Consider the following 55,378-nt stretch of genomic DNA (forward strand, 5'->3'; position numbering starts at 1 on the left):
TGACCGCGGTCGGCACGCACGACACCGCGTCGGCGATCGTCGCCATCCCGGCGACCGACGCCCACTACGCCTACATCTCGTGCGGAACCTGGTCGCTCGTCGGCGTCGAACTCGAGAAGCCGGTGCTGACCGAGGCGAGCCGCGCCGCGAACTTCACCAACGAGGGCGGCGTCGACGGGCGGGTGCGCTACCTGCACAACGTCATGGGCCTGTGGCTGCTCACCGAATGCATCCGCGACTGGGAGCGCGACGGCTCGGCGGTGTCGCTGCCGACCCTGCTCGAGCAGGCGTCCGCGGTGACCGCGGCGGTTTCCCTCTTCGACGCCGACGACGACACCTTCCTCGCCCCCGGCGACATGCCCGCCCGTATCGCCGCGTGGCTCACCGCCCACGACCTGCCGGCGCCGGCCTCCCGCCCCGCAGTGGTGCGCAGCATCCTGGAGTCGCTCGCCGCTGCCTACGCGCGGTCGATTCGGGATGCCTCAGCGCTAAGTGGCCACCGGGTCGACGTCATCCACCTCGTCGGCGGCGGATCGCAGAACGAGCTGCTCTGCCAGCTCACCGCGAATGCGACCGGGCTGCCCGTGCTCGCGGGGCCGGTCGAGGCGACAGCGATCGGCAACGTGCTGGTGCAAGCGCGTGCGCAAGGTTTCGTCGCGGGCGACCTCGAGTCACTCCGCGCACTCGTGTTGCGCACGTTCCCTCCGCGTCGCTACGACCCATCGCTCGCGGGTTGAGGAGCACCGCCCGCAGTTGCTGGGGGGCAATTCAGCCCTCGCCAACAGCCGATCTGGCCGGCGACATCCACACCGCCCAAGCCCTCGATGAGGTCGGTGGCCCTGACTCTTCGCCGAAGAGGTAGTAGATGCCGGAGCCGCCGCGCGGGTAGAGGAACGTCATCCGTACCCGCCCGGCGTCGTCGGTCGGGGCGATCGCGGCGATTCCGGCGATCTTCGCTGCGACATCCGACTGGATGCGGTCGGCGAGCAGGTCGCCCGTGTCGGTGACGCCGAGCGTGGCGGCGCCGTGACGTGAGACCGATCCGGCATCCCTCGGGTGGCCTCGTCATTGGACCGGGACGATATCGGGACGATGGACGGCGCTCAGCACGCGAACGGCGCTCAGCCCTTCGAGAATGCAGCCCAAGAAAAAGCCTTGTTCCTGATTAGGGGTTTTGGAGCGGAGACGCGCTATGGGGTCTCGAAGGGGTGGGCTTCGAAGCTGCTGTCGAGGTGGCGCCGCGAGGGTGACGCAGCGTTCCAGCCACACTCTCGGCGCCACGGGTCAGCCCGAACGCCCTCCCTGCGGAGACGGTCGAACTCATCCTGGAGCGACGGCACCGGCTCCCCGCGAAAGGGCTCGACGCCGGCGCACACAATCAGCTGGCACCTACCGCATCGCCACCAAGTCACGGTCTCGGCATCGACGATCTGGTGCACCTTGAAGCGCGCCGGCCTGGTCGAGCCCGAGCCGAAGTAGGGGCCGATGTCCTCCTTCCTCAAGTTCGAGGCCGACCTGCCCAACGCGTGCTGGCATCCGACTTCACCCACTACCCCTCGCCGACGGCACCAACGCCGGGATCCTGACGGCTGCTCGATGACTTCGCCGACGAGCACACCCACCGCAGACCTGACCGGTCCCTGCCGCGCCACGCCACCCCGGCCGCCCGCTCCCATGCCCTGCCGAAGGCCGCCCCGACGCCGGCCGCCGACACCACGACAACCACACCCGACTGCGCCGGGACTGATCGACAGAAACCGGCACCGTTACCCAGCGCATCCACGACAAACTCCGCAACATCGGCATCGCCCGAACCCACGCCCGAACCCACTTCCTGATCCTCGCCAACGACCCCGCCATCACGATCATCAACGCCGCCACCGGCGAACTCCTCCGCGAGCTCACCATCGACCTCGACCGCGGCTACCAGCCCCGCACAACAAGAAACCCCCGAACCCGAGGGTTCGAGGGTTTCCGATGTCCTGAGACAGGACAGTGTGCGCGAGGGGGGACTTGAACCCCCACACCCTTGCGAGTACTGGCACCTGAAGCCAGCGCGTCTGCCAATTCCGCCACTCGCGCGCGACGGTAACGGTATCACGATGCGCCCGGTTCGAGACCCCTCGAGCCTCTCATCCGGTTCCGAGGCCCCGCCGACTAACATCGAATGACCGTACCGGCCCCCGCTCGGGGTGCCGTTTGCATCCGAAGGAGCCGCGTGGGGATCCTCGACAGCTTCGAGAAGGGGCTCGAACGTGTCGTCAACGGCGCGTTCGCGAAGGCCTTCAAGAGCGGTCTGCAGCCCCTCGAGGTGACCGCAGCGTTGCGGCGCGAACTCGACACCAAGGCTGCGGTTGTCGCGCGCGACCGCATCCTCGTTCCCAATCGTTTCGTGGTGCGGCTCGCGAAGGGCGACTTCGAGCGCATGGTGAATCTCGGCCCGGCACTCATCGACGAGTTCACCCAGCTCGTGCAGCAGCACGCCACGGCTCAGCGGTACTCGTTCGCCGGCGGCATCTCGATCGAGTTGCAGCACGACCCCGCGATCACCGAAGGCACCGTGCGCATCGACTCCCACAATGTGAAGGGCGCGATCGCGTGGAACCCGGTGCTCGACATCGGCGGCAAGCGCTACCCGCTGAAGAAGGCGCGCACCGTGATCGGGCGCGGCAGCGAAGCCGACATCACGGTGGATGACACGGGCACCTCACGCAAGCATGTCGAGATCCTCTGGGATGGCACCCGCGGCCAGGTGAACGACCTCGGCTCGACGAACGGGTCAAAGCTCAACGGTCAGCCCCTCACGAAGGCGCCGCTGCCTCCGGATTCGGTGATCGAGATCGGGCGCACCCGCATTGTGTTCCGGGTGCTCGCACAGGCGGCCGACGTCGACCAGTTCGCGGATCTGCGGTAGGGCCGGCGATGAGCGAACTCACCCTTCTCGTGCTGCAGCTGGCGTTCCTGCTGCTGCTGTGGGGTTTCGTGTTCTTCGTCATCTACTCGCTGCGCTCCGACCTGTTCGGGCAACGCGCCCGGCGGATGGTCGCTCCCGCGCCGCTGCCGCTGGACGCGATGCCGACGGCGAAGCCCACGGCATCCGCCCCTGCTCCCGTCACCGAGCCGGTCGTCCGTGCCGACCCGGCGGCCACCGCGGCCACCCCGACCCGCCTGGTCATCACCTCCGGGCCCCGCGAGGGCGTCGAGATCGACCTCCCGCCCGAGCAGTTGACGATCGGTCGCTCGAGCGAGTCGGGGCTCGTCATCCGCGACGACTACACCTCGACCCACCACGCCCGGCTCATGCTGTGGGACCAGAACTGGGTCATCCAGGATCTGGACTCCACGAACGGCACGTTCCTCGACGGCACCCGCGTGACCCAGCCGACGGCGGTGCTGCCGGGCACGCCGGTGACGATCGGCACGACGACCTTCGAGCTGCGGCGGTAGGCGCGTGACGTTCACTCCGCTCAGCGCGGCCGTCTCGCATGTCGGCAAGATCCGGTCGAACAACCAGGACTCCGGGTATGCCGGGCGCCACCTCTTCCTCGTCGCCGACGGGATGGGCGGCCACGCGGGCGGAGACGTCGCGTCGGCGATCGCCACGAAACGCGTCGCGGAAGCCGACGAGGACTACGCGGCCGCGGTCGACGCCGAATCGGCCCTGCGCTCGGCGATGATCGCCGCGAACTCGCTGCTCGCCGAGACGGTCTTCGAGCACAGCGAACTCACCGGGATGGGCACGACCGTCTCGGGCATCCTGCGGGTCGGCGACGAGGTCGTGCTCGCCCACATCGGCGACTCCCGCATCTACCGGTTCCGCGACGGCGAACTCGAGCAGGTCACGGCCGACCACACCTTCGTGCAGCGCCTCGTCGACTCCGGACGCATCACCGCCGAGGAGGCCGCCGTGCACCCGCGTCGCTCGGTGCTCATGCGGGTGCTCGGGGATGTCGACGCCACTCCCGAGATCGACACCAAGATCCTCGACACCCGGCCGGGCGACCGGTGGCTGCTGTGCTCCGACGGCCTGTCGAGTTACGTGTCGGAAGACAAGCTCGCCGCGATCCTCGCCTCGGTGCGCTCCCCGCAGACCGCCGCCGATCGCATGGTCAAGGAGAGCCTCGATCACGGCGCCCCCGACAACGTCACGGTCGTCATCGCCGACATCGACGCAGGTGACGTGGTCGCCGTCTCCGAACCGGCGGGCTTCGTCGGCTCGGCGTCGGCCCCGCTCATGTTCGACGGCGCCGAAGACGAGCGGCGCCCCATCCGGCTGCCCACCCTGTTGCTGCATCCGCTGAAGTCGACCCCACCGGAAGACACCCACTTCGAACCCGAGCGCGAGGAGTTCCTCGAGCAGCTCATCGAAGAAGACCGCCGCCGTGCGCGACGCCGTCGCATCACCTGGCTCGTCGTCGTCGCGGTCGCCATCGCCGCGATCGTCACCGCCGTCGTGCTCGCGTACCAGTGGACCCAGACCCACTACTACGTCGGGGTCGCCGAGGATGGCACGGTCGCGATCTTCCAGGGCGTTCAGCAGAACATCGGGCCGATCTCGCTCTCCCACATCGAGCAGAGCTCCGAAGTGCGGGTCGACGACCTGCCCACCTTCGAGCGACGGCAGGTCGAGGCGACGATCAACGCCGACGACCTGCGCGACGCCCACGACATCCTCGACCGCCTCAGCCGGTTGGTCGACTCGGCGGCGGAATCGAGCGCCGTCCCGTGAGCGCCGTGACCGCGAGCCCGCCGATCGACGCGAACGCGGGGCCCGCCTTCACCGGGAGCATCCGCATCCGGCTGCGCACCCCGTCACGCCGACGCAACCTCGAACTGGGGCTGCTGCTGTTCGCGATCGCGATCGGGCTGAGCGCCCTCGTCCTCGCCGAGCTGGGAGCGCTCGGTCGCGTCGAGCCGGGAGTCCTGGGGCTGGCGATCGGGTTGTCGGTGCTCATCCTCGCCGTGCACGGGGCGATGCGCGTCGTCGCCCCCGACGCCGACCCGTTCCTGGTACCGATCGCGACGCTGCTCAACCTCATCGGCATCGCCGAGATCACGCGGCTCGACATCGCGAACGGACTCACCGGCTGGGATGCCTTCGGGGTGCGGCAGGTCGTCTGGTCGGCGATGGCGGTGCTCGCCGCCGCGGCGGTGCTGATCGTGATCCGCAACCACCGGGTGCTGCAGCGCTACCGCTACGTCGCCGGCTTCGTGGCGATCGCGTTGCTCGTGCTGCCCTTCCTTCCGGTCATCGGCCTCAGCGTCAACGGCGCACGCGCCTGGGTCAACTTAGGCGTCGCCTCATTCCAGCCCGGCGAGATCGCGAAGATCGCCCTCGCGGTCTTCTTCGCCGGCTACCTGGTCACCGCCCGTGACTCGCTGAGCATCGTCGGCCGCCGCATCCTCGGTTTCACCTTCCCGCGCGTGCGCGACCTCGGACCCATCCTCATCGTCTGGGTGCTGTCGATGGCGGTCATCGTGTTCCAGCGCGACCTCGGCAGCGGTCTGCTCTACTTCGGGCTGTTCCTGGTGATGATCTACGTCGCCACCGGCCGGCCGAGCTGGGTCGTGCTCGGCGCCGTGCTGTTCGTCGGCGGCGCCTGGATCGCCGCGCGCAGCCTCGAATACGTCGGCGGGCGGTTCTACAGCTGGCTGAACACGTTCGACAGCGACCTGTACGACCAGGGCGGCGGAAGCTTCCAGCTCGCCAACGGGCTGTTCGGGCTCGCCGACGGCGGTCTTCCCGGCACCGGCCTCGGCCGTGGCAACCCCGACATCACCCCGCTCGCCGAAAGCGACTTCATCATCGCGAGCCTCGGCGAGGAGCTCGGCCTGATCGGGCTGTTCGCGATCTTCGTGCTGTACATGGTGTTCGTCTCGCGCGGGTTCCACCTCGCCTTCGCCGGGCAGGATGACTTCGGCCGGCTGCTCGGCGTCGGCCTCGGCTTCGTCGTCGCGCTGCAGGTGTTCATCGTCGCCGGCGGCGTGACCCGGGTCATCCCGCTCACCGGACTCACCACGCCGTTCCTCGCCGCCGGAGGATCGTCGCTCGTCGCCAACTGGGTCATCGTCGCGCTGCTGGTGCGTCTCTCCGACTCGGTTCGCGCGCAACCCCGGTTGGTGATCGACAGCGCATGAACACCCAACTCCGCCGCGTCAGCACGTTCGTGCTGCTGATGTTCCTCGCCCTGTTCGTCTCGACGACGGTCATCCAGTTCTTCCAGCAGGGCAACCTGCAGGCCGACGGGCGCAACGCGCGCTCGATCTACGCGAGCTTCCAGACCGAGCGCGGCCAGATCCTCGTCGACGGGCAGCCGATCGCCTACTCGGAACCCGTCGACGACCGCTACAACTACCAGCGGGTGTACCCGGCCGGGCCGATCTACTCGACCGTCACCGGATACTTCAGCGTTCAGCCCTCGGCCGGCGGGCTCGAGTCCGAGCTCAACTCGTTCCTCACCGGCAACTCCGATGCGCAGTTCCTCGATCGGCTCAACGCGATCCTCACCGGGCGCGACCCGCAGGGGGCGTCGGTCGAGCTGACGATCGACCCGGTCGTGCAGCAGGCCGCCTGGGATGCCCTCGGCGACAACACCGGTGCCGTCGTCGCGATCGACCCGAAGACCGGCGCCATCCTCGCTCTCGTCTCGAAGCCCAGCTACGACCCGAATTCGCTCGCCGTGCACGATCCCGACCAGGTTCAGAGCAGCTACGAGGCCCTGCTCGCCGACCCGGGCGACCCGTTGATCGACCGCGGGATCGCGGGTGACCTCAACCCGCCCGGGTCGACCTTCAAGCTCGTCGTCGCGGCGGCGGCCCTGGAGAGCGGCCAGTACACGCCCGACAGCACCTTCCCCAATCCGACCTCGATCGACCTGCCGGGAACGACGACGCCGATCACCAACTCCGCCGACAGCAACTGCGGCGGGGGCGGCGAGGCCTCGATCGCCACCGCCCTTCGGCTGTCGTGCAACATCCCGTTCGCCCAGCTCGCGGGGGCCCTCGGCGACGACGTCATCCGCGAGCAGGCCGAGGAGTTCGGGTTCGGCTCGTCCTTCGACATCCCGATGCCGAGCGAGCCGAGCCAGTACCCGCCGACCGAGAGCGAAGCCGAGACCTGGCTCACCGGGTTCGGCCAGGCGAGCGTGCGGGCCTCGCCGCTGCAGATGGCGATGGTGTCGGCCGCGATCGCCAACGGCGGCACCCTCATGCAGCCGACGCTCGTGGAGAGCATCGTGGCCCCCGACCTGTCGGTGCTGGAGTCGCTCGAGCCGCAGGTGTACTCGACGCCGCTGAGCGCGCAGAACGCCGCACTGATGACGCAGATGATGGTCGCCGGCGTGTCGAACGGCGTCGCCAACAATGCAAGAATCAGTGGGGTCGAGGTCGCTGGGAAGACCGGAACCGCCGAGAACGGCCAGGGCGAGCCCTACACGCTCTGGTTCACGGGATTCGCTCCGGCGAACGACCCTCGAGTCGCCGTCGCGGTGGTTCTCGAGGATCGGCGGACGGGGTTCGGCAACCTTCTGGCGGCGCCGATCGCCAGATCAGTCATGGAGGCGGTGCTGAGCAGATGAGACCCACGAGCGGGCTCACCTTCGGTGGCCGGTATCAGCTCTCCTCCCGCGTCGCGATCGGCGGCATGGGTGAGGTGTGGCAGGCGACCGACCTCGTCATCGGACGCACCGTCGCGATCAAGATCCTCAAGGACGAATACCTCGGCGACCCGGGCTTCCTCGAGCGCTTCCGGGCCGAGGCGCGGCACGCCGCCCTGGTCAACCACGAGGGCATCGCGAACGTCTTCGACTACGGAGAGGAAGACGGCTCCGCGTTCCTCGTGATGGAGCTCGTCCCTGGCGAAGCCCTGTCGACGATCCTCGAGCGCGAACGCGTGCTGCCGACCGACAAGGTGCTCGACATCGTCGCGCAGACGGCATCCGCCCTGCAGGCCGCCCACGCCGCGGGCCTCGTGCACCGCGACATCAAGCCCGGCAACCTGCTCATCACGCCCGACGGCCGGGTGAAGATCACCGACTTCGGCATCGCCCGCATCGCCGATCAGGTGCCGCTCACCGCCACCGGACAGGTCATGGGCACGGTGCAGTACCTGTCGCCCGAGCAGGCGAGCGGTCACTCCGCCTCACCGACGACCGACATCTACTCGCTCGGCATCGTCGCCTACGAAGCGCTCGCCGGCCGGCGCCCCTTCACCGGGGAGTCGCAGGTGGCGATCGCGATGGCGCAGATCAACGAGCAGCCCCCCGAGCTGCCCGTCACGGTCGCTCAGCCGGTGCGCAACCTCGTGTACGCGAGCATCGCCAAGAAGCCCGCGGAGCGACCGCAGACGGCCGCGCACCTCGCGCGGGCCGCTCAGGCGCTCCGGCGCGGCGACGTCGCAGGCGCCGCGGCCGCCGTTCCGAGCATCGCCGGCGGCGACGCGACGTTCACCTCCATCCTCGGAACCGGCGGGTCGACGACGAGCGCCGTCACCCGCGTGCTTCCCTCCGGCGAGGGGCTGGGCCCGCCCACGACCGGCGAACAGCGGGCCGATCGTCGCCGTAGCCCGTGGACCTGGCCGCTCGTCGCGGTGGTGTCGGTGCTCGCCGTCGCCGTCGTCGCGATCATCATCATCTTCCTGGTGAATCCCAACGGGGGATCGGGGCAGTCCCCCACCCCGACGAACACCGGCCAGAGTTCGAGCCCCACGCCGACGACCACGCCGTCGAGCGACCGGGTGAACATCGATCCCGACGAGTATGTCGGTCGGCCGTTCGAGGAGGTGCGCGACGAACTCGTCGCGAAGGACCTCGTCGTCGACGAAGCCGAGGGTCCGGCGGCGCCGACCCCCGAGCAGGTCGGCACGGTCTCGAGCCTCAACCCGACGGGCAACGTCACCAAGGGCTCCACCATCACCGTGCGGGTGTACGGCCCGTTCCAGAACCCGCCCGCCCCGGCGACGGCGAGCGCGCCGCTCGGCCCGCACCTGTCGGGAAGCGACGTGACGATCACGTTCCCGTCGTACTCGGGGTGCCCGGCAGGCCGTGCCCTCACCGGGTACGACTTCTCGGTGACCAACGGAACGTTCCCCGGCGGCAACCCGGTCGCGGCGAGCGAGACCTCGTTGACGATCCTGCTCGGCGACCCCGGCGAGACCACCGTGACGTACGTGGCGCACTGCGAGGGCGGCATCACCTCGAACCCGTCGGGAACACTCACCATCATCGTCAGCTGACCGTGATCATCGGGAAGTTACACTGGCTGGCGTGACCGACACCTCCGCGGGACCCCAGCTGCTCGCGGGCCGGTATCAGATCGGCGAGCTGCTCGGCCGCGGCGGCATGGCCGACGTGCACCTCGGCCTCGACGCCCGCCTCGGTCGCAAGGTCGCGATCAAGCTGCTGAAACCGTCGCTCGCGAACGATCCGGCGTTCCGCACCCGGTTCCGCCAGGAGGCTCAAGCCGCGGCGCGGATGGCGCATCCCACGATCGTGCGCGTCTACGACGCCGGCGAGGAGATCGCCCGCGACTCGTCCGGTCGCGAGCTGCAGGTGCCGTTCATCGTCATGGAGCACGTCGAGGGTCACCTGCTCAAAGACCTCGTCGCCAAGGGGCCCATGTCGGCCGAGCAGGCCTCCCACATCGTGGACGGCATCCTCACCGCCCTCGAGTACTCGCACCGCGCCGGCGTCGTGCACCGCGACATCAAGCCCGGCAATGTCATGGTCACCTCGACCGGCCAGGTGAAGGTCATGGACTTCGGCATCGCCCGGGCGATCTCCGACTCGTCGGCGACGATCGCCCAGACCAGCGCGATCCTCGGCACCGCCCAGTACTTCTCGCCCGAGCAGGCTCGCGGTGAAGCGGTGGATGCCCGCACCGACCTGTACTCCACGGGGGTCGTGCTCTACGAGCTGCTGACCGGCAAGCCGCCGTTCCACGGCGAGACCGCCGTCGCCACCGCGTACCAGCACGTGAGTGAGGCACCGACGCCGCCGAGTCGCGTCAACTCGGCCGTCACCCCCGCCCTCGACGCGGTCGTCATGCACGCCCTCGCGAAAGACCGCTTCGAGCGCTTCCAGAGCGCCGGTGACTTCAAGCGCGACCTCGAAGCCGCGGTCGCCGGCAAGCTGCCCGACCGGCAACTCGTGCCGGTCGACGACTTCAGCTCGACGCTGTTCGGGGTGAACCCCAGCACGGGTGCCGCGTCGGAGGCGGCGCTGCGTCGCCTCGCCGACGACGACAACGACGACCGGATGCCGCGCACCCAGAGCCGCCCCCCGGTGGCCTGGATCTGGGGCGGCATCGCGATGTTCGTCGTCATCCTCGTCGCCGCCGTCTTCTGGGTGTTCTCGCTGCAATCGCAGAACATCGTCGGGCCCGGTGCCGCCGTCGATGTTCCGGATGTCGTGGGCATCAATATCGATCAGGGGACGGACATCCTCGAGGAGGCCGGACTGGAGATCAGCCAGACGACGCGCTCCGACGAGAACATCCCCGAGGGCGAGATCATGGAGCAGACCCCCGAGGCGGGAACGCGGGTGTCGCCCGGCCAGGAGGTGCGCCTCGTCGTCTCGTCGGGCGCGCCGCTCGTCGAGGTGCCGAGTCTGGTCTTCATGGATCAGGAGGCCGCGAAGGCCAAGCTCGCGGAACTCGAACTCGTCTACGGAACGACGACGGTCACCTACTCGCCGAACGTGCCGAGCGGCGGGGTGATGGGAATCATGGTCGAAGACAGCAGCGAAGTGGTCACCGCGTCGACGCAGGTGCCGGCCGGCTCGACGATCAATCTGGTCGTCTCCAACGGCCTCGTCGTCGTGCCCGACCTCAAGGGTCAGCCCATCACCACCGCCCAGGCGACCCTCAAGAGCGGCAGCCTGCAACTCGGCGTGAAGCTGGTGCTCGACAACTCCTGCACCGGCCAGACCGTGGTGAGCCAGTCGGTCATCGGCGAGGTGCCGCAGAAGTCGTCGGTGACGCTCACCTACTGCTCGGGCTAGCCGAGTCGGCGACCGAAGGCGCTAACCCAGCTTGACGAGGGGGCTGAGCGCGGTCGCGCGCTCCGCCGCCTCGGGCAGGCCCGCGCCGGCCAGCCAGTTGCCCAGCATGCGGTAGCCGCCCTCGGTGAGCACCGATTCCGGGTGGAACTGCACCCCGAAGATCGGGGCGGACCGGTGCCGGAGGCCCATGATGACGCCGCCTTCGGTGCGCGCCGTCACCTCCAGGTCGGCCGGAACGGTGCCGTCGACGACCGCGAGCGAGTGGTACCGGGTCGCGCGGAACGGCTGCGGCACCCCGGTGTAGAAACTGCTGTCGTCGTGCCGGATGAGCGACGTCTTGCCGTGCATCAGCTCGTCGGCGTGGGTGACCGTCGCGCCGAGGGCTTCGGCGATCGCCTGATGCCCGAGGCACACCCCGAGCAGCGGGGATCCCGCGGCGAGCGCGGCGCGCACCACCGGAATCGACACGCCCGCGGCGGCAGGAGTGCCCGGTCCGGGTGAGATCAGAACGGCGTCGTACTCGGCGATCCGCGCGGCGGCGTCCGCCGGCGCAAAGGAGTCATTACGCACCACTTCTGTCGACGCCCCCAGCTGCTGCAGGTAGCCGTCGAGGGTGTAGACGAACGAGTCGTAATTGTCGAGAACGAGTACGCGGGTCATTCGTCCACCGTCACGTCTTGCGGGGCGACCATCTGGTCGATCACCGGGAACACCCAGAGCACAAGCGCGGTCACAACCGCGGCCGCCGCGACCAGCAGGATGAGCAGCCGCACCCACCAGGGTCCGGGGAGGATGCGCCACAACGCTGCATACATCAGCCTGCTCCCGTCACGTTCGATGCGATCTCAGCCGGCACGCCGCCCGCCCGCGGATAGAACGAGTCGTAGACGCCGTAGGCGATGATGCGTTCGGCCGTCGAGAAGAACGGGTTGCATGTGGTGAGCGTGATGTACCGTTCCGTCGCCTGCGCCCCGGTGACCTGGGGCACCGGGTTGAGCACGCCCACCCCGCTCGGTCGCACGTACTCGAGGTTGCGGAACGAGTACTGGTACCAGCCGTCGGGAGTCTCGACGTAGATGTGATCGCCGACCCGCAGCTGGTGCAGGTCGCGGAAGTTGCCGCCACCACTCGAGCGGTGCGAGGCGAGAGCGAAGTTGCCGAGAGCCCCGGGCATCTGCGTCGTCGGGTAGTGGCCGATGTTGCCCTTGTTGAGCACATCCGTCGTGCCGACGCCCTCCGCAATCGGACGGTTGTAGTCGCCGCCGAAGCGCGGGATGATCAGCGTTGCGAAGCGTATGGCGTTCCCGGGTGCGGTCTGCACGGGTGGGTCTTCCGACTGGGTGGGGTCACCGGCCTCGCTGGGGGGCACGTCGGAGTAGCCGACCCCCCACTCCTCGGCGAGCTCGCTGGCTTCGCTGTTGAGCTGGCCGCCGACGATGAGATCGGCGAGCCACACCTGGTAGCCGAGAAAGGCCAGCACGAGTGCACCGGCGGTGATCAGCAGCTCGCCGAGCACGCCGGCGACCGAGATCCGGCGGCGCGGCCGCCTGATCGTCTCGCCTGACGCCGTCATGCCCCGATTCTACGTCGCGTGGTCTGGCGCCCACGTCGTGCTCTGAGCGGCCTCCGTTAGACTGCTCCGCATGGCTCGACCCAATACCTCACCCGCACCGCGAAAGGCCGATTCCGCTGACGCCGACCGTCGCGAGAACCTTCCGAACCCGGTGTGGTTCAAGCCGATCATGTTCGGCTTCATGCTGCTCGGGCTGGCCTGGATCATCGTCTACTACCTGAGCCAGGGTTCGTGGCCCATCCCGGGCATCAACGAGGCCAACATCGCGATCGGCTTCGGCTTTCTCATCATCGGCTTCTTCATGACCACGCGGTGGCGCTGAGAACCTGAGAGTTCTTGGATTGAGTAGCGCCCGCGAAGCGGACGCGTATCGAAATCACACCAGTGTGATTCTCTCCACACTGTGGATGAGCCTGTGGAGAACCGGCTCGGAGCGTCGCGTCAGAAGGCGATGGACCGCAGGATCGCGAACAGGATGAAGACAGCGACGACCGCACCGCCGATCAGGTACGGGGTGCGCGGAGGCGTACCGGGCTTCCCCTCGTAACGTTGGAACAGATACGTCATCCCGGCGCCGCCGATCAGGCCGCCGATGATGAGCGGCAGGAAGAATCCGCCGAACGCGAGGCTGATCAGCAGGTTGATGCCGATGATGACGAGGATCTGCACCCGGGCCGCCGGGTACGACCAGACGTAGATCAGGTACGAGCCGAACATCCCGAACAGCAAGCCCGACAGGCCGTACGAGGGGCCACCCGCGATCACCATCGCGGCGCTGCCGACACCGCCGGCGACGAGGAGCATCACCGCGAACCGGCCGCGTCCGAGGTTGCGTTCGACGACCGGCGCGGTGAGCAGGAAGAACACCGAGCTGAGCAGGATCGAGATGAGGAAGACGGCGTTGGGCGGGTAGACGAAGGCGGCCGTGAAGTAGCGCCACGCCTCGAGGGCGAACGGCGGCGCCGCGACGAGCACGACGTACGGCAGGCCGCCGGTGACCAGCCCGACGACCCCGAACACCAGGACGACGCCGACGGTGCCCCAGCTGAGCACGGGAACCTCGTTGCCCGGACGGAGCATCTGCCCGAGGGCGCCCAGGAATCCGCCGCTGAGCGCCGCGCGTTCCGGTCGCGACCGTGCCGCACGTGCGGGTCGCGCTTTCGCCGCAGGACGCCGCGCCTCTCCGGCGCTACGCCACGACACCGAGCCGCCCGTCTCGCGGACGCACTCGGGACACAGCACGCCGGTCGGGGAGAGGATCTGGCATTCGGGGCAGATCGTGCGACCGCAGCGTTGGCAGAGCACCCAGCTCTCCCGCGTCGGATGCCGGTAGCAGACGTCCGGCGAGGTCTCCGCGTCGGTCACCTGGGGCGCTCCCGGTCCGGTTCTCGCTTAGACCGCGTCGACCGAGATCGAGGTGATGACGACATCCTGCAGGGGCTTGTCGCGCCCGTCGGTGTCGACCGCTTCGATCGCATCGACGACGCGCTTCGATTCGTCGTCGACGACCTCACCGAAGATCGTGTGCTTGCCGTTCAGCCACGGGGTCGGCACGGTCGTGATGAAGAACTGCGATCCGTTGGTGCCGCGGCCGCCCTGGATTCCGGCGTTCGCCATCGCCAGCAGGTAGGGGTCGGTGAAATGCAGCTCGGGGTGGATCTCGTCGTCGAAGTTGTAGCCGGGTCCGCCGATACCTTTCCCGAGCGGGTCGCCGCCCTGCAGCATGAACTGCTTGATGATGCGGTGGAAGATGACCCCGTCGTACAGCGGGGTGGTCTTGGTCTCGCCCGTGGCCGGATCCTGCCACTCCTTGGTGCCGGTCGCGAGGCCGACGAAGTTGTCGACGGTGACCGGGGCGTGGAAGCCGAACAGGTTGATGCGGATGTCGCCGAGGGTGGTGTGGACGGTGGCGACGTGAGTGTGCGCAGGCATTGGGCCATTCTCGCATGGCGCACGTGAAGGCAAGCCCTACGGCGCAATCAGTCGCACGTGGCAGGATGGCTCACGTCACCTCGTTTCGACGACCGGAGGATCACATGGCACTGTCACGCAAGCGCCAGCGGGAACTGAATCGCCTCAAGCGGGATGCCGAGCGCCTCTGGGACGAGCAGCGCGAAGCCATCGAGCACGCCACCGTCGTGCTGAAGGACGCCCGCCGCCAGGCCGCCAACTTCGCCCGCGAGGAGGTGCGGCCCCGCGTTCGTGAGGGTTTCGGCGCCGCCCGCGACGGGTTCGGTGCCGCCCGGGAGGCCGCCTCGACGGCCCGGGAGCGGTTCGCCGACGACGTGCTGCCCGCGATCTCGGGAACGATCGGCTCCGCGCTGGCCGTGCTGGAAGCCGCGAAGAACCCGGCCGTGCGTGACGTCGTACGCCGCATCTCGAAGGCCGGACAGAAGGCGGGTGTGGTCACCCCGCCGAAGTCGGGTGGTCCGGGTAAGTACATCCTCCTCGGTCTCGGCGTGGTCGCGGTCGCCGGCATCGCCTACGCCGCCTGGCAGACGCTGCGCGCCGACGACGACCTCTGGATCGAAGACCTCGGCGATCCGGGCAGTGCCGACATCGGCGACGACGACGACTTCTGAGCACAGCCCGATCGGGCTGACGCGGGTTCAGGCCCGCCGCATCGCCGTGCGCGCGCAACTGCTCGACGCGGCGCGCCCGGCGAGTGTCGTCGACGTCGTACGCGGGCTGAACGTCATCCAGCGGTATCCGTACGCCGACATCGCCCCGAGCGCCGACCTGGTGCTCTGGAGCCGCATCGGGGCGCGCTACGAGCCCGACGACCTGCAGCGGGCACTCGAGGTCGACCGATCGTTGCTGGAACTCGACGGCATGATCCGGCCGATGGAGGATCTGGCGCTGTTCCTCGCGCAGTTCGCGCTGCCGCCGAAGTATGCCAAGACCCGGGAGTGGCTCGAACTCAACCACGAGTTCCGCGACGACCTGTTGCGCGAGCTGTACGACCGCGGCCCGGTGCTCGCCCGCGAGCTGCCCGACACCGCACGGTACCCCTGGCCGTCGTCGGGCTGGACGAACAACCGCAACGTCACCCAGATGCTCGAGTGCCTGATGATGCGCGGCGAGGTGGCGATCGCCAGCCAGGAGGGCGGCGCCCGCACCTGGGACCTGGCGGAGCGCGTCTACCCCGAGGGGCTTCCCGTCATCCCCGTAGACCAGGCTCTCGCGATGCGTGACGACCGACGCCTGCGCTCGCTCGGCGTCGCGCCCGCGAAGGGCCCGAAGCAGCCGCTCGAACCCATCGACGTCGGGCCGGCCGGGTTGCCCGCGACGATCGAGGGCTCGGATGTCGCCTGGCGCGTGCACCCCGATGTGCTGCCCTGGATCGACGACGACTTCGAGGGCCGCACCGCCCTGCTCTCGCCCTTCGACCGGCTCGTCTACGACCGCATCCGCACCCAGGGCATCTTCGAGTTCGACTTCACCCTCGAGATGTTCAAACCGAAGGCGAAGCGGCGGTGGGGCTACTTCGCGCTGCCGATCCTGCACCGCGACCGGCTGGTCGGAAAGCTCGACGCCTCCGCCGACCGGAAGGCGGCGGCGCTGCGGGTGAACGCGATCCACGAGGACGTGCCGTTCACGACCGAGATGCGCAACGACGTGGATGCCGAGATCACCGCCCTGGCGCGTTGGCTCGGGATGCGCGTCGATAGGGTCGGTAGTCACTGACGAAAGGAACGCCTGGATTGACTCCGGCTCAGCGCGAGCGAGCGGCCCGTCGCCGCGGGTTCGGCACGATCTGCTTCCTGCTCGCGGGGCTCGCGGCCCTCATCGCGGTCTTCGTGCTCGTCGCGCTCCGCGTCGAGATCCTCGGCGTCTCGCAGACGACGTTCACCAACTGCGGCACGCTCGCTGCGCCGCTCGAACCCAGGACGCCGATCGAACGTTCCTACTGCGACGCCGCGTTGGGCGACCACCGGACGTTCGTGATCGCGGGCTTCGCCGTCACCGCGCTGCTCGTGGGCGGCGGGGTCGCGCTGAAGGTGAGCGGCCGCGATCCGTTCGCGTGGCACTACGGGTGAGTGGAGCCTAGGGGAATCGAACCCCTGACCTCCTGCTTGCAAAGCAGGCGCTCTACCAATTGAGCTAAGGCCCCGTCATCCATGCCGGGGTCTCGACACGCGACCGGCGGTCGCTACTCGACCAACGAGATGGAGTGGGGATACGAGGACTTGAACCTCGGACCTCTTCGTTATCAGCGAAGCGCTCTAACCGCCTGAGCTATATCCCCGAGTGGCTTGGATCTGAAGCAGGATCCGGGCCGAGAGAAAGAGTATCAGCCTCTACGAGTTCTGGAATCCGACGAGGAGACCACCGGTGAACCGCACGCTGAGGTTGTAGAGGAACCCGCCGACGGCGCCGAGCGCGGTGCCGACGATCGTGTTGAGCACCGCGATGATGAACGAGAACAGCACGACCTGCCCGATGCCGAAGCTGTTGGCGATGGCGAACTCGGGCTGGCCGAGCATGTCGCGCAGGGTCAAGTCGAGCTCGCCGAAGATGCCGGTGGAGAACAGCACGACCCAGATGAGCACGCTCGCGACGATGAGCACGATGCCGAGGCACAGCCACACCAGGAACGAGAGTTTCACCAGCGACCACACGTCGATGTAGACGAGCTTCAGGCGCACCTGACGACTGGTCGTCTGGCGCATCTCCTTGCGCTGCAGTTTCTCGGCGACGCTCATCGCTACTCCTGGTTCTCTCCGTCGGCCGCGGGGGCGGTTTCGGTGCTGCCGTCCACCGCTTCGGCTTCGTCAGCGGTCTCGATGTTGCGTTCGCTGTTCTTCGCGATCGCGATGATCTTGTCGTCGTCGTCGAAACGGGCGAAGACGACGCCCATCGTATCCCGCCCCTTGGCGGGAACCTCGGCAACAGCTGAACGTACGACCTTGCCGCCGGCGAGCACGACGAGCACTTCGTCGTCTTCTTCCACGATGAGCGCCCCGGCGAGGTCGCCGCGGGTCTCGCTGAGCTTCGCGACCTTGATGCCGAGCCCGCCGCGGTTCTGCAGGCGGTACTGGTCGACGGCGGTGCGCTTGGCGTACCCGCCCTCGGTGACCACGAACACGTAGCCCTGTTCCCCCACCACGGATGCCGACAGCAGCGAGTCGTCGCCGCGGAAGTGCATCCCGATCACGCCGGAGGTCGAGCGTCCCATCGGACGCATCGCGGCATCCGACGCCGTGAAGCGGATCGACATGCCGTGCCGCGAGACCAGCAGCACGTCGGTGCCGTCTTCGACGAGCAGCGCCGACACCAGCTCGTCGCCCTCGCGGAGGTTGATCGCGATGATGCCACCGGTGCGGTTGGTGTCGTACTCGGTGAGCGCGGTCTTCTTCACGAGACCGCCGCGGGTGGCGAGCACGAGGTAGGTCGCGACCGAGTAGTCGCGGATGTCGAGCACCTGCGCGATCTGCTCGTCGGGTTGCAGGGCGAGCAGGTTCGCGACGTGCTGACCCTTCGCATCGCGGCCGGCCTCCTGCACCTCGTAGGCCTTCGCCCGGTACACCCGGCCGGTGTTGGTGAAGAACAACAACCAGTGGTGGGTCGTCGTGACGAAGAAGTGCTCGACGACGTCATCCGCCCGCAGCTGTGCGCCGCGCACCCCGCGGCCACCGCGGTGCTGCGAGCGGTAGTTGTCGCTGCGGGTGCGCTTGATGTATCCGCCGCGGGTGATGGTGATGACCATCTCTTCCTCGGGGATGAGGTCTTCGACGCTCATGTCGCCGTCGAAGCCCATCAGGATCTCGGTGCGCCGATCGTCGCCGAACTTCGCGACGATGTCGCCGAGCTCGGTGATGATGATCTCGCGCTGCCGCGTCTCGCTCGCGAGGATCGACTTGTATTCCTTGATCTCGCTCTCGAGTTCGGCGAGGCGGTCGAAGATCTTCTGGCGTTCGAGCGCGGCGAGCCGGCGCAGCTGCAACGCGAGGATGGCGTCGGCCTGCAGCTCGTCGATCTTCAGCAGCTTGATGAGGCCCTTGCGCGCCTCGTCGACATCGGGCGAGCGACGGATGAGGGCGATGACCTCGTCGAGGGCGTCGAGGGCCTTCGCGTAGCCGCGCTGGATGTGCGCATCCGCTTCGGCCTTGTCGAGCCGGAACTGAGTGCGCCGCACGATCACTTCGATCTGGTGCGCGATCCACAGCGTGATGAACCCGTCGATCGGCAGGGTGCGCGGCACCCCGTCGACGATCGCCAGCATGTTGGCGCCGAAGTTCTCCTGCAGCTGGGTGTGCTTGTAGAGGTTGTTGAGCACGACCTTCGCGACCGCGTCGCGCTTGAGCACGATGACGAGGCGCTGACCGGTGCGGCCCGAGGTCTCGTCGCGGATGTCGGCGATGCCGCTGAGCTTGCCCTCTTTGACCAGGTCGGCGATCTTGATCGCGAGGTTGTCGGGGTTGACCTGGTACGGCAGCTCGGTGACGACGAGGCAGGTGCGGCCCTGCAGCTCTTCGACACTGACGACCGCGCGCATCGTGATCGATCCGCGGCCCGTGCGGTAGGCGTCCTGGATGCCTTTGAGCCCGAGGATCTGCGCGCCGGTCGGGAAGTCGGGGCCCTTGACGCGCTGGATGATCGCCTCGAGCAGCTCCTCGCGGGAGGCCTCGGGGTTCTCGAGAGCCCAGAGCGCGGCGGCCGAGACCTCGCGCAGGTTGTGCGGCGGGATGTTGGTCGCCATTCCGACCGCGATGCCGACGGATCCGTTGACCAGCAGGTTCGGGAACCGCGCCGGGAGCACCGTCGGCTCCTGCGTGCGGCCGTCGTAGTTCTCCTGGAAGTCGACGGTGTTCTCGTCGATGTCGCGCACCAGCTCCATCGCGAGCGGCGCCATCTTGGTCTCGGTGTACCGAGGGGCCGCGGCGCCGTCGTTGCCGGGGGAGCCGAAGTTGCCCTGGCCGAGCGCGAGCGGGTAGCGCAGCGACCACGGCTGCACGAGACGCACGAGCGCGTCGTACACCGGGCTGTCGCCGTGCGGGTGGAACTGCCCCATGACGTCGCCGACGACGCGCATCGACTTCGAGAACGAGCGGTCGGGCCGGTAGCCGCCGTCGTACATCGTGTAGACGATGCGGCGGTGCACGGGCTTCAGGCCGTCGCGCACGTCGGGCAGCGCGCGCCCGACGATGACGCTCATCGCGTAGTCGAGGTACGACCGCTGCATCTCGAGCTGGAGGTCGACCTGCTCGATCTTGTCGTGCCGGTCGGGGTCGAGGCCGGCGTCGGTGAGATCAGCCATCAGATATCGAGGAACCTAACGTCTTTGGCGTTCTGCTGGATGAAGTTGCGCCGAGACTCGACGTCGTCGCCCATGAGGGTCGAGAACACCCCGTCGGCGATCGCCGCGTCGTCGAGGGTGACCTGCAACAGGGTGCGGCTCGCGGGGTTCATCGTGGTGTCCCACAGCTCCTGGTGGTTCATCTCGCCGAGACCCTTGTATCGCTGCACCCCGTTCTCTTTCGGGATGCGCTTGCCCGCCGCGATGCCCGCCTCGAGGAAGGCGTCGCGCTCGCGGTCGGAGTACACGTAGTCGTGCTCGGCGTTGGACCACTTCAGCCGGTACAGCGGCGGCTGCGCGAGGTAGACGTAGCCCATCTCGATCAGCGGCCGCATGTAGCGGAACAGCAGGGTGAGCATGAGCGTCGTGATGTGCTGACCGTCGACGTCGGCATCCGCCATCAGCACGATCTTGTGATAGCGGGCCTTCTCGCCGTCGAAGTCTTCGCCGATGCCCGTGCCGAACGCGGTGATCATCGCCTGGATCTCGGCGTTGCCGAGCGCCCGGTCGAGACGGGCCTTCTCGACGTTGAGGATCTTGCCGCGCAGCGGCAGGATCGCCTGCGTCTCGGGGTTGCGGCCCTGCACGGCGGAGCCGCCGGCCGAGTCGCCCTCGACGAGGAAGATCTCGCTCAGGCTGGGGTCACGGCTCGAGCAGTCCTTCAGCTTCCCGGGCATGCCGCCGCCCTCGAGCAGGCCCTTGCGCCGCGTCTGCTCGCGGGCCTTGCGGGCGGCGAGGCGAGCCATCGCGGCCTGGATCGACTTGCGGATCACGTCACGCGCCTGGTTGGGGTTGCGCTCGAACCAGTCGGTGAGCATGTCGCCGACGACGCGCTGCACGAACGACTTCGCCTCGGTGTTGCCGAGCTTGGTCTTCGTCTGGCCTTCGAACTGCGGCTCGCCGAGTTTGATCGAGATGACGGCGGTGAGGCCCTCGCGCACGTCGTCGCCGGAGAGGTTCTCGTCCTTGTCCTTCAGCAGGCCCTTTTCGCGGGCGTACTTGTTGACGAGCGTGGTGAGCGCCGCCCGGAATCCCTCTTCGTGGGTGCCGCCCTCGTGCGTGTTGATCGTGTTGGCGTAGGTGTGCACGCTCTCGGAATACGAGGTGGTCCACTGCATCGCCACTTCGAGGGCGATGCGGCGCTCGGTGTCTTCGGACTCGAACGAGATGATCTCGGCGTGGATGACATCCGTCTTCTTCGTCGAGTTGAGGTGCTCGACGTAGTCGACAAGTCCGCGCTCGTAGAGGAAGACGTCGTGGCGCGGCGCCTCGTCGTCGTCGGTGGGACGTTCGTCGGTGAGCTCGATCGTGAGGCCCTTGTTGAGGAACGCCATCTGCTGAAAGCGATTGCGCAGGGTCTCGTAGTCGAACTCGACGGTCTCGAAGATGTCGGCGTTGGGCCAGAAGGTGATGGTCGTGCCGGTCAGATCCGACGCCTCCATCTTCTTCAGGGGCGCGTCGGGCACGCCGATCTTGTAGCCCTGGCGGTAGACGTTGCCCTGGCGGTACACCTCGACCTCGAGGCGTGACGAGAGCGCGTTGACGACGCTCGAGCCGACGCCGTGGAGGCCGCCGGAGACCGCGTAGCCGCTGCCGCCGAACTTGCCGCCGGCGTGCAGGATCGTCAGCACGACCTCGACGGTCGACTTCTTCTCGACCGGGTGCATGTCGACCGGGATGCCGCGGCCGTTGTCGACGACCCGCAACCCGCCGTTGGCGAGGATCGTGACCTCGATGCGGTCGCAGTAGCCGGCGAGCGCCTCATCCACCGCGTTGTCGACGATCTCGTACACGAGGTGATGCAGGCCGCGCGGACCGGTGGAACCGATGTACATTCCGGGTCGCTTGCGCACGGCCTCGAGGCCTTCGAGCACCTGGATGTCGGCTGCGCCGTAGTTCGCGTCGGACGCGCCCTGACGCGGGGTGGGACTCATGGGGAGGTGGCTCCTGCCGGGGTCGATCTCAACCACCGAAACACGGGCGGCGAGGGTGCCTCGATTCTATCCCGCGAAGACGGTCGAAATCGGGCGATTCGGCGATCTGCGGGCTTTTCCGCAGGCAGTCGACCAGATTTGCCTTGTCAGCCGTAGGTATCGCGTGGACCGCGCCCCGGAACGGCCTTGGGGCCGTGTTTCCAGGAGGGGGCGTGGGGTGCGAGAAAGCGTGCCGTCTCGACGCCGGCGGCCGGGAAGCGCTCGGCGATGCTGTTGAGCACGGTCGCCGACATGAGTCGCAACTGCTGCGCCCACGCCGTCGAGTCGCATTGAACCGTCAGGATGCCGTTCTCGATTCCCACGGGCGAGGTGTGCGCCGCGGTGTCGGCGCCGACGATCTCGGGCCAGCTCGCCAGGAGCTCCGCCCGCGCCAGCGGCGACTCCCAGCCGCGCGCCGCGGCGACCCCGGCGAGCACGTCGCCCACGCCGCGGGGGTCCCGGCCGAGCCCGTAGGGCTCGCTCGCCGCGGCGTCAGCCGCTCGACGCCGGCGGCGGCCGTCGGCGGTGCGCAGCTCGGGGTTGCCGAACAGGCGCCGAAGCCGGCGGTAGACGGCGATGTGCTCGGGCACCTTCGCCTCGCCGTCGCTCACGCGTCCTCCCCAGGCTCCACGATGCGCCCGGCCTGGATGCGGACCGTGTGCGCGCGCAGCGCGTCGGGCACGTCGTCGAGCACGGCGGCGGTGATGAGCACCTGCTCGTAGTCGGCGATCGCACCGGCGAGCCGGCCGCGGCGGATCTGGTCGAGCTCGGCGAACACGTCGTCGAGGATCACGACCGGATCGCCGAGTGGAGAGTCGGCCCGCAGCGTCGCGGCGGCCGCGAGTTTGAGCGCGAGCGCGAACGACCACGACTCGCCGTGGCTCGCGTAGCCCTTCGCGGGAAGTCCGTTGAGCGTGAGCACGAGATCGTCACGGTGCGGGCCCACCAGGGTGAGCCCGCGATCCAGCTCCTGCCGCCTGACCCGTGCGAGGGCCGCGGTGAACGCCTCGCGCACCTCGGTCGGCGCGAGCGCGGTGGTCGCGGCGCCGGCATCCTCGGTGTCGTCGTCGCCGGCGGAGCCGGCGTCGCCCAGGATGCTGAGCCGGGCACCCAGGTCGGCCACATGGTCGTCGCCCGCGATGCGGCGATAGGCGTCGGCCACGTGCGGGCGGATGCGGTCGATCAGCGCGGAGCGCTCGACGATGATCTCGCTGCCGAGGGCGGCGAGTCGCTCATCCCACACCTCGAGTGTCGAGAGCTGCGACTCCGCGACGCGGGCCGCGCGCACCGACTTCAACAGCGTCGTGCGCTGCCGCAGTACCCGGTCGTAGTCGCCGAGCACCCCCGCGAGGCGCGGCGAGAGCAGCACCAGCAACTGGTCGAGGTAGCGCCGGCGACCGCCGGGATCGCCGCGCACGAGCGCCAGGTCTTCCGGGGCGAACAACACGCTCGGCGCGTAGCGCGGCAGATCGCGCGGCTTCGCGGCGACCCGGTTCACCTGAGCCCGGTTCGCCGACGAGCGGTTGAGCTGCACCTCGACGAGCACCGACCGGCCGGCGTGTTCGAGCCGGGCCCGCACGATCGCGGCATCCTGCCCCGCGCGGATGAGGGCCTGATCCGTCGCGACCCGGTGCGACCCCAGCGTGCTGAGGTAGCCGATCGCCTCGACCAGGTTGGTCTTGCCCTGACCGTTGCTGCCGACGAACAGGTTCGGCCCGGCCACCAGGTCGACTTCCGCCTCCTGGTAGTTGCGGAAGTCGGTGAGCGACAGGTGGGTGACGATCACGCCTTGCGGACCGCGTGGCCACCGAACTGCTTCCGCAGGGCGGCGACGGCCTTCATCGACGGGGAGTCCTTCTGCCGCGACACGAAACGGGCGAAGATCGCCGCGCTGATCGTCGGCACCGGAACCGCGTGATCGAGAGCGTCGTGCACCGTCCAGCGACCTTCGCCGGAATCCTCGACGTAGCCCTCGATGTCGGCGAACTCGGGATCCTCTTCCAGCGCCGTCACCAGCAGCTCGAGCAGCCAGCTGCGCACGACCGTGCCGCGCTGCCAGGCCTTGAACACCCCGGGAACATCGTGGATGAGGTCGTCGCGGGCATCCATCAGTTCGAAGCCCTCTGCCCACGCCTGCATGAGCGCGTACTCGATGCCGTTGTGCACCATCTTCGCGTAGTGCCCGGCGCCGACCGGTCCGGCGTGCACGAACCCCTCGGCGCGCGGACCTTCGGGACGCAACGCGTCGAAGACCGGCAGCAACTCGCGGATGTCGGCGGCCTCCCCGCCGGCCATGAGTCCGTACCCGTTCTTCAGGCCCCAGACCCCGCCCGAGACGCCGCAGTCGACGAAGCGGATCCCCTTCTCGGCGAGCTGCGCCGCGTGCACGGCATCGTCGGTGAAGCGGGAGTTGCCACCGTCGATCACCAAGTCACCCGGCTCGAGCACGGCGGCGACATCGGCGATGACCTGATCGGTGATCGCTCCCGACGGCACCATGATCCACACCACGCGCGGTGTCGGCAGGGCCGCGGCGAGGGCGGCGAGATCCGCCACGTCGGTGACCTCGGGGTTGGGGTCGTATCCCGTGACGTCGACCCCGGCGCGCCGCAGGCGCTCGCGCATGTTGCCGCCCATCTTGCCCAGGCCGACGAGCCCGATGTGCATCGTGCGGGATTTCTGATCGGCGCTCTTGGCCATCACCGAGCCCCGATCAGCGCAGCAGCAGGTTGGGCTGCAGGAGGTACTTGTAGTTGTCGGCGCCGGGTTGGTCCTTCGACGACTGGCTGGTGATCAGCACCGGGCCCGGTTTGTTGGGATTGTCGGTCTTCGTGAACGAGATGCGCACGTACTCCGAGTGCACCGCGCCGAGACCGTCGAGCAGGAACGCGGGCTTGAGCGACACCACGGTGTCTTCGCCGTGCAGGTGTCCTTCGATCGTCTCCTGCGCCTGCGCCTGCTCGGCACCGGTCGCCTCGAGCGTCACGCCGTCGATCGAGAACGAGAACCGCAGGGCGGCTTCGCGCTCGAGAACGAGCGACACCCGGCGGGTCGCCTCGATGAGCTCGGCGGTGTTGACGACGGCGTAGTTGTCGACCGTCTCGGGGAAGAGGCGCTTGACCGGCGGGAAGTTGCCCTTGATGAGCAGTGAGGTGACCGTCTTCTTGTCGGCGCTGAACGCGATGAGCTCGCGGTCGTCGCCGCGTGCGATCGTCACCGACACGGTGCCGCTGTGGGCGAAGGTCTTACCGATCTCGGCGAGGGTGCGCGCCGGGATGAGGGCGGCCGTGCCTTCGGCCGTCGTCGATCCCGAATCCCAATCGATCTCGCGCACCGCGACGCGATAGCGGTCGGTCGCGACGAGCGAGAGGTTGTTGTCGCCCACCTCGAGCTGCACGCCGGTGATGACCGGGGTGACGTCGTCGCGGGATGCGGCGACCGTGACCTGAGCGACAGCGGCCGCGAAGTCTTCCGCGGGCAGAACCCCGGTGCGTTCGCCGACCTGAGGAAGGGTCGGGTACTCCTCGACGGGCATGCTGCCGAGGGTGAACTTCGCAGATCCGCACTGCACGGCGATCTTGCCGTCGACGGTCGAGAACTGCACGGGGGCGTTCGGCAGGCGGCTCGCGATCTCGGCGAGCAGCCGGCCGGAGACGAGCGCGCTGCCGGCCTCTTCGACGTCGGCCGCGATCTCGGCACGCGACGACACCTCGTAGTCGAACGACGACAGAACGAGCGCGCCCTCCGACGCCTCGAGCAGGACGCCGCTGAGGATCGGCTGGGTCGTGCGCTGGGGCAGCAACTTGACCGCAAACGAGACGGCCTCGCTGAACACGTCCCGATTGACCTGGAACTTCACGAAGGACTCCTTGTCCACACTGCTGGCTGGTTCAACGCTGCGGGTTGTTCAACGAAAGGGTCGAGACCCCGGTGGGCCAGGATTTCACATCGATCCTGGCACAGGAAGGGGCAAGCGGTTTCTGGTGGCGCGACGAGGTCGAGATGTTGTCGAACAGCAAGATGGAGAAGAGAGAGTTAATCCTCTTAACCGATGCTCATATGTGGATAACCGGGCCGGCGGCGAGTCTTCCTTGGGGAACTACATCGGTGTGAGTTGAAGAACAGCTGTGGAAGGCGCGGCTCCGATCGGTGGAGAACTCCGACTACCCGGGGACGAATCCACAGTGTCGGCGGCAACTATCCACATCTTCGTCCCGCGCGTCGAGCACGTTATCCACAAGCTGTCCACAGCATGTGCAATCACAGATCGTGCACCGTTCCGTCTAGTCCCCCATTCGGGGGGACGACCGGATCCGGGTCAGATCTTGTTGTAGCGCTGGTTCTGCTTGATGCGGCTCGTCAGTTCGGTGACCTGGTTGTAGATCGAGCGACGCTCTTTCATCAGCTCGCTGATCTTCTTGTTCGCGTACATCACGGTGGTGTGGTCGCGGTTGCCGAAGAGCTGACCGATCTTGGGCAGGGAGAGGTTGGTGAGTTCGCGGCAGAGGTACATCGCGATCTGCCGAGCGGTCGCGACGGCCTGGGAGCGGCTCGAGCCGTAGAGGTCGTCGACGGAGAGTTTGAAGTAGTCGGCCGTGTGATTGATGATGTCGACCGGCGCGATGACGTTGTCTTCGTCGAGGGTGATGAGGTCTTTGAGCACCGTCTGCACGAGCGCCAAGTCGACCGGCGTGCGGTTGAGGCTGGCGAACGCGGTGACGCGGATGAGGGTGCCTTCGAGTTCGCGGATGTTGCTGGAGACCTTGGTCGCCATGAATTCGAGGATCTCGTCGGGCACCTGGAGCTTCTCGCTCTGCGCCTTCTTCCTGAGGATCGCGATGCGCGTCTCGAGGTCGGGCGCCTGCACGTCGGTGATGAGGCCCCACTCGAAGCGCGACCGCATCCGGTCTTCGAAGCCGGTGAGGAACTTCGGCGCGACGTCGCTCGTGATGACGACCTGCTTGCTGTGGTCGTGCAGCGTGTTGAAGGTGTGGAAGAACGCCTCCTGCGTCTCCACGGCTCGCTGCAGGAACTGGATGTCGTCGATCAGCAGGATGTCGATCTCGCGGTAGCGGGACTGGAACGCCGACGCGCGGTTGTTCTGGATCGAGTTGATGAAGTCGTTGGTGAACTCTTCGCTCGAGACGTACCGCACCCGGATGCCGGTGTAGAGGTTCTCGGCGTAGTGGCCGATCGCGTGCAGGAGGTGGGTCTTGCCGAGCCCGGAGTCGCCGTAGATGAAGAGCGGGTTGTAGGCCTTTGCCGGCGCTTCGGCGACCGCGACCGCGGCGGCGTGCGCGAAGCGGTTGGACCCGCCGATGACGAAGTTGTCGAAGTTGTACTTCGGGTTGAGCCGCGAGTCTCCGCGCCGGCTGTTGATCTCGCCGATCGTCGCCGTGGGGTCGGGTGAGGAGACGGGGAGATCGTCACCGAAGTCCGCGACGGCGGGAAGGGTAGCGGCCTGCATCTCGGGATTGACGACGATCGCGAAATTGACGACGTCTTCGGCGGCGCCGGTGATCGCCTCGATGAGGGGAACCCGGATGCGCTGCTCCAGCATCCCGCGCGTGAGCTCGTTCGGAACCTCGAGGTAGAGCACCCCGTTCAAGACGCCCTTCGGTTCGACGAGATTCACGAAACCGTGGAGCTGCGGGGTGATCCTCTCGTCGGCCCCGAGCTGCGCAAGCACGGCTGACCAGAGGTCACGGGTCGGATCGGATTCGCTCATGCCTTCATCCTGGAACGCGGGAACAGTTGTGCACAGGGTTATCCACTGGCCTGATTCCTGTGGACGAGGGATGCGTCGTTCTCAAGAACGGGTGCGAACGACCGCAGTTCACCTTAGTTCTCGGGAGCGGGAAGCGGGCAACCGGGTGTGCGGAGCGGATGATGGTTTGACCGCCTGGGTAGCTGCCCGTATCTTTAATCAGTTCACCCGCGTCCATCGCGGGACTACCTGATCTTCCCGGCCCGTCGAAAGCTCTCGGCCGCCGGGCGTGGAGAGCAATCATGACCAAGCGAACCTTCCAGCCCAACAACCGGCGCCGCGCCAAGGTGCACGGCTTCCGTCTGCGCATGCACACGCGCGCCGGCCGCGCCATCCTGGCCGCCCGTCGTCGCAAGGGGCGCACCGAGCTCTCCGCCTAAGAGCCCGTGCTCGCCAGGGCGAACCGGGTGGTCCTCCCTGCGGACTTCCGCGCCGCCGTGCGACGGGGACGTCGGGCGACGACGTCGACCGCGATCTACTACCGCCTTCCCACCGACCCCGGAGCGCCCGCGCGTTTCGGGGTCATCGTGTCGAAAGCCGTCGGCAACGCCGTGCACCGCAACCGGGTGCGGCGGCGCCTGCGGGCACTCGGCCGCTCGCTCGTCGACACCGGCTACCGGGGCGAGGATGTCGTCATCCGGGTGCTCCCCGGGAGTGCGCAGGAGTCCTGGGATAGTCTCTCCGCCGACATGCACCACGTGCTCGACACCCCCACGACGACCTGATGCGCGCACTCACCTTCCTGTGGCTGCTGCCGCGCAACGTCTGCGTTCTCATCCTTCGCGCCTACCGAGCGGTGATCTCACCGCTGTACGGCGACGTCTGCCGCTACTACCCGAGCTGCTCCGCCTACGCCCTGGGCTCGATCCAGCAGCACGGCGTGATCAAGGGTGTGGCGCTCGGATCCTGGCGCCTCGCGCGCTGCCACCCGTGGGCGAGGGGCGGCGTCGACGACGTTCGGCCACGCCGTGTTCCCCGCTATCGCATCACCGACTTCGGCTTCGTCGTTCCGGCGAGCTACGGAAAGGCCTGACCCTCAGTGGACATCTTCGCGTTCTTCAACACCCTGCTGTGGCCCATCAAGCAGGCGATCGAGGCGATCCTCGTCGGCTTCCACACCCTGCTGACCGCCCTCGGGATGGATCCCGCCGCCGGGCTCACCTGGGTGCTCTCCATCGTCGGTCTCGTGCTCGTCGTGCGGGCGGCGCTCATCCCGATCTTCGTGCGGCAGATCAAGAGCCAGCGCAAGATGCTCGAGGTCGCGCCGCAGCTCAAGAAGATCCAGGACAAGTACCGCGGCAAGCGTGACCAGTTCTCGCGCGAGGCGATGCAGCGCGAGACGATGGATCTCTACAAGAAGGCCGGCACCAACCCCTTCGCGTCGTGCCTGCCCCTGCTCATCCAGATGCCGATCTTCTTCGGTCTCTTCACGGTGCTCAACGAGGCGAACCAGGGCCGAGCCGGTGTCGGCCTGCTCAACCAGGAGCTGGCCACGCAGTTCGGAAAGGCGTCCCTCTTCGGGGTCGCCCCGCTGCACGACAGCATCCAGAGCGCCGCCGCGCAGGACCCGGTGGAGGTCGTCGTCATCATCATCGCGGTCGTGATGGTCATCCTCATGACGGCGTCGCAGTTCATCACCCAGCTGCAGATCATGTCGAAGAACCAGTCGCCCGAGATGAAGGCGAGCCCGATGTACCGGCAGCAGCGCATCCTGCTGTACCTGCTGCCGCTCGTGTTCGCGTTCTCGGGCTTCGCCTTCCCGATCGGCGTCATGTTCTACTGGCTCACCTCGAACTTCTGGACGATGGTGCAGCAGTTCATCGTCATCCGGAACATGCCGACTCCGGGCAGCGAGGCGGCCCTCGCCCGCGAAGCCCGCCTGGCGAAGAAGCGTCGCAAGAGCATGACCGAGGATGCCGAGATGCTCGAAGAGATCGTCGAAGAACCCAAGAAGGCGCAGCGGCAGCAGCCGGTGGGCAAGAACCGAGCCAAGAAACAGGGCGGACGCCGATGACCGACACGACCGAGAACCCGATGCCCGAGACCGAACTCGGGGAGTCCGCTGACGCTCCCGAGGCGGAGCTCTCGGAGCAAGACGTGATCGACGAGGGCGATGCCGCCGCCGACTACATCGAGGAGCTGCTCGACATCGCCGACATCGACGGCGACATCGACATCGACGCCCGCGGCGGACGGGCCTACCTCTCGGTCTCGGCCACCGACGGCTCGAACCTGCGGTTGCTCTCGAAGCCCGACACGGTCACCGCGCTGCAGGAGCTCACGCGCCTCGCGGTGCAGAACCGCACCGGCCGCTTCTCGCGGCTGATCCTCGACATCGGAGGCTCGCGGGATGCCCGCGCCGGCGAACTCGCCGCGCTCGTCGACCACGCGATCACCCGGCTGGAGGGCGGTGCCGCGACGGCGTCGCTCCCGCCGATGTCGAGCTACGAGCGCAAGCTCGTGCACGACATCGTCGCGGAGCGGGGTTACACCTCGGAGTCCGAGGGTGAGGGTCGCGATCGCCACACGGTGATCAAGGCCACGTGACGTTTCACGTGAAACATTGATCGTCGAGCAAGAGCCCCCTTACGCGGCAGGGCTGTTCGGCGACCACATCGAGGCGGCCCGGGCGTTCACCGCCGACCTCGCCCAGTACGGCGAGGAGCTCGGGTTGATCGGTCCCCTCGAGGCCGAACGCCTGTGGTCCCGCCACGTCGTGAACTGCGTTCTCGTCGCCCCGCTGCTGCGTCCCGGCCGCGTCGGTGACGTCGGCAGCGGAGCGGGCCTTCCCGGTCTGGTCCTCGCGATCGCCCGACCCGATGTCGAACTCGTGCTGATCGAGCCGATGGAACGACGCACCGACTGGCTGACCGCGGAGTCGAACCGACTCGGCCTGACGAACGTGACGGTGGTGCGGGGGAGGGCGGAAGACATCCATCCCGATCCCCTCCTCGATCAGGTGACGGCACGCGCGGTGTCGGCGTTGAGCAAGCTCGTGCCGCTGTGCGCACCCCTGGTGAAGCCGGGCGGAGAGCTGCTCTTCATGAAGGGCGCGCGGGTCGAGGACGAGCTGGCGGCCGCCGAGAAGGCGCTGCGGAAGGCGCGCATCCAGAACCCCGAGGTGCTCGTCCTCGGCGAGGGGATCGTCCCTGAGGTCACCCGGGTCTTTCGGGCTAGGGTAGGTCACTGATCTTCCGCGCGCTGGAGCATAGAGCGAGGCCATTTCTGGCCTCGCGGCGACGCCAGCGCCGACCGCCGTCTCCGGCGGTCGGTTAGGTTTCACGTGAAACATTGGTTGAAAGGCACCATCCGTTGAGCAGTTTTGACCCTTCGACCCCCCTCGCTCAGGAGGTCGCCGAGCTCACCCGCCGTCGACTGGCTCTCGCGGATGCCGTGCTCCCGGTACCGCCGGCGACCCGCATCATCACCGTGGCGAACCAGAAGGGCGGGGTGGGCAAGACCACGACCACCGTCAACCTCGCCGCGGCTCTGGCGCAGGGCGGAGCCCGCGTCCTCGTCATCGACCTCGACCCGCAGGGCAACGCCTCCACGGCGCTCGGGGTCGAACACCGCGCCGAAGTCGAGAGCGTCTACGACGTCATCGTCGGCGACGCTCCGATCCGTGATGCCGTGCAGCAGAGCCCGGAGTTCCCGGGGCTCTGGTGCCTGCCCGCCACCATCCACCTCGCGGGTGCCGAGATCGAGCTGGTCTCGCTCGTCGCACGCGAGCAGCGCTTGCGCACCGCGGTCGAGGCCTACCTCGCCGAAGTCGACGAGCCGTACCACTACGTCTTCATCGACTGCCCGCCGTCGTTGGGCCTGCTGACGATCAACGCCTTCGTCGCGGCGAGGGAGGTGCTCATCCCGATCCAGTGCGAGTACTACGCCCTCGAGGGCCTGAGCCAGCTGCTCGACAACATCAAGCTCATCCAGCGCCACCTGAACCCGAAGCTCGCACTGTCGACGATCCTGTTGACCATGTACGACTCGCGCACCAATCTGGCCAACCAGGTCGTCGACGAGGTGCGCGAGCACTTCCCGGCCGAGACGCTCACCACCGTCATCCCGCGGTCGGTGCGCATCTCCGAGGCACCGAGCTACGGGCAGAGCGTCATCACCTATGACGGCAACTCTCCCGGCTCGCTCTCCTACCGCGAGGCCGCGTCCGAGATCGCCCACCGGAGCGTCGCCTGATGGCCCCTCCGAAGCGCACGGGACTCGGCCGGGGGATCGGCGCACTCATCCCGACCGGCCCCGAGGAGGCAACGGACCACGACCGTCCCGTCGACGTCTTCTTCGGCTCCGACACCGATCTGGTCGCCGTGCCCGGGGCCCGCCTCGCGGATCTGGAACTCACCGACATCGTCCCCAACGCGCAGCAGCCGCGCGTCGAGTTCGACGCCGACGCCTTGCAGGAGCTGGTCGTCTCGATCCGCGAGTTCGGGGTGCTCCAGCCGATCGTGGTGCGTCCACGCGCGGGGGCCGTCGACGGCGAACCGCAGTACGAGCTCATCATGGGCGAGCGGCGCTTCCGCGCCTCGAAGGCCGCCGGGCTCGAGCGCATCCCCGCGGTCGTCAAAGACACCGCCGACGAGGCGATGCTGCGAGATGCCCTGCTGGAGAACATCCATCGCGCCCAGCTCAACCCGCTGGAAGAGGCGTCCGCCTACAAGCAGCTGCTCGAGGACTTCGGCATCACGCAGGAGCAGCTCGCCGACCGCATCGGCCGCTCGCGTCCGCAGATCACCAACACCATCCGGCTGTTGCGTCTGCCCCAGACCATTCAGACGAAGGTCGCCGCCGGCGTGCTCACCGCAGGGCACGCTCGCGCGATCCTGTCGGTGGGCGACGAAGACGCCATGCGGAAGCTCGCCGACAAGATCATCAACGAAGACCTCTCGGTGCGCGCCGCCGAGGCCGCTGCCGGAGTGATCTCCCCGCCCAAGCCGAAGTCGAGCAAGCCGGTCGCCGGCAAGCGCCAGACCCACCTCGCGGAACTCGCCGACCGGCTCGGCGATCGGCTCGACACCCGGGTGAAGATCACCCTCGGCGCGGCGAAGGGCACGATCACGATCGACTTCGCCACGGTCGCCGACCTGCGCCGCATCTTCGACGAGCTGGGAGTCGACTCCTCCGTCGGCTGATCAGACTCGGTGGTTGAGTAGCCGCGAAGCGGCGTGTCGAAACCCGGCCTCGGGGTCTCGACACGCGCCTGCGGCGCTACTCGACCGCCGAGGAGGTCAGGCGGTGTGCGCGGCTTCGGCGAGGCGGGTGTAGACCCAGCCGAGGTCGTGCCCGGCGGCTTCGAGGGCCTGCGGCAGCAGCGACGTCTCGGTGAGGCCGGGCAGCACGTTGGCTTCGAGGAACCACGGGGTGCCGGCCCCGTCGACGATGAGGTCGACGCGGGAGAGGTGCCGCATCCCGAGGGCGACGTGCGCATCGACCGCCGCCTGCGCGGCGCGGGCGGTCACCTCATCGGAGAGCCGGGCCGGGGTGAAGAACCGGGTCTCGCCGGCGTTGTAGCGCGCCTCGAACGAGTAGACGCCCGAGAGCGGCTCGATCTCGACCGCGGGCAGGGCGACGGGCCCGTCCCCGGTGTCGATGACGCCGACGGCGATCTCGGTGCCGGTGATCTGCTGTTCGACGAGGGCGACATCCCAGTAGGTGTACGCCTCGACCATCGCGCGCGGCATGGCCTCGCGTTCGGTGACGATCGTGACGCCCTGCGCCGAGCCGCCCTGCGCGGGCTTGACCACCAGCGGCACGGGCAGCTCGTCGTCGATCGCGGCGAAGATCGCGTCGGCGCCGAGCTCGCGGAAGGCGTCACGGCCCAGCGTGATCGATCGCGGGGTGGCGACACCGGCCCGGGCGACGACGATCTTGGCGGTCGGCTTGTCCCAGGCGAGCCGGGCGGCCGATGACGACGACCCGACGAACGGCACCCCGAGGAACTCCAGGAGGCCGCGCAGGGCGCCGTCTTCGCCGCTCGCGCCGTGCAGGGCGGGCCACACGGCATCCGGGCGGTTGTCGCGCAGGTAGGCGAGCAGCGTGGCGTCGGGGTCGCGCAGCTCGACCTCGAGGCCGTGCTCGAGGAGGCTGTCGGCGACCCGGCGGCCGCTGCGCAACGACACATCGCGTTCGTGCGAGATGCCGCCGGCGAGGACGATGACGCGCTTCAGCGAGGTCATGGCGATCTCAGCCGGCGAACGGGGGCAGAACGCCCTCGGACTCGGCGGGGAGGGTCGAGACGGGTCCGGTCTGCTGGAACTCGTTCAGCAGCGCCAGCTCGCCGTTGATGACGATCGCGAGGCGGCGGATGCCCTCGCGGATGAAGTCGGGTGTCGGGTAGCAGAACGACAGGCGCATCGCGTTGCGACCGGAGCCGTCGGCGTAGAAGGCGGTGCCGGGCGTGTAGGCGACGAGCTCCTTCACGGCGCGGGGCAGCATCGCCTTCGAGTCGAGATGATCGGGCAGCCGCAGCCAGACGTAGAAGCCGCCGGTGGGCACCGTCCAGGAGAAGGTCGGCAGCTGGTCGGCGAGGGCGGAGAGCATCGCATCCCGGCGTTCGCGGTAGACGCCGCGGAAGGTGTCGATCTGGCCCTTCCAGTCGGCCGACCCGAGGTACTCGGAGATGACGGTCTGCGAGAACGACGAGGGCGAGAGCACCGCCGCCTCGTTCGCGAGAATGAGTTTCTCTCGAATCGCGTGGGGCGCGACGGCCCACCCGACGCGGAATCCTGGGGCGAGTGTCTTGGAGAACGTGCCGAGGTAGATCACCCCGTCGGCCTCGATCGAGCGCATCGCATGCGGCGGCGCCTGGTCGAAGTAGAGCAGGCCGTACGGGTTGTCCTCGAGCACGAGGATGTCGTTCTGCCGGGCGATCTCGAGGATCTCCATGCGCCGCTCCCAGGGGAGGGTGACGCCCATCGGATTGTGGAACGACGGGATCGTGTAGAGGAACTTGATCTTCTTGCCGGCCGCGCGCACCCGGGTGATGGTTTCCCGTAGCGCCTCCGGCTGCAGGCCCTGGTCGTCCATCGCCGAGTGCACCACCTCGGCCTGGAACGACTTGAACACCGTGATCGCGGTCACGTACGACGGGCCCTCGGCGAGCACGACGTCGCCCGGGTCGAGGAACAGCTTCGCGACCAGCTCGAGCGCGTGCTGCGACCCGGTGGTCACGACGATGTCGTCGACGCCGGCATGGATGCCTTCGAGCGCCATCACCTCGAGGATCTGCTCGCGCAGCGCCGGCATCCCCTGGCCGGAGCCGTACTGCAGCGCGGTCGCGCCGCGCTCACGCACCGTGCGCTCGACGGCGCCGGTCAGCAGATCCTTCGGGATGGCCGACACGAACGGCATCCCGCCGGCCAGCGACACCACCTCGGGGCGGCTGGCGACGGCGAACAGGGCACGGACCTCAGAGGCCGACAGGCCGGCCGTACGGGCGGCATACAGCCCGTACCACGGATCCATGTTGTTGCCCTGCGTCTGCATAGCCGTCAAGGTTACCCGGCGATCCGCCGCCGAACGTTCCCGCCGAGGCCGAACGGTCCAACCCTGTTGCAGTGGCCCGGGAGGCCGATCGCTGGCGCACCCCCGCGCGACGGGAACCTCGAGCGGCACGCCGGGACGACGAAGGCCCGCTCCCCCGGGAGCGGGCCTTCGGGAGAAAAGCCTGATCAGATGGCAGTTACGCCAGGAACTCGGCGAGGTCGGCCTCGAGGGCCGGCTTCGGCTTCGCGCCGATGACGCGCTTGACGACCTCGCCGTTCTTGAAGACGTACATCGCCGGGATCGACGTGATGCCGTACTTCTCGGCGGTGAACGGGTTGTCGTCGACGTTGAGCTTCACGATCGAGAGCTTGTCGGCGTTCTCTTCGGCGATCTTGTCGAGGATCGGCGAGACGGCGCGACACGGGCCGCACCACTCGGCCCAGAAGTCGACCATGATCGGCTTCTCGGACTTGAGAACGTCGGCCTCGAACGAGGCGTCGGTCACATCCTTGGCGCTGGACATCGGGGTTCCTTCTTCCTGACAGTGCGTGGGTCTACGAGAGACAACCGGGAGGGGCCGTCGAAGATTCCTAGGCGGGCACGCCCTCGGCCTGCGCGATGAGCTCGGCCGGGACGGTGTCGAGGTATTCCTCGGCGTCGAGGGCGGCGACGGTTCCCGACCCCGCCGCCGTGATCGCCTGCTTGTACTTCGGGTCGACGACGTCGCCCGCGGCGAACACCCCGGGGATCTTGGTGCGCGACGAGCGCCCGTCGACCGCGATCGTGCCGGCGGCCGTCAGCTCGAGCTGCCCGTGCACCAGGTGGGTGCGCGGATCGGAACCGACCGCCACGAACAGCCCCTGCACGTCGAGGGTGGTCTCGGTGCCGTCGACGGTGCTCGTCAGACCGATGCCGGTGACCTTCTCGTCGCCGTAGATGTGCGAGACCTCCTGGTTCCAGAGCACCTGGATCTTCGGGTCGGCGAAGGCCCGGTCCTGCATGGCGGCCGATGCGCGGAACTCGTCGCGACGGTGCACGACGTAGACGACGTCGGCGAACCGGGTGAGGAAGGTGGCCTCTTCGAGAGCCGAGTCACCGCCGCCGACCACGGCGACCTTCTTCTGCTTGAAGAACGCCCCGTCGCAGGTGGCGCACCACGAGACCCCGTACCCCGAGAGGCGCGTCTCGTCGGGGAGGCCGAGCTTGCGGTACTCCGAGCCGGTGGCGTAGATGACCGCGAGAGCCTCCTCGACCGTGCCGTCGCCGAGGTGGATGCGCTTGACCGGACCTTCGAGCTCGAGCTTCACGACGTCGTCGTAGACGATCTCGGCGCCGAAGCGCTCGGCCTGCGCCTGCATCTTCATCATCAGGTCGGGACCCATGATTCCCTCGGGGAATCCCGGGAAGTTCTCGACCTCGGTGGTCTTCATCAGCTCGCCGCCGAATTCGACACTCGACGCGATCACGAGCGGCTTGAGGTTGGCGCGCGCGGCATAGATCGCGGCGGTGTACCCGGCCGGCCCCGAGCCGATGATCACGATCTGACGCATTGCGCGTGCCTGCCTTCCGGAGCCTGCGCTCCTGTCCATCTGATGCAACACATCCTAGGTATCCGGTATTTCGGAACAGGTGGGCTCTCAGTTTCGCCTGACGGAAGAGAGCACGCCGCGCAGCTCGGGTGCGCGTGTCACCGCGAGCACGCCGAGGAAGGTCAGGATGGCGCCGGCCCCGACGATCGCGGTCGTCACGATCCCCTCGACCTGGCCCGCCGTTGCGAAACCGTCTGCGGCGAAGCCACCGAAGAGCGCGAGGATGCCGACACCCGCCGCCGCAGCGGGGATCGTGGCGAGTGCAAAGACCCCGAAGCGACGGACGACGCCCGCTCCGCCGCCCCCGAGCCGACGGCGCAGGATGATCGCTCCGACGATCGCCTGTGCGATGACCGAGAGGGAGGTCACCAGGCCGATCCCGGCCGCGATCCAGGCCGACGGCGCGGCCAGCAGGGCGAGCGCGCCGGCGATGAAGAGCGCGGCCTGCACGATCTGGAGGACGAACGGCGTGCGGGTGTCGCCCAGGGCGTAGAAGGCGCGCTGCACGACGTACAGCGTGCTGAACGGCACCAGCCCGACCAGGAACCCGAGCAGCACGAGGGCGATCGCCCGTGCCCCCTCGGGGTCCTCGGCGAAGAAGGCGGCGAACGGAAGCGCGGCAGCGGCGAGGGCGGTCCCGGTCCCCGCCACGAGCATCCCGATCGCGCGCAACGATGCCGACAGGTCGGCACGCAACCCGGGAGTGTCGCCGTCGCGCACTGCGGCGCTCATGCGGGTGAAGTACGGCGTCGCGATCGAGATCGCGACGATCGAGTGGGAGAGCATGAAGATGAGCCACGCGATCCGTAGCACTGCGAGAGAGGCATCCGAGTCATCGGCCCGGCCCGCGACGTTCGTCTGGACGAGGTTCGTCAGCTGGATGATGAGCACCATCCCGAAGACCCAGCCGGCGGCGCGCGCCGGCGCGCCCAGGCCCGCGCCGCGCCAGCGGAAGTCGGGGCGGAAGCGCAGCCCGGTGCGCCGCCAGAAGAACAGCAACAGAACGGCCTGAAGTGCGACGCCGAGGGTCGCCCCGCCGGCGAGCAAGGCGATGCGCTCAGGCGTCCAGGTGGCCGGATCGTCGTGCCCGCGGAATCCGTAGACAACGCCGAACAGCACGAGAACGCCGATCATGACGACGTTGTTGAGCGCCGGGGCCCATGCAGACGGCCCGAAAATGCCGCGCGCACTAAGCACCTCGCCGACGAGCGCATAGACCGCGTAGAAGAGAATCTGCGGGAGGCACCAATAGGCGAGCGCGATCGCCAGTTCAAGGCCGCCGCCGTCGAGCGCCCGGTCGCTGCTGCCGAGCGCGTAGAGGCGCACGATGAACGGCGCCGCGAGCGTCGCGAGCACCGTCGCGGCGAGAAACGCCGACACCCCGAGGGTCACCAGGCGGTTGACGAAGGCCTGACCGCCGTCGGCTTGCGTGGCGGCCTTCACGATGTGCGGCACGAGCACCGCCGAGAGCAGACCCCCGGCGACGATCGCGTACACGTAAGTCGGCAGCTGGTTGGCGAGGGCGAACGCGTTGGGGCCGGAGCCCTGGACGCCGATCACGTACGCGAGAACCGAGACGTTGGCGAATCCGAGCAGGCGCGAGACGATCGTGCCCGAGGCGAGCGCCGCACTCGCGCGCTGCACCGTGCCGCTCACGCGGCCTCCTGCGCTTCCAGCTCGTGCTCGCGCGCTGCGCGCCGGCGCCGCACGATCACGTTGCGGGCGATCCCCGCCGCGAACACGACCGTGGCGACGGCACCGACGATGATCCCTACCGTCTCCCACTGGGCCTGCAGATCGGCGTCGAACCGCCGCGGGGTTCCGATCGCGACCCCCGTCGACGGACTCGAAAGGCTCACCTCGACGACGACGGTGCCGTTGGTGATCGCCTCCGCGTCGAGCCGCACCACCTTCGACGAGCCCGGCTCGACGGTGACATCGGTCGGGCTGTCGATCCGCAGCAGCGGGCGCTGCGGGCTCGCCGCCACGCGCACCGTCACGGCGAAGTCGAGGGCATTCGCGATCTTGATGGGGATCGAGGTCTGCGTACTGGTGACCAGGAGGTTGCCGGTGTCGATGATCGACACCGAGCCCAAGATCTCGGTCGAGCGTTCGAGGAAAGCGGCGGAACGCGTCGCCCAGTCGTCGGCGTCGACGTCTTGCACGGCGAGCAGCGCGAGAAGCTGCAGCCGTCGTTCGGCGGTGAGCGCGAGCGGGTCGGCCAGGATCGTGGCGAACGCGTCTTCGGCACGGACGGCCGCCACCAGCGAAGGGGCCGCCGCGATGTGGTCGGCGGGCGCGCCTTCGACGACGCTCGCGCTCTCGGTCGCGCCGGCGAGCACCCCCGAGAGCCCGGTCACCTGAGTCGAATCCCGGGCCACGATCGACGCGACGGTCTCGCTGAGACCGTAGGCCGAGAACGACGACGCACGATCGAGGGTGAGAACCAGCGATCGGCCCGGATGCGCGGCGGCCAGCCCGTCGAGCGTTGCGCCCAGCCGGGCGATGGCCTGCTCGCGCGTCGCGTCGTCGATCGAGGTGCTCGCCTCCCGGAACAGGTCGGATGCCGCGGAGTCGGCGACGAGGGCGCGGGTCGGGCCGAGTTCCACGAGCGCGCTCGCGGTCTCGGACACGTTGGCGGACGTCACCAGCACCGCGTCGTAGCCGGTGTCGGCGTAGACCTCGAGACCGGAGGCGGCGACCGAGCCATCCGACGGCCAGGCGATCTGGCCGATCGCGTCGGGCCAGGCGAGCAGCTCGTCGGTGGTCGGAAGCGGGGGCGGGTCCTCGGGGTCAGGGGTTGTCGTCGGCTCGGGCGTCGGCGTGGCCGTCGGTGTCGGCGACGCGGTCTGGGCCGGGCCGAAGGCGTCGGGGTCGAGGGCGAAGCCGAACCCGAGCGGCTGGGCGAGGTCGATCGAATCGGCGCGGATGAGGGCGGAGAGGTCGGCGTCGGAGTAGGCGAGCAGGAAGACCTCGTTCGCAGCCGACTCGAGCCGGTCGAGCCAGTCGAGGGCCGTCTCGGGCGCGGTCGAGCCGAGCGCGCGGATCGAGGCGGGGATCATGGGGTCCAGGGCCACCGTCGCCGAGGTCGCCAGCACCTCGTCGAGCTCGCGGGTGAGGTTGCCCGCCGGGGAGGTCGCGATCGACAGCGCCTCGGCGCTGAGCAGGCCGTCATCCCCGGCGCGCGCCGTGATCGGCACGACGATGCTCACCGCCATGGGGGCGCCGACCGCCTGCGGGGCGCCCACAGCCGGAGCGGCGAGCACGGCGGGTGCGAGGACGGCGGCGGCGACGGTGACGACCACCGCGGCGCGGGTCACGGGCGACACGCGTCGTCGATCCCGCGCAGCCGCCATGCCAGTGAGCTTAAGCGCCGAGCGCGTGCGGGTCGCGTCGGCCGACCCGCACACCGACGACAATGGACGGATGGACAGCGTTGCGGAGGCGATGGAACGCCTTCGCGACCTCGCGACCCGACCCGCGGTCGCCGAGCTCGCCCAGCTCTTCGCATCCGCCGGGCACGAACTCGCGATCGTCGGCGGCACCGTGCGCGACGCCTTCCTCGGCAGGGCGCTTACCGGCGACGACGTGGACCTCGACTTCACGACGGACGCCACCCCCGAGCAGACCGAGGCCGTTCTCGCACCCCTCGGCAAGACGCTGTGGGACACCGGGCGTCGGTTCGGCACCATCGGCGTGCGGCTCGGCGGCTACGTCTGCGAGATCACCACCTACCGCAGCGACGCCTACGACGGCACGAGCCGCAAGCCCGAGGTGCAGTTCGGCGATACCCTCGAGGCCGACCTGACCCGACGCGACTTCACCGTGAACGCGATGGCGCTGCGGGTGCCCGAGCTCAAGCTGGTCGACCCCACGGGAGGGTTCGACGACCTGCTGAATCGCCGGTTGCGCACCCCGGGCGCCCCCGAGATCTCGTTCGGCGACGACCCGCTGAGGATGCTGCGCGGCGCGCGCTTCCGCGCCCAGCTCGGGTTCGACCTCGACCCCACCGCCGCGGATGCCGCGCGCCGGATGGCGTCGACGCTCGACATCGTCGCCCCCGAGCGGGTGCAGCAGGAGCTGGCGAAACTGCTGCTCTCGCCCGAACCGTCGGCCGGCATCCGGGTGCTCGTCGACACCGGGCTCGCCGACCAGGTGCTTCCCGAGGTGCCCGCCCTGCGGCTCGAGATCGACGAGCACGCGCGCCACAAGGATGTCTACGAGCACAGCCTCATCGCGCTCGACCGGGCGATCGAACTGGAGCGCTCGCGTGAGCACGCGCCCGACCTGGTGCTGCGTCTCGCCGTGCTGCTGCACGACATCGGCAAGCCGGCGACGCGCGCGATCGAGCCGGGCGGCGGGGTGACCTTCCATCACCACGACGTTCTCGGCGCGCGGCTCGCGACCAAGCGCATGAAGGCGCTGCGCTTCGACAAGGCGACGACCGAGGCGGTCGCCGACCTCATCCGTCTCCACCTGCGCTTCTTCGGCTACGCCGAGGGGGCGTGGACCGACTCGGCCGTGCGGCGCTACGTGCGCGACGCGGGCGACCAGCTCGAGCGCCTGCACATCCTGTCGCGGGCCGACGTGACGACGCGCAACAAGCGCAAGGCCGACCGGCTCGCCCACGCCTACGACGACCTCGAGGCCCGCATCGCGGCCCTCGCCGAAGAGGAAGAGCTCGGCCGGCTGCGCCCCGACCTCGACGGGGAGCAGATCATGAGCATCCTCGGGCTGAAGCCCGGTCGCGAGGTCGGCGAGGCCTACCGCTTCCTCATGGAGGCGCGACTGGATTCCGGCCCGCTCGGCGCGGAAGAAGCCGAGCGGCGACTGCGCAGCTGGTGGGCAGCGCGCAACTGACCTATGATCGACAGGTTGCCCGCCCGCGCCTTTCGGATCGGGGGGCGGCACGTCACTACCCTCCTGCCGCAGACATCCTGCGGCCGCTGAGACCAGAGGAGGTGGGTTAATGACGCACCAGTATGAGCTGATGGTGATCCTCGATCCCGAGATCGATGAGCGCACCGTCGCACCCAGCCTGGACAAGTTCCTCAACGTGATCCGCAACGATGGCGGCACGATCGAGAACATCGACATCTGGGGCCGCCGTCGGTTGGCCTACGAGATCAAGAAGAAGGCCGAAGGCATCTACGCCGTCGTCAACTTCACCGCGAAGTCGGAGACGAGCGTCGAGCTGGACCGCCAGCTGAAGCTCTCCGAGGCCGTGCTGCGCACCAAGGTGCTGCGCACCGAGGAAGCCGTCGCCCGCGTCGCCGCGCACACCGCCGAGGAAGAAGCGAAGGCGGCCCGCAAGGCGGCCGCGATCGCGAAGAAGCCCGCCGCGCCCGTCGTCGCGAAGCCGGTCGAGGCCGAGCCCGCCGCCGACGTCGCCCCCGAGCCCGCAGCGGCCGAGGCGGAGTAGTCATGGCCGGCGAGACGATCATCACCGTGGTGGGAAACCTCACCGCCGACCCCGAACTGCGGTACACGCAGAACGGGCTGGCCGTCGCCAACTTCACCATCGCGTCGACCCCACGCACGTTCGACCGTCAGGCGAACGACTGGAAGGACGGCGAGGCGCTGTTCCTGCGCGCGTCCTGCTGGCGTGAGTTCGCCGAGCACGTCGCCGGTTCGCTGACGAAGGGAAGCCGGGTCGTCGCGACCGGTCGCCTGAAGCAGCGTTCCTATGACGACCGTGACGGCAACAAGCGCACCGCGATCGAGCTGGAGGTCGACGAGATCGGCCCGAGCCTGCGTTACGCCACCGCTCAGGTGACGCGTGCGCCGGGTGGCAGCAGCGGTGGCGGTGGCCGCGGCCAGGTCGCCGCAGGTGGAGCCGAAGAGCCGTGGGCCGCAGGTGCCCCGGCCGCCGGCGGCGCCGACGACGTCTGGAACACGCCCGGCTCCTACAACGACGAGACCCCGTTCTGAGCCGTCGGGCTGACAGAACGCTAGAGATTCAGAAAGAAGACAGCAATGGCTGGCAAGAGCAGTAGCAGCGGCGACCGCCGCAAGCGCGTCCCCAAGGGGGGCAAGAACGCGGCGCCCGCGAAGAGCATCCGCGTCGGCATCATCGACTACAAGGATGTCGCGACGCTTCGCAAGTTCATCTCCGAGCGCGGAAAGATCCGCGCCCGGCGCATCACCGGCGTCTCGGTGCAGGAGCAGCGGCTCATCGCCCGCGCGGTCAAGAACGCGCGCGAGATGGCCCTCCTCCCCTACGCGGGCTCGGGGCGGTAGAGACATGTCGAAGCTCATCCTCACCTCCGAGGTCACCGGCCTCGGTTCGCCGGGTGACGTCGTCGACGTCAAGAACGGCTACGCCCGCAACTTCCTCATCCCGCAGGGCTTCGCGATCGCCTGGTCGAAGGGCGCCGAGAAGCAGGTCGACTCGATCAAGGCGTCCCGCGCCGCGAAAGAGCTCGCCACCCTCGAGGAGGCGCAGGCCCTCAAGGCCAAGCTCGAGTCCGCCCCCGTGAAGCTCGCCGTCAAGGCCGGCACCGAGGGTCGACTGTTCGGCTCGGTGAAGACCGCCGACATCGCGGCCGCCGTCAAGGCTGCCGGGCTCGGCGACATCGACAAGCGCTCGATCGAGATCTCGGCGCCGGTCAAGAGCCTCGGCAAGCACGACGCCACCGTGCGTCTGCGCTCCGACGTTCTCGCCGCGCTGACGCTCGACGTGGTCGCCGCCAAGTAACGCGTTTCACCCGGATGGCGCACCCCTCGCGGGGTGCGCCATCCGTCGTTAACCGGGGGACACCCCCCTCATCTTTTCCGGTGACGCGTCCCGCATCCGTCCACAGGGGACTTGTCAACCCCCGAACTCTCAAGTGGCACTCCAACCCTGTTTCCACACACAGGGTGTGCAATGAGAAATCCCTGATCAGATCATCCTTCAATCGCGATCTTGGTCGGTTTCCCACAGCTGTTTCCACAACTTCTTCACACGAGCGTCGGCGTTTCCCGCCGATTCCCCACAGCGTTGTCCACAGGGCGGGTTGTCCCCCCATCGGTGCACTCCTAGCCTGAACGAGCACTCCCGTCGCGGGGTTCGGGGGAACCTCAGCAAACCGGCCGTTCAGGGTGTCGTCCGGCGATGTCGGCGTGCCCGCTTACCCTGACCGCAGGAGGTCACTTCATGTCCATCGCCCACCTGGGACTTGCCGACGCACCCGGCTCGGGCGAACGCGGAGGGTGGCAGGGGGAGCGCACGCCGCCCCATGACCTGCTCGCGGAACAGAGCGCCCTCGGCGGCATGATGCTCAGCAACGACGCCGTCGCCGACGTCACCGAGGTCGTGCGCGGCCTCGACTTCTACATGCCCAAGCACGAGGTCGTGTTCGACGCGATCCTCTCGCTGTACTCGCACGGCGAGCCGACCGACGTGATCGCGGTCACCGATGAGCTGACCAAGACCGGTCTGCTCGGGCGCGCCGGCGGCGCGGAATACCTGCACACCCTCACCGGACTCGTGCCGACGGCGGCGAACGCGGGCTACTACGCCTCGATCGTCGCCGAGAAGGCGGTGCTGCGGCGGCTCGTCGAGGCGGGCACCCGCATCGTGCAGATGGGCTACGCGAGCGAAGGCGAGGTGACCGATCTCGTCAACAACGCGCAAGCCGAGATCTACGGCGTCACCGGCGGCCTCGAGGGCGACGACTACATCCCGCTCGTCGAGGCGATCGACACCGCGGTCGGCGAGATCGAACTGGCTCGCGGCCGCGACGGGCAGCTCGCCGGCGTGCCGACCGGATTCGCCGAACTCGACTCCCTCACCAACGGCCTCCACGGCGGCCAACTGATCATCGTGGGGGCCCGTCCCGCGATGGGCAAGTCGACGCTCGCGCTCGACTTCGCCCGCACGGCGGCCGTGCACCACAAGCTGCCGACCATCTTCTTCTCGCTCGAGATGGGCCGCAGCGAGATCGCGACCCGTCTGCTGTCGGCCGAGTCCGGCATCCCGATGCATGTGCTGCGCAAGGGCAACATGGATGAGCGCGACTGGACCCGGCTGGCGAGCGTGCGCGGCGACATCGGCGACGCGCCGCTGTTCATCGACGACAGCCCCAACATGACGCTCGTCGAGATCCGCGCCAAGTGCCGCAAGCTCAGCCAGCGGGTCGGGCTCAAGATGGTCGTCGTCGACTACCTGCAGCTGATGACCTCGGGCAAGAAGGTCGAGTCGCGCCAGCAGGAGGTCAGCGAGTTCTCGCGGGCCCTCAAACTGCTCGCCAAGGAACTCGCGGTGCCGATCGTGGCCCTCGCCCAGCTCAACCGCGGACCCGAGCAGCGTGCCGACAAGAAGCCGGCCCTCGCCGACCTGCGCGAGTCGGGCTCGCTCGAGCAAGACGCCGACATCGTCATCCTGCTGCACCGCGAAGCCGCCTACGATCGCGACCACCCGCGTGCGGGCGAGGCCGACCTCATCGTCGCGAAGCACCGCAACGGCGCGACCGACGAGATCGCGGTCGCCTTCCAGGGGATGTACTCGCGCTTCGCCGACATGCCGCGCGTCTAGCGCGGACCGGGCCGACGGCACCGCAGCTACCCCGCACGTAGACTGATGCGCGTGGTAGCCGCCTGGATCGCTCAACTCGCCCGCGGCATCCTCGCCCTCGCCCTCGGGATCACGATCACGCTGACCCTCGAGCACACGCCCGTCTTCGGACTGGTGACCTTCGGCGTCTTCGCGCTGCTCGGCGGCGTCGTGCTGGTCGGGGCGTCGCTCTTCGGCGCCTACGCCGGCCGGATGCGGGCGGGATTCCTCGCGCAGGGTGTCGCGACCGTCGCCGCCGGAGTCGTGGCGCTCGCCGTCCCCGGCGGAGGGGTGACGTTCCTGGGGTACCTCGTGGGCGCCTGGGCGGTCGTCGCGGGACTGCTCGAAGGCGTCAGCGGCATCCTCGCCCGGAGACTCTCACCGCTGGCCCGGGACTGGATCATCACCGGCGCGCTCACGCTCGCGCTCGGCCTGGTCGCCCTGCTGCTGCCGCCCGACATCGTGCAGACCTTCGCCGGTGAGCGGGGGGCGTCGGGAACGCTGACCTCGTCGGTCATCCTCATCGGGGTGATCGGCGTGTGGGCGATCCTCGTCGGGGTGCTGCAGGCGATCTCGGCGGTCACCGTGCGCACCGCCCGTACCGCGCCCGCCGCGCGCGACCAGGTCGTCGCGTCATGAGCGAGCCGACCGGTCGCCGCCCCACCTGGCGGGAGCGTGCCCGCCCCGCCGAGGTGCTCGGCCTCGCCGCCGTGCTCGCGGCGTTCGTCGGGGTCGGGGTGCTGTTCTCGACCCGCAACCTGCTGCTCGCCGTGGAGTTCTTCGGCGCCGCGTTCGTCGTCTCGGTCGTCGTGTGCGCGACGCTGCTGCTCGCGATCTCGAAGCCCGAGCCTCCCGGCGACGGGCCGTCCGCGCACTGACGCGCGACTCATCCGTCACAGTTGTCACCGATTTCCGGCCGCGCAGCCCGGAAATTGGCGGATGAGGGGAAGCGAGCCCGCTCGGGCTCAGTCGAGGGCGTCGACGAGATCGTCGGCGAGGCCGGTGTACCCGGCGGGGGTGAGGGCGAGCAGCCGCGCCTTCGCGTCGGCGCCGATGTCGAGACCCTCGACGAAGGCCCGCAGGTCGTCGCCCGTGATGCGCTTGCCGCGGGTGAGTTCCTTGAGCAGCGCGTAGGGGTCGGCGATCGAGGAGCGTCCGGCGGTGACCTCGGCGCGGATGACCGTCTGGATCGCCTCGCCGAGCACCTCCCAGTTGGTGTCGAGGTCGGCGGCCAGCACGGCGTGCGCCACCGAGACCTCGTCGAGCCCGCGACGGATGTTGTCGAGGGCGAGCAGGGAGTGCCCGAGGGCGACGCCGATGTTGCGCTGAGTCGTCGAGTCGGTGAGGTCGCGCTGCAGGCGGCTGGTCACCAGGGTCGAGGCCAGCGAGTCGAGGAGCGCCCCGGAGAGTTCGAGGTTCGCCTCCGCGTTCTCGAAGCGGATCGGGTTGACCTTATGCGGCATCGTCGACGAGCCGGTCGCGCCGGCCTGCGGGATCTGCGCGAGATAGCCGATCGAGATGTAGGTCCACACGTCGGTGCAGAGGTTGTGCAGGATGCGACCGGCGTGCGCGAGCGCGGTGTACAGCTCGGCCTGCCAGTCGTGCGACTCGATCTGGGTGGTGAGTGGGTTCCAGTCGAGGCCGAGCGACGTGACGAACGCGCGCGACAGCGCCGGCCAGTCGGCTCCGGGGTCGGCGGCGAGGTGGGCCGAGAAGGTGCCGGTCGCCCCGCTGAACTTGCCGAGGTACTCGATGCGCTCGATGCGGGCGATCTGCCGCTCGAGGCGGTGCACGAAGACGGCGATCTCCTTGCCGAAGGTCGTCGGCGTCGCCGGCTGACCGTGGGTGCGGGCGAGCATCGGGGTGGCGCGCTCGGCGACCGCGAACTCGCGCAGCCGGGCCACGACATCCCGCAGCTTCGGCAGCCACACCTCGGTGACGGCGGCGTGCACGGTGAGGGCGTAGGAGAGGTTGTTGACGTCTTCGCTGGTGCAGGCGAAGTGCACGAGCTCGGCGATGTGGTTGAGCCCGAGATCGCTCAGCCGGCGGCGCACCAGGTACTCGACGGCTTTGACGTCGTGGCGGGTGGTGGCCTCGAGGCGGGCCAGCTCGTCGATCTCGTCGGCGCCGAACTCGGCGGCGAAGTGCCGCAGTTCGCGCACCTGCTCGGCCTCGAGCGGGGTCGTGCCGAACAGCCCGCGCTCGGTGAGGAAGACGAGCCACTCGACCTCGACCCGCACGCGCGCCCGGTTGAGCCCCGCTTCGGAGAGGTGCTCACCGAGCTCTTCCACGACGGCGCGGTATCGGCCGTCGAGGGGGCTCAGCGGTTGCGGGGGCAGCGGGCTCATGAGACTCCCTGTCGGAGGACCGGTTCAAGCTGACGGAACAGCGCGACGCTCGCACGCTCGATGGTGGCGAGCACGGAGTCGAAGAGCACCGCGTCCGAATAGTACGGATCGGGGACTTCCGCCGAGGCGCTCGACTCGTCGAACGACAACAGCATCTGCACTTTGGCGCCGGCATGCTCGTCGCCTGCCCATTCTCGCAGAGTGCGTTCCTGACCGCGGTCGAAGACGACGACGAGGTCGAGGGCGGCGAACCAGGCGGGGTCGAACTGCCGCGCCCGGTGGCCGGTCGCGTCGTAGCCGCGCGTCGCGAGTGCGGCGATCGTGCGGGCGTCGGCGCGCTCGCCGACGTGCCAGTCTCCGGTCGCCGCGGAGCTCACCTCGAGCCGCGACTCATATCCGCCCGCGGTGATGAGCCGCCGGAAGACCGCCTCCGCCATCGGCGATCGGCAGATGTTGCCGGTGCAGACGAAGCAGATCCGGAAGACCGGCCCCGGTTCCACGGGGACGCGTGCCATGCGCCCATCATCCCGCGATTCGCGCGTCCTCCACAGGGGCGGAACGAAACGACCGTGCGGATGCCGGCCGCCGGGCGGCCGGTCGGGACGCCGCGCCGCACAGGATGACGGCATGAGCCCCGCCCCCGTCGACCCCGCCGCGATCCGTGCCGGCCTGGAGCGGCAACTCGCTCTGCTCACCCCGGTCGTCGAACACCTGCGCTCGGCGGCCGTCGACGAGAGCCCCCTCGTCTCCGACGAGTGGCGCGGCCCGGCGGCCGAGGCGGCGACGGTTTTCCTCGCCGACCTCCGAGCCGGGCTCCGGGCCGCGGCCGAGGAGACCGACGACGTCGTGCGCACGCTGCGCCTGAACATCGCGTTGCTGTCATGAGCGACCCTGCCCTGAGCGACCCCGACGATCTCGGCGGGCAGCTGCGGGTGACCCCGGCGGGCACCGTCGTCGTGTCGACGGATGCGTTGCTCGCCTCCGCCGACCGGCTGCGGTCGCTCGAAGCGGCGCTGCACGGGGACGTGCGCCGGGTGATCATCGCCGACTCCGTCGCCACCGGGATGCCGATCGACGGGATCGTCCCCGCGCTCGAGCGCCTGCGGGCGCGGTGCGAGGGGGCCCGCGACGCGTTCGGGCGGATCGCCGAGGACTACACCCGCACCGAGGCCGCGATCGAACGGGCGCAGCGCGACCTCGCCGCGATGATCGCCGCCGCCGTCGGCCCGGCGGTGTTCGGGGCGCTGATGCGCCTGATCCTGTTCTGCCCGGGGGCGCTCATCGCCGGGGCGCTGCTCGGCTGGGCGGCCATTCCGGATGGACCGGACGGGCGACTCGGCACCGTGCGCGACTTCATGATCGCGCATCCCGAACTGATCACCAGCCCGGAGTTCGTGCGGTTCGTGTCCCTCGTCGCGACCAGCATCGACGACGCCGTGCTCGGCGGAATCGGGGTGCCGTCGTGGCTCGTCGCGCTTCCGGGTCTCGACCTCTCACCCGACGGCGGCGTCGCCGCCGGGGCCCTCACGGTCGCGGCGATGGGGGCGATGCTCGGCATGTTCCGCGAGACGCCGGTGAGTGTCGATCGAGTGTCGACCCAGGCCCTGAATGTCGCGCCCGCCGGCGTGCGGGAGCGACTCGACAACATCCCCGAAGGCGACCAGATCCGCATCGAGAAGTACGAGGCCGAGGGGATGCCGCCGCGCTACACGGTCTCTGTCGGGCCGACCGAGACCTTCTCGCCCTACGCCGACCAGGAGCCCTTCGACTCCACCAGCAACACCTACGGGGTGGCCGGCCTGTCGGCGGGGTCGTTCCGAGCGGTCGAGCTGGCGATGGCCGAGGCGGGGATCCGGCCCGGCGACGAGGTGGTGCTCACCGGGTTCTCGCAAGGGGGCCTGGTCGCGACGATGGTGGCCGCCTCGGGCGACTGGAACGTCGTCGGCCTCGAGACGCACGGGGCGCCCGCCGGCAACATCCCGCTGCCGTCGGGCATCGCCGGGATGGCGATCCGCAACACCGACGACCTCGTGCCGGCGCTCGCCGGGCCGCAGTTCGAACACGACCTGATGCAGGTCGAGCGTCGCGCGTTCCGCGAGGGCGTCGACATCCCGACGGTTCAGGCGGCGCCCGCGCACCAGCGCACCGGCTACGAGGGCACGGCGTCGGCGATCGACAGGGCCGAGTCGTCAGCGGTGCAGCAGCAGATCCGCACCCTCGACGCCTTCGCGGCCGACTACCTCGAGCGCCCCGGCGGCCACGCGACGGTGATGATGTACCACGCGACGCGCGACTAGCGGCGGCGCCCCTGGGTCTTCACGAACGGCCGCAGCACGATGCCGATGAGCCAGCTGATGACGCCCAGCACGATCGCGCCGAGCACACCCCACCAGAAACCGCCGGGCACCTGCAGGCCGAAGCCGAGAAGGCTGCTGATCCACGCGACGAGCAGGAACAGCAGTCCGTTGACGATGAGCGAGATGAGGCCGAGCGTCAGCACGTAGAGCGGGAACGCGACGACGCGGATGATGCCGCCGATGATGCCGTTGACGAGGCCGAAGATCAGCGCCACCAGCAGGTAGGTCACGACCAATTCGACGCTCACGCCGGGCTCCGGATCGTTGTACGCCTGCACGAACACGTTCGGGCTGAGGATCAGCACCGTCAGCCAGAGCGCGAGCGCGTTGATGAGGAGGCGGAGGATGAGGCGACCCATGCCCCCATCTTCATGCATGGGAGCCGGTCGCCGCGACCCTAGGCTGGACCGCATGGCCGTGACCCTCCGCCCGGAGATCGCCGCACTTCCGCCCTACCGTCAAGGTCGCGCGGCGGCTGCCGAAGCGTTCAAGCTCTCCAGCAACGAGAACCCGAGCCCGACGCATCCCGCGATCCACGCCGCGATCGCCGATTCGCAGTTCAACCGCTACCCCGACGGGGCCGCAATGGAACTGCGCACCCGGCTGGCCGAACGGGTCGGCGTGCCCCTCGAGCAGGTGCACGTCGGCGCCGGGTCGGTCTCGATCCTCTATCAACTCGTGCAAGCCGCCGCGGGCCCCGGCGACGAGATCGTGTACCCGTGGCGGTCGTTCGAGGCGTACCCCCTTCTCGTCACGGTCGCCGGCGCCACGAGTGTTCAGATTCCGAACCTGCCGGGTGGGCGGCACGATCTCGATGCGATGGCGGCGGCGATCACCGACCGCACCCGGGTCGTGCTCGTCTGCACGCCCAACAACCCCACGAGCACGCTGGTCACGGCCGCGGAGTTCGCCGCGTTCATGGCGAAGGTTCCGCCGACCGTGCTCGTCATCCTCGACGAGGCGTACTCCGAGTTCGTCACCGACGAGCGCGCGGTCAGCGGCCTGACCGAGCTCGACACCTACCCGAACCTCGTCGTGCTCCGCACCTTCTCCAAGGCGTTCGGCCTCGCGGGTCTGCGGGTCGGCTGGGCGGTGGGCCCGGCGTACATCCTGGATGCCGCGCGCAGCGCCGCGATTCCGCTCTCGGTCACCGAGCCGGCGCAACGCGCCGCCCTCGCCGCACTCGATGTCGAGGCGGAGCTGCTCGCGGTCGTCGACGAGCTCATCGAGCGTCGGGCGCGGGTCTTCGCCGGCCTCACGGCGGCGGGATGGACCGTTCCCGAGCCGCACGGCAACTTCGTCTGGCTCGCCACCGGCGAGGAGACCACGGCGGTCGCCGCGATGCTCGAAGCCGACGGGATCGTCGGCCGGGTGTTCGCCGGCGAAGGGATTCGCGTCTCGATCGGCGAAGAGGAGTCTGTCGACAGACTCCTACGTTCTGCCGCGCGCATTGTGCAGACCCTCCCGCGGGCGGCCGAAATCGCCCGGTTAGGGTAGGCACCATGTCCTACACCGAGGCGACGATCCAGTTGCTCTCGCCGGAAGGCTCCCTCGTCGAGTCGGATGTCACGGCTCCCTACCTGCCGAAGATCGCGGCGCTGAGCGACGCGCAGCTGCGCGACTTCCACCGGCAGATGGTCGTCACCCGCCGGTTCGACATCGAGGCCGGCAACCTGCAGCGGCAGGGCCAGCTCGCGTTGTGGATTCCGAGCCTCGGGCAGGAGGCGGCGCAGGTCGGGTCGGGCTACGCCGCCCGCGCGCAGGATCACATCTTCCCCGCGTACCGCGAGCACGCGGTCGGACGCCTCCGGGGCCTCGACCCGATGCGCATCATCGAGCTGTTGCGGGGCCTGAGCCACGGCGGCTGGGACCCGGCGCAGACCGGCAACTTCCACCTGTACACCCTCGTCATCGGCTCGCAGTCGCTGCACGCCACCGGCTACGCGATGGGCCTCACCTTCGACGGCGCGACCGCGACGGGAAACCCCGAGACGGATGCCGCGGTGGTCGCCTACTTCGGCGACGGCGCCACGAGCCAGGGGGATGTCAGCGAGGCCTTCGTGTTCGCCGCCAGCTACCAGGCGCCGATCCTGTTCTTCCTGCAGAACAACCACTGGGCGATCTCGGTGCCGGTCGAACGCCAGTCGCGCACGCCGCTCTACCTGCGCGGCACCGGCTTCGGCGTTCCGTCGGTGCAGATCGACGGCAACGACGTGCTCGCCTCCTACGCCGTGAGTTCGACGATGCTCGACTCCGCCCGCGCCGGCGGGGGCCCGCAGTTCATCGAGGCGCTCACCTATCGCATGGGGGCGCACACCACGAGCGACGACCCGACGAAGTACCGCGAGCACGACGACGTGCAGTTCTGGAGCGAACGCGACCCGATCTCGCGCTTCGAGACGTTCCTGCGGGCGAAGGGTGAGAGCGAGGCGTTCTTCGCCGAGGTCGCGACCGAGGCCGAAGATCTGGCCGCCGACATCCGAACGCGCACGCTCGCGCTCGGGGTGCCGCCGACCGACAAGATGTTCGCCGTCTACTCGGATCCGCATCCGCTCATGGACGAGCAGCGCGCCTGGCTCGCCGCCTACGAGGCCTCGCTCGACGAGGTGACGGAATGACTCTCGAGACGCTGACGATGGCGAAGGCCCTCAACGAGGGTCTGCGCGCCGCGCTCGCCGCGAACGACCGGGTGCTGCTGATGGGTGAAGACATCGGCACCCTCGGCGGCGTGTTCCGGGTGACCGAGGGGCTCAAGGCCGAGTTCGGCGAGAACCGGGTGCTCGACACCCCGCTCGCGGAGTCGGGGATCATCGGCACCGCGATCGGCCTCGCGCTGCGCGGCTACCGGCCGGTGTGTGAGATCCAGTTCGACGGGTTCATCTACCCCGGGTTCGACCAGATCACCTCGCAGCTGGCGAAGCTCACCGCCCGCAACGAGGGCAACCAGAGTTTCCCCGTCGTCATCCGCGTGCCCTACGGCGGCCACATCGGCGCGGTCGAGCACCACCAGGAGAGCCCCGAGGCGTACTTCGCGCACACCGCCGGTCTGCGCGTCGTGAGCCCGGCGACTCCGCACGATGCCTACTGGATGATCCAGCAGGCCATCGCCAGCGACGACCCCGTGCTGTTCTTCGAGCCGAAGAGCCGCTACTGGCCCAAGGGCGAGGTGAACCTCTCCGCCGCCGAGACCCCGCTGCACGTCAGCCGGGTCGTGCGCACCGGAACCGACGCGACGCTCGTCGGTCACGGGGCGATGGTCACGGTGCTGCTGCAGGCCGCCGAGATCGCGGCCGAGGAGGGCACGAGCCTCGAGGTCATCGACCTGCGATCGCTGTCGCCGATCGACTACGCGCCGATCCTCACCTCGGTGCAGAAGACCGGCCGGCTCGTCGTCGCCCAGGAGGCGCCGGGCAACGTGAGCGTCGGCTCGGAGATCGCCGCGACGATCGCCGAGCGCGCGTTCTACTCGCTCCAGGCGCCGGTGCTGCGGGTCAGCGGGTTCGACACCCCGTTCCCGCCCGCGAAGCTGGAGACCGCGTACCTGCCCGACGCCGACCGCGTGCTCGAAGCGGTCGACCGGGCGCTGGCCTACTAGGAGGTGACTTTCGATGGCGCAAGAATTCCCGCTCCCGGATGTCGGTGAGGGTCTGACCGAGGCCGAGATCGTCTCCTGGAAGGTCAAACCCGGCGACACCGTCACCGTCAACCAGGTGCTCGTCGAGATCGAGACCGCCAAGTCGCTCGTCGAGCTGCCCTCGCCGTTCGCCGGCACCGTGACCGAGCTGCTCTTCGAGGAGGGCGCCACCGTCGAGGTCGGGGCGCCGATCATCCGGGTGGCGTCATCCGGCGGAACGATCGAGCTGCAGGCTCCCAGCGAAGGCGATGTCGTCGGCGAGGTCGCCGACCCGAAGGCGTCGGCCGCGGCCGAGGAGGCGGAGGAGGCCGAGAAGCCCGGGGCGGTGCTCGTCGGCTACGGCTCGAAGGGCGGGCACACGACGACGCGGCGGCGACGCCCGGGGGCGGTCGCGACGACCGTCGAGGGGGCGACCGCGGATGGCGCGCGCGCGTCGGCCGGACGACGCACGACTTCCGCGTCGCCGATGCCGATCATCGCGAAGCCGCCGATCCGCAAGCTCGCGAAAGACCTCGACGTCGACATCTCGACGATCACCGGCACGGGCCTCGGTGGCGAGATCGTGCGCGAAGACGTCGTGCGCCAGGCCGGGCAGGCGAGCGTGTTCCGCAACTTCGAGACCCCGGCGTGGCCGCAGGAACGCGAGGAGCGCATCCCGGTGAAGGGGGTGCGCAAGGCGATCGCGTCGGCGATGGTGTCGAGCGCGTTCAGCGCGCCGCACGTGAGCGTCTTCACCGACGTGAACGCGACCCGCACGATGGAGTTCGTGAAGCGGCTCAAGGAGTCGACCGACTTCGCCGGCGTGCGCGTCTCGCCGCTGCTGGTGATGGCGAAGGCGGTCATCTGGGCGGTGCGCCGCAACCCGACGGTGAACTCGACGTGGACCGACAAAGAGATCATCGTGCACCACTACGTCAACCTCGGCATCGCGGCGGCGACCCCGCGCGGCCTCATCGTGCCGAACGTCAAGGACGCGCAGAACCTGAGCCTGCGCGAGCTGGCTCAGGGCCTCGAACAGCTCACGATCACGGCGCGCGACGGCAAGACGACCCCGGCCGACATGGCGAACGGCACGATCACGATCACCAACCTCGGATCGTTCGGGATGGACACCGGCACGCCGATCCTCAACCCCGGCGAGGTCGGCATCGTCGCGCTCGGCGCGATCAAGCAGAAGCCGTGGGTCATTGACGGCGAGGTGCGGCCGGCATGGGTCACGACGGTGTCGGCGGCGTTCGATCACCGCGTGGTCGACGGGGATGTCGCGAGTCGCTTCACGGCGGACCTCGCGTCGGTCATCGAGGAGCCCGCCCTCCTGCTCGACTGACCCGCCCTAATGAGAACCGTTTTGACAACCATTCTCATTACCGACTACGGTAGCGCCGTGCCTCGACTCGCTCTCCCCGCCCTCGCCACCGCCTCCCTTCTCGCCGTCGGGGGACTCGCCGGCTGCGCAGCCACGCCCGCTGCCGACGACGGGCGACTCTCGATCGTCGCGTCCACCGACGTGTACGGCGACATCGCCGAGACGATCGCCGGGGATGACGTCGAGGTGACGAGCATCATCACCAGCGCCGCGCAGGACCCGCACAGCTACGAGGCGTCCGCGCAGAACCAGCTGGCGATCGCGGACGCCGACCTGGTGATCCGCAACGGCGGAGGCTACGACCCGTTCATCGACACGCTGCTCGATGCGTCGGGCAACGACGCGCTCGTGCTGCTCGACGCGGTCGAGATCTCCGGTCTGGCCGCCGACGCCGAGCCCGATTCCGGCGACGAGCACGGCCACATCGAAGGCTTCAACGAG

General features: G+C 68.9%; 56 protein-coding genes, 3 tRNA genes and 1 pseudogene (1 of these 60 cut by a window edge). 35 read left to right on the forward strand and 25 right to left on the reverse strand.

Features of this window, described 5'->3' with window-relative positions; all coding sequences use genetic code 11:
• A partial coding sequence (locus IE173_RS11415) for an FGGY-family carbohydrate kinase (RefSeq protein WP_268248914.1) occupies positions 1 to 737 on the forward strand: 737 nt, incomplete at its 5' end.
• 1,261 nt (positions 738 to 1,998) lie between these two features.
• Here the strand turns inward: IE173_RS11415 and IE173_RS11420 are convergent.
• Positions 1,999 to 2,082: transfer RNA gene (locus tag IE173_RS11420), tRNA-Leu, on the reverse strand.
• A gap of 136 nt (positions 2,083 to 2,218) precedes the next feature.
• On the opposite strand from IE173_RS11420, the gene IE173_RS11425 reads away from it, so the two are divergent.
• Genes IE173_RS11425 through pknB form a run of 7 tightly spaced genes read left to right on the forward strand, consistent with a single transcriptional unit; the run spans position 2,219 to position 10,997 of the window.
• Positions 2,219 to 2,914, forward strand: a complete 696-nt coding sequence (locus IE173_RS11425) for an FhaA domain-containing protein (protein ID WP_191283631.1) — start codon at positions 2,219 to 2,221, stop codon at positions 2,912 to 2,914.
• 8 nt (positions 2,915 to 2,922) lie between these two features.
• Positions 2,923 to 3,447: an FHA domain-containing protein FhaB/FipA gene (locus IE173_RS11430; protein ID WP_191283632.1), complete on the forward strand. Its 525-nt coding sequence runs from the start codon at positions 2,923 to 2,925 to the stop codon at positions 3,445 to 3,447.
• A gap of 4 nt (positions 3,448 to 3,451) precedes the next feature.
• Positions 3,452 to 4,729: a PP2C family serine/threonine-protein phosphatase gene (locus IE173_RS11435; RefSeq protein WP_191283633.1), complete on the forward strand. Its 1,278-nt coding sequence runs from the start codon at positions 3,452 to 3,454 to the stop codon at positions 4,727 to 4,729.
• Between the two features lie 5 nt (positions 4,730 to 4,734).
• Entirely contained in the window at positions 4,735 to 6,138 is a 1,404-nt protein-coding gene (locus IE173_RS11440; protein WP_373298473.1) for an FtsW/RodA/SpoVE family cell cycle protein, read from the forward strand.
• Positions 6,135 to 7,577 (forward strand): peptidoglycan D,D-transpeptidase FtsI family protein, encoded by a 1,443-nt coding sequence (locus tag IE173_RS11445; protein ID WP_191283634.1) that lies wholly within the window; start codon positions 6,135 to 6,137, stop codon positions 7,575 to 7,577. The genes IE173_RS11440 and IE173_RS11445 overlap by 4 nt, the downstream gene beginning before the upstream one ends.
• Positions 7,574 to 9,232, forward strand: coding sequence for a serine/threonine-protein kinase (locus tag IE173_RS11450; RefSeq protein ID WP_191283635.1), 1,659 nt, complete (start codon positions 7,574 to 7,576; stop codon positions 9,230 to 9,232). The genes IE173_RS11445 and IE173_RS11450 overlap by 4 nt, the downstream gene beginning before the upstream one ends.
• 31 nt (positions 9,233 to 9,263) lie before the next feature.
• Complete coding sequence (gene pknB, locus IE173_RS11455; RefSeq protein WP_191283636.1) at positions 9,264 to 10,997, forward strand: Stk1 family PASTA domain-containing Ser/Thr kinase; 1,734 nt, start codon at positions 9,264 to 9,266, stop codon at positions 10,995 to 10,997.
• Between the two features lie 21 nt (positions 10,998 to 11,018).
• Here pknB and IE173_RS11460 read toward each other — a convergent pair whose 3' ends face one another.
• Genes IE173_RS11460 through IE173_RS11470 form a run of 3 tightly spaced genes read right to left on the reverse strand, consistent with a single transcriptional unit; the run spans position 11,019 to position 12,570 of the window.
• The gene (locus tag IE173_RS11460; protein ID WP_191283637.1) at positions 11,019 to 11,657 is read right to left on the reverse strand and encodes an anthranilate synthase component II; all 639 of its coding nucleotides are present in this window, start codon (positions 11,655 to 11,657) and stop codon (positions 11,019 to 11,021) included.
• A complete protein-coding gene (locus tag IE173_RS11465) occupies positions 11,654 to 11,812 on the reverse strand; it encodes a hypothetical protein (protein WP_191283638.1) in 159 nt (52 codons plus the stop codon). Before IE173_RS11465 ends, IE173_RS11460 begins: the two co-directional genes overlap by 4 nt.
• Positions 11,812 to 12,570 (reverse strand): class E sortase, encoded by a 759-nt coding sequence (locus tag IE173_RS11470; RefSeq protein ID WP_191283639.1) that lies wholly within the window; start codon positions 12,568 to 12,570, stop codon positions 11,812 to 11,814. The genes IE173_RS11465 and IE173_RS11470 overlap by 1 nt, the downstream gene beginning before the upstream one ends.
• A gap of 70 nt (positions 12,571 to 12,640) precedes the next feature.
• Between IE173_RS11470 and IE173_RS11475 the strand changes: the two genes are divergently transcribed.
• Positions 12,641 to 12,892: a cell division protein CrgA gene (locus tag IE173_RS11475; protein ID WP_191283640.1), complete on the forward strand. Its 252-nt coding sequence runs from the start codon at positions 12,641 to 12,643 to the stop codon at positions 12,890 to 12,892.
• A gap of 119 nt (positions 12,893 to 13,011) precedes the next feature.
• Here the strand turns inward: IE173_RS11475 and IE173_RS11480 are convergent, their stop codons facing one another.
• Positions 13,012 to 13,935, reverse strand: a complete 924-nt coding sequence (locus IE173_RS11480; protein WP_191283641.1) for a rhomboid family intramembrane serine protease — start codon at positions 13,933 to 13,935, stop codon at positions 13,012 to 13,014.
• A 27-nt stretch (positions 13,936 to 13,962) separates the two neighbouring features.
• Positions 13,963 to 14,502 (reverse strand): peptidylprolyl isomerase, encoded by a 540-nt coding sequence (locus tag IE173_RS11485; protein ID WP_191283642.1) that lies wholly within the window; start codon positions 14,500 to 14,502, stop codon positions 13,963 to 13,965.
• 104 nt (positions 14,503 to 14,606) lie between these two features.
• On the opposite strand from IE173_RS11485, the gene IE173_RS11490 reads away from it, so the two are divergent.
• Genes IE173_RS11490 through IE173_RS11500 form a run of 3 tightly spaced genes read left to right on the forward strand, consistent with a single transcriptional unit; the run spans position 14,607 to position 16,610 of the window.
• The gene (locus IE173_RS11490; RefSeq protein WP_191283643.1) at positions 14,607 to 15,152 is read left to right on the forward strand and encodes a hypothetical protein; all 546 of its coding nucleotides are present in this window, start codon (positions 14,607 to 14,609) and stop codon (positions 15,150 to 15,152) included.
• On the forward strand, positions 15,121 to 16,257 hold the full coding sequence (locus tag IE173_RS11495) for a DNA glycosylase AlkZ-like family protein (RefSeq protein WP_229842065.1): 1,137 nt from the start codon (positions 15,121 to 15,123) through the stop codon (positions 16,255 to 16,257). The genes IE173_RS11490 and IE173_RS11495 overlap by 32 nt, the downstream gene beginning before the upstream one ends.
• A 17-nt stretch (positions 16,258 to 16,274) precedes the next feature.
• The gene (locus IE173_RS11500; RefSeq protein WP_191283644.1) at positions 16,275 to 16,610 is read left to right on the forward strand and encodes a hypothetical protein; all 336 of its coding nucleotides are present in this window, start codon (positions 16,275 to 16,277) and stop codon (positions 16,608 to 16,610) included.
• Between the two features lies 1 nt (position 16,611).
• Here IE173_RS11500 and IE173_RS11505 read toward each other — a convergent pair.
• The 10 genes from IE173_RS11505 to dnaA form a co-directional block, all read right to left on the reverse strand.
• Positions 16,612 to 16,684, reverse strand: a tRNA-Ala gene (locus IE173_RS11505).
• Positions 16,685 to 16,745: 61 nt separating this feature from the next.
• Positions 16,746 to 16,819, reverse strand: a tRNA-Ile gene (locus IE173_RS11510).
• A gap of 52 nt (positions 16,820 to 16,871) precedes the next feature.
• Complete coding sequence (locus IE173_RS11515) at positions 16,872 to 17,276, reverse strand: DUF3566 domain-containing protein (RefSeq protein WP_191283645.1); 405 nt, start codon at positions 17,274 to 17,276, stop codon at positions 16,872 to 16,874.
• Between the two features lie 2 nt (positions 17,277 to 17,278).
• Positions 17,279 to 19,831, reverse strand: coding sequence for a DNA gyrase subunit A (gene gyrA / locus IE173_RS11520; protein ID WP_191283646.1), 2,553 nt, complete (start codon positions 19,829 to 19,831; stop codon positions 17,279 to 17,281).
• The gene (gene gyrB, locus IE173_RS11525; RefSeq protein ID WP_191283647.1) at positions 19,831 to 21,804 is read right to left on the reverse strand and encodes a DNA topoisomerase (ATP-hydrolyzing) subunit B; all 1,974 of its coding nucleotides are present in this window, start codon (positions 21,802 to 21,804) and stop codon (positions 19,831 to 19,833) included. The genes gyrA and gyrB overlap by 1 nt, the downstream gene beginning before the upstream one ends.
• Positions 21,805 to 21,950: 146 nt before the next feature.
• Positions 21,951 to 22,454, reverse strand: coding sequence for a DciA family protein (locus IE173_RS11530; RefSeq protein WP_191283648.1), 504 nt, complete (start codon positions 22,452 to 22,454; stop codon positions 21,951 to 21,953).
• The gene (gene recF / locus IE173_RS11535) at positions 22,451 to 23,629 is read right to left on the reverse strand and encodes a DNA replication/repair protein RecF (protein ID WP_191283649.1); all 1,179 of its coding nucleotides are present in this window, start codon (positions 23,627 to 23,629) and stop codon (positions 22,451 to 22,453) included. The genes IE173_RS11530 and recF overlap by 4 nt, the downstream gene beginning before the upstream one ends.
• On the reverse strand, positions 23,626 to 24,543 hold the full coding sequence (gnd, locus tag IE173_RS11540) for a phosphogluconate dehydrogenase (NAD(+)-dependent, decarboxylating) (protein WP_268248915.1): 918 nt from the start codon (positions 24,541 to 24,543) through the stop codon (positions 23,626 to 23,628). The genes recF and gnd overlap by 4 nt, the downstream gene beginning before the upstream one ends.
• Positions 24,544 to 24,556: 13 nt before the next feature.
• Positions 24,557 to 25,702 carry a DNA polymerase III subunit beta gene (gene dnaN, locus IE173_RS11545; RefSeq protein WP_191283650.1) on the reverse strand — a complete coding sequence of 382 codons (1,146 nt, stop codon included), beginning with the start codon at positions 25,700 to 25,702 and terminating at the stop codon, positions 24,557 to 24,559.
• A gap of 459 nt (positions 25,703 to 26,161) precedes the next feature.
• Positions 26,162 to 27,571 carry a chromosomal replication initiator protein DnaA gene (dnaA, locus tag IE173_RS11550; protein ID WP_191283651.1) on the reverse strand — a complete coding sequence of 470 codons (1,410 nt, stop codon included), beginning with the start codon at positions 27,569 to 27,571 and terminating at the stop codon, positions 26,162 to 26,164.
• A gap of 281 nt (positions 27,572 to 27,852) precedes the next feature.
• On the opposite strand from dnaA, the gene rpmH reads away from it, so the two are divergent.
• From rpmH to IE173_RS11590, 8 genes are all read left to right on the forward strand, one after another.
• A complete protein-coding gene (gene rpmH, locus IE173_RS11555; protein ID WP_191283652.1) occupies positions 27,853 to 27,990 on the forward strand; it encodes a 50S ribosomal protein L34 in 138 nt (45 codons plus the stop codon).
• A gap of 27 nt (positions 27,991 to 28,017) precedes the next feature.
• On the forward strand, positions 28,018 to 28,335 hold the full coding sequence (gene rnpA / locus IE173_RS11560) for a ribonuclease P protein component (protein WP_229842066.1): 318 nt from the start codon (positions 28,018 to 28,020) through the stop codon (positions 28,333 to 28,335).
• Positions 28,335 to 28,643 carry a membrane protein insertion efficiency factor YidD gene (gene yidD / locus IE173_RS11565; RefSeq protein WP_191283654.1) on the forward strand — a complete coding sequence of 103 codons (309 nt, stop codon included), beginning with the start codon at positions 28,335 to 28,337 and terminating at the stop codon, positions 28,641 to 28,643. The genes rnpA and yidD overlap by 1 nt, the downstream gene beginning before the upstream one ends.
• A gap of 6 nt (positions 28,644 to 28,649) precedes the next feature.
• Positions 28,650 to 29,624 carry a membrane protein insertase YidC gene (gene yidC, locus IE173_RS11570; protein WP_191283655.1) on the forward strand — a complete coding sequence of 325 codons (975 nt, stop codon included), beginning with the start codon at positions 28,650 to 28,652 and terminating at the stop codon, positions 29,622 to 29,624.
• Positions 29,621 to 30,157 carry a Jag family protein gene (locus IE173_RS11575; RefSeq protein WP_191283656.1) on the forward strand — a complete coding sequence of 179 codons (537 nt, stop codon included), beginning with the start codon at positions 29,621 to 29,623 and terminating at the stop codon, positions 30,155 to 30,157. Before yidC ends, IE173_RS11575 begins: the two co-directional genes overlap by 4 nt.
• Positions 30,158 to 30,173: 16 nt before the next feature.
• A complete protein-coding gene (rsmG, locus tag IE173_RS11580; RefSeq protein WP_191283657.1) occupies positions 30,174 to 30,800 on the forward strand; it encodes a 16S rRNA (guanine(527)-N(7))-methyltransferase RsmG in 627 nt (208 codons plus the stop codon).
• A gap of 122 nt (positions 30,801 to 30,922) precedes the next feature.
• Entirely contained in the window at positions 30,923 to 31,804 is an 882-nt protein-coding gene (locus tag IE173_RS11585; protein ID WP_191283658.1) for a ParA family protein, read from the forward strand.
• On the forward strand, positions 31,804 to 32,754 hold the full coding sequence (locus IE173_RS11590) for a ParB/RepB/Spo0J family partition protein (protein WP_191283659.1): 951 nt from the start codon (positions 31,804 to 31,806) through the stop codon (positions 32,752 to 32,754). Before IE173_RS11585 ends, IE173_RS11590 begins: the two co-directional genes overlap by 1 nt.
• Before the next feature lie 96 nt (positions 32,755 to 32,850).
• Here the strand turns inward: IE173_RS11590 and IE173_RS11595 are convergent, their stop codons facing one another.
• The 6 genes from IE173_RS11595 to IE173_RS11620 all read right to left on the reverse strand — a co-directional run bounded on the left by IE173_RS11595 (position 32,851) and on the right by IE173_RS11620 (position 40,052).
• Positions 32,851 to 33,798 carry a D-alanine--D-alanine ligase family protein gene (locus tag IE173_RS11595; protein WP_191283660.1) on the reverse strand — a complete coding sequence of 316 codons (948 nt, stop codon included), beginning with the start codon at positions 33,796 to 33,798 and terminating at the stop codon, positions 32,851 to 32,853.
• Positions 33,799 to 33,805: 7 nt separating this feature from the next.
• Positions 33,806 to 35,107, reverse strand: coding sequence for an aminotransferase-like domain-containing protein (locus IE173_RS11600; RefSeq protein WP_191283661.1), 1,302 nt, complete (start codon positions 35,105 to 35,107; stop codon positions 33,806 to 33,808).
• A gap of 196 nt (positions 35,108 to 35,303) precedes the next feature.
• Positions 35,304 to 35,630 carry a thioredoxin gene (gene trxA / locus IE173_RS11605; RefSeq protein ID WP_191283662.1) on the reverse strand — a complete coding sequence of 109 codons (327 nt, stop codon included), beginning with the start codon at positions 35,628 to 35,630 and terminating at the stop codon, positions 35,304 to 35,306.
• Between the two features lie 67 nt (positions 35,631 to 35,697).
• On the reverse strand, positions 35,698 to 36,657 hold the full coding sequence (trxB, locus tag IE173_RS11610) for a thioredoxin-disulfide reductase (protein WP_191283663.1): 960 nt from the start codon (positions 36,655 to 36,657) through the stop codon (positions 35,698 to 35,700).
• An 87-nt stretch (positions 36,658 to 36,744) separates the two neighbouring features.
• Positions 36,745 to 38,352, reverse strand: coding sequence for a murein biosynthesis integral membrane protein MurJ (gene murJ / locus IE173_RS11615; protein ID WP_191283664.1), 1,608 nt, complete (start codon positions 38,350 to 38,352; stop codon positions 36,745 to 36,747).
• The gene (locus IE173_RS11620; RefSeq protein WP_191283665.1) at positions 38,349 to 40,052 is read right to left on the reverse strand and encodes a DUF6049 family protein; all 1,704 of its coding nucleotides are present in this window, start codon (positions 40,050 to 40,052) and stop codon (positions 38,349 to 38,351) included. The genes murJ and IE173_RS11620 overlap by 4 nt, the downstream gene beginning before the upstream one ends.
• Before the next feature lie 70 nt (positions 40,053 to 40,122).
• Here IE173_RS11620 and IE173_RS11625 point away from each other — a divergent pair, with 70 nt between their 5' ends.
• The 8 genes and pseudogenes from IE173_RS11625 (at position 40,123) to IE173_RS11660 (ending at position 46,110) form a co-directional block, all read left to right on the forward strand.
• Positions 40,123 to 41,556, forward strand: coding sequence for a CCA tRNA nucleotidyltransferase (locus IE173_RS11625; RefSeq protein WP_191283666.1), 1,434 nt, complete (start codon positions 40,123 to 40,125; stop codon positions 41,554 to 41,556).
• Between the two features lie 109 nt (positions 41,557 to 41,665).
• A pseudogene (rpsF, locus tag IE173_RS11630) lies at positions 41,666 to 42,028 on the forward strand (30S ribosomal protein S6); the annotation flags it as partial.
• Positions 42,029 to 42,120: 92 nt separating this feature from the next.
• Positions 42,121 to 42,627, forward strand: a complete 507-nt coding sequence (locus tag IE173_RS11635) for a single-stranded DNA-binding protein (protein WP_191283668.1) — start codon at positions 42,121 to 42,123, stop codon at positions 42,625 to 42,627.
• A gap of 45 nt (positions 42,628 to 42,672) precedes the next feature.
• Positions 42,673 to 42,936, forward strand: coding sequence for a 30S ribosomal protein S18 (rpsR, locus tag IE173_RS11640; protein ID WP_191283669.1), 264 nt, complete (start codon positions 42,673 to 42,675; stop codon positions 42,934 to 42,936).
• Between the two features lie 4 nt (positions 42,937 to 42,940).
• Positions 42,941 to 43,393: a 50S ribosomal protein L9 gene (rplI, locus tag IE173_RS11645; protein WP_191283670.1), complete on the forward strand. Its 453-nt coding sequence runs from the start codon at positions 42,941 to 42,943 to the stop codon at positions 43,391 to 43,393.
• Between the two features lie 441 nt (positions 43,394 to 43,834).
• The gene (dnaB, locus tag IE173_RS11650) at positions 43,835 to 45,214 is read left to right on the forward strand and encodes a replicative DNA helicase (RefSeq protein WP_191283671.1); all 1,380 of its coding nucleotides are present in this window, start codon (positions 43,835 to 43,837) and stop codon (positions 45,212 to 45,214) included.
• A 51-nt stretch (positions 45,215 to 45,265) separates the two neighbouring features.
• Positions 45,266 to 45,871, forward strand: a complete 606-nt coding sequence (locus IE173_RS11655) for a DUF308 domain-containing protein (protein ID WP_191283672.1) — start codon at positions 45,266 to 45,268, stop codon at positions 45,869 to 45,871.
• The gene (locus tag IE173_RS11660) at positions 45,868 to 46,110 is read left to right on the forward strand and encodes a hypothetical protein (RefSeq protein WP_191283673.1); all 243 of its coding nucleotides are present in this window, start codon (positions 45,868 to 45,870) and stop codon (positions 46,108 to 46,110) included. The genes IE173_RS11655 and IE173_RS11660 overlap by 4 nt, the downstream gene beginning before the upstream one ends.
• Before the next feature lie 87 nt (positions 46,111 to 46,197).
• Here IE173_RS11660 and purB read toward each other — a convergent pair whose 3' ends face one another.
• Positions 46,198 to 47,580 carry an adenylosuccinate lyase gene (gene purB, locus IE173_RS11665; RefSeq protein ID WP_191283674.1) on the reverse strand — a complete coding sequence of 461 codons (1,383 nt, stop codon included), beginning with the start codon at positions 47,578 to 47,580 and terminating at the stop codon, positions 46,198 to 46,200.
• On the reverse strand, positions 47,577 to 48,095 hold the full coding sequence (locus tag IE173_RS11670; RefSeq protein ID WP_191283675.1) for a low molecular weight protein-tyrosine-phosphatase: 519 nt from the start codon (positions 48,093 to 48,095) through the stop codon (positions 47,577 to 47,579). Before IE173_RS11670 ends, purB begins: the two co-directional genes overlap by 4 nt.
• Positions 48,096 to 48,207: 112 nt before the next feature.
• Between IE173_RS11670 and IE173_RS11675 the strand changes: the two genes are divergently transcribed.
• A complete protein-coding gene (locus IE173_RS11675; protein WP_191283676.1) occupies positions 48,208 to 48,465 on the forward strand; it encodes a hypothetical protein in 258 nt (85 codons plus the stop codon).
• The gene (locus tag IE173_RS11680; RefSeq protein WP_191283677.1) at positions 48,462 to 49,877 is read left to right on the forward strand and encodes a hypothetical protein; all 1,416 of its coding nucleotides are present in this window, start codon (positions 48,462 to 48,464) and stop codon (positions 49,875 to 49,877) included. Before IE173_RS11675 ends, IE173_RS11680 begins: the two co-directional genes overlap by 4 nt.
• Here IE173_RS11680 and IE173_RS11685 read toward each other — a convergent pair.
• Positions 49,874 to 50,296 carry a phage holin family protein gene (locus tag IE173_RS11685; protein WP_191283678.1) on the reverse strand — a complete coding sequence of 141 codons (423 nt, stop codon included), beginning with the start codon at positions 50,294 to 50,296 and terminating at the stop codon, positions 49,874 to 49,876. The genes IE173_RS11680 and IE173_RS11685 overlap by 4 nt on opposite strands.
• A gap of 52 nt (positions 50,297 to 50,348) precedes the next feature.
• On the opposite strand from IE173_RS11685, the gene IE173_RS11690 reads away from it, so the two are divergent.
• The 5 genes in view from IE173_RS11690 to IE173_RS11710 are tightly spaced (at most 57 nt apart) and all read left to right on the forward strand, a layout consistent with a single transcriptional unit that may run on beyond the window.
• On the forward strand, positions 50,349 to 51,434 hold the full coding sequence (locus IE173_RS11690; protein WP_191283679.1) for a histidinol-phosphate transaminase: 1,086 nt from the start codon (positions 50,349 to 50,351) through the stop codon (positions 51,432 to 51,434).
• 5 nt (positions 51,435 to 51,439) lie between these two features.
• The gene (locus IE173_RS11695; protein WP_191283680.1) at positions 51,440 to 52,555 is read left to right on the forward strand and encodes a thiamine pyrophosphate-dependent dehydrogenase E1 component subunit alpha; all 1,116 of its coding nucleotides are present in this window, start codon (positions 51,440 to 51,442) and stop codon (positions 52,553 to 52,555) included.
• Complete coding sequence (locus IE173_RS11700) at positions 52,552 to 53,532, forward strand: alpha-ketoacid dehydrogenase subunit beta (protein WP_191283681.1); 981 nt, start codon at positions 52,552 to 52,554, stop codon at positions 53,530 to 53,532. The genes IE173_RS11695 and IE173_RS11700 overlap by 4 nt, the downstream gene beginning before the upstream one ends.
• A gap of 13 nt (positions 53,533 to 53,545) precedes the next feature.
• Positions 53,546 to 54,898 (forward strand): dihydrolipoamide acetyltransferase family protein, encoded by a 1,353-nt coding sequence (locus tag IE173_RS11705; RefSeq protein WP_191283682.1) that lies wholly within the window; start codon positions 53,546 to 53,548, stop codon positions 54,896 to 54,898.
• Positions 54,899 to 54,955: 57 nt separating this feature from the next.
• Positions 54,956 to 55,378: the beginning of a metal ABC transporter solute-binding protein, Zn/Mn family gene (locus IE173_RS11710; RefSeq protein ID WP_229842067.1), read on the forward strand. Its footprint extends 510 nt past the window's final position; 423 of the gene's 933 nt are visible here — the first part of the coding sequence; its start codon is at positions 54,956 to 54,958; the stop codon falls past the right edge of the window.

Source organism: Pseudolysinimonas yzui (assembly GCF_014653215.1).
GTDB classification, from domain to species: domain Bacteria; phylum Actinomycetota; class Actinomycetes; order Actinomycetales; family Microbacteriaceae; genus Pseudolysinimonas_A; species Pseudolysinimonas_A yzui.

What these genes read in the sequence shown, in the direction of transcription:
- IE173_RS11430 (WP_191283632.1), top strand. Translation starts at nt 2,923, where the DNA reads ATGAGCGAACTCACCCTTCTCGTGCTGCAGCTGGCGTTCCTGCTGCTG.
- IE173_RS11445 (WP_191283634.1), top strand. Translation starts at nt 6,135, where the DNA reads ATGAACACCCAACTCCGCCGCGTCAGCACGTTCGTGCTGCTGATGTTC.
- IE173_RS11450 (WP_191283635.1), top strand. Translation starts at nt 7,574, where the DNA reads ATGAGACCCACGAGCGGGCTCACCTTCGGTGGCCGGTATCAGCTCTCC.
- IE173_RS11460 (WP_191283637.1), bottom strand. Translation starts at nt 11,657, where the DNA reads ATGACCCGCGTACTCGTTCTCGACAATTACGACTCGTTCGTCTACACC.
- IE173_RS11465 (WP_191283638.1), bottom strand. Translation starts at nt 11,812, where the DNA reads ATGTATGCAGCGTTGTGGCGCATCCTCCCCGGACCCTGGTGGGTGCGG.
- IE173_RS11470 (WP_191283639.1), bottom strand. Translation starts at nt 12,570, where the DNA reads ATGACGGCGTCAGGCGAGACGATCAGGCGGCCGCGCCGCCGGATCTCG.
- IE173_RS11475 (WP_191283640.1), top strand. Translation starts at nt 12,641, where the DNA reads ATGGCTCGACCCAATACCTCACCCGCACCGCGAAAGGCCGATTCCGCT.
- IE173_RS11485 (WP_191283642.1), bottom strand. Translation starts at nt 14,502, where the DNA reads ATGCCTGCGCACACTCACGTCGCCACCGTCCACACCACCCTCGGCGAC.
- IE173_RS11490 (WP_191283643.1), top strand. Translation starts at nt 14,607, where the DNA reads ATGGCACTGTCACGCAAGCGCCAGCGGGAACTGAATCGCCTCAAGCGG.
- IE173_RS11515 (WP_191283645.1), bottom strand. Translation starts at nt 17,276, where the DNA reads ATGAGCGTCGCCGAGAAACTGCAGCGCAAGGAGATGCGCCAGACGACC.
- gyrA (WP_191283646.1), bottom strand. Translation starts at nt 19,831, where the DNA reads ATGGCTGATCTCACCGACGCCGGCCTCGACCCCGACCGGCACGACAAG.
- gyrB (WP_191283647.1), bottom strand. Translation starts at nt 21,804, where the DNA reads ATGAGTCCCACCCCGCGTCAGGGCGCGTCCGACGCGAACTACGGCGCA.
- gnd (WP_268248915.1), bottom strand. Translation starts at nt 24,543, where the DNA reads ATGGCCAAGAGCGCCGATCAGAAATCCCGCACGATGCACATCGGGCTC.
- dnaA (WP_191283651.1), bottom strand. Translation starts at nt 27,571, where the DNA reads ATGAGCGAATCCGATCCGACCCGTGACCTCTGGTCAGCCGTGCTTGCG.
- rpmH (WP_191283652.1), top strand. Translation starts at nt 27,853, where the DNA reads ATGACCAAGCGAACCTTCCAGCCCAACAACCGGCGCCGCGCCAAGGTG.
- yidD (WP_191283654.1), top strand. Translation starts at nt 28,335, where the DNA reads ATGCGCGCACTCACCTTCCTGTGGCTGCTGCCGCGCAACGTCTGCGTT.
- IE173_RS11575 (WP_191283656.1), top strand. Translation starts at nt 29,621, where the DNA reads ATGACCGACACGACCGAGAACCCGATGCCCGAGACCGAACTCGGGGAG.
- IE173_RS11590 (WP_191283659.1), top strand. Translation starts at nt 31,804, where the DNA reads ATGGCCCCTCCGAAGCGCACGGGACTCGGCCGGGGGATCGGCGCACTC.
- IE173_RS11595 (WP_191283660.1), bottom strand. Translation starts at nt 33,798, where the DNA reads ATGACCTCGCTGAAGCGCGTCATCGTCCTCGCCGGCGGCATCTCGCAC.
- IE173_RS11600 (WP_191283661.1), bottom strand. Translation starts at nt 35,107, where the DNA reads ATGCAGACGCAGGGCAACAACATGGATCCGTGGTACGGGCTGTATGCC.
- trxA (WP_191283662.1), bottom strand. Translation starts at nt 35,630, where the DNA reads ATGTCCAGCGCCAAGGATGTGACCGACGCCTCGTTCGAGGCCGACGTT.
- trxB (WP_191283663.1), bottom strand. Translation starts at nt 36,657, where the DNA reads ATGCGTCAGATCGTGATCATCGGCTCGGGGCCGGCCGGGTACACCGCC.
- IE173_RS11620 (WP_191283665.1), bottom strand. Translation starts at nt 40,052, where the DNA reads ATGGCGGCTGCGCGGGATCGACGACGCGTGTCGCCCGTGACCCGCGCC.
- IE173_RS11625 (WP_191283666.1), top strand. Translation starts at nt 40,123, where the DNA reads ATGGACAGCGTTGCGGAGGCGATGGAACGCCTTCGCGACCTCGCGACC.
- IE173_RS11635 (WP_191283668.1), top strand. Translation starts at nt 42,121, where the DNA reads ATGGCCGGCGAGACGATCATCACCGTGGTGGGAAACCTCACCGCCGAC.
- rpsR (WP_191283669.1), top strand. Translation starts at nt 42,673, where the DNA reads ATGGCTGGCAAGAGCAGTAGCAGCGGCGACCGCCGCAAGCGCGTCCCC.
- rplI (WP_191283670.1), top strand. Translation starts at nt 42,941, where the DNA reads ATGTCGAAGCTCATCCTCACCTCCGAGGTCACCGGCCTCGGTTCGCCG.
- dnaB (WP_191283671.1), top strand. Translation starts at nt 43,835, where the DNA reads ATGTCCATCGCCCACCTGGGACTTGCCGACGCACCCGGCTCGGGCGAA.
- IE173_RS11660 (WP_191283673.1), top strand. Translation starts at nt 45,868, where the DNA reads ATGAGCGAGCCGACCGGTCGCCGCCCCACCTGGCGGGAGCGTGCCCGC.
- purB (WP_191283674.1), bottom strand. Translation starts at nt 47,580, where the DNA reads ATGAGCCCGCTGCCCCCGCAACCGCTGAGCCCCCTCGACGGCCGATAC.
- IE173_RS11670 (WP_191283675.1), bottom strand. Translation starts at nt 48,095, where the DNA reads ATGGCACGCGTCCCCGTGGAACCGGGGCCGGTCTTCCGGATCTGCTTC.
- IE173_RS11675 (WP_191283676.1), top strand. Translation starts at nt 48,208, where the DNA reads ATGAGCCCCGCCCCCGTCGACCCCGCCGCGATCCGTGCCGGCCTGGAG.
- IE173_RS11680 (WP_191283677.1), top strand. Translation starts at nt 48,462, where the DNA reads ATGAGCGACCCTGCCCTGAGCGACCCCGACGATCTCGGCGGGCAGCTG.
- IE173_RS11685 (WP_191283678.1), bottom strand. Translation starts at nt 50,296, where the DNA reads ATGGGTCGCCTCATCCTCCGCCTCCTCATCAACGCGCTCGCGCTCTGG.
- IE173_RS11690 (WP_191283679.1), top strand. Translation starts at nt 50,349, where the DNA reads ATGGCCGTGACCCTCCGCCCGGAGATCGCCGCACTTCCGCCCTACCGT.
- IE173_RS11695 (WP_191283680.1), top strand. Translation starts at nt 51,440, where the DNA reads ATGTCCTACACCGAGGCGACGATCCAGTTGCTCTCGCCGGAAGGCTCC.
- IE173_RS11700 (WP_191283681.1), top strand. Translation starts at nt 52,552, where the DNA reads ATGACTCTCGAGACGCTGACGATGGCGAAGGCCCTCAACGAGGGTCTG.
- IE173_RS11705 (WP_191283682.1), top strand. Translation starts at nt 53,546, where the DNA reads ATGGCGCAAGAATTCCCGCTCCCGGATGTCGGTGAGGGTCTGACCGAG.